Source organism: Methanobacterium sp. (genome assembly GCA_039666455.1).
Classification (GTDB): domain Archaea; phylum Methanobacteriota; class Methanobacteria; order Methanobacteriales; family Methanobacteriaceae; genus Methanobacterium_D.
This window is the reverse complement of the sequence record JAVSLW010000001.1, coordinates 1-57,671: the sequence shown is the minus strand read 5'-3', so window position 1 is coordinate 57,671 and position 57,671 is coordinate 1. Positions and strand designations below refer to the sequence as shown.

Genomic DNA, 57,671 nt, shown 5'->3' with positions numbered 1-57,671 from the left:
TAAATACTAAGTTAACCAAAAAGATGCATATAAAAATTTAAATTGCAGAGAGGATATAGTAATTTTAAAAATACATTTTTAAAGCAGTGATTCGAACTTTTTAATCATCGAAGTGGAGTTAAACATTTTGAGATCTATTTATATCTTTATCCTGGGGTTAGCACTTTTAGTGGTTCTTGTTTTATGGATAGGGCCTGTAAATTTATATTATACCATTAAAGATATCAATAAAACATATTTTGCAGCTGCAATCCTTGTTTATCTTTCAGCCATCTTTGTAAAATCAATCAGGTGGGGTTTTATTGTAAATAAACCCTACGAATTTAAAGATAATTTTGTTGTAAGGACCATCGGACTTTTAGGTAGCAATTTAAGTCCTATGAGGGCAGGCGGGATAGCTTTAACTGCCATTGCCGGTAAAAAGATAAATAAAATAAGTTTACACCAGGGTTTATCTGCAGGATTAACAGAAAGATTTGCTGATTTAATAATAGTTGGATTTTTACTGGTTTTATCTGCTGCATTTATGGAAAAAATTCGTGTGATTGCCTTAATTGGCGCAGGTTTAATGTTTATTACCCTAATTGCTATTTATCTTCTAAACTGGAAAGAAGGCTCTGGTTTATGGTTATATGATAAAATACACCATGTTTTATCAAAATTACCAGTTAAAGACCGTTATCTGGAAAAGTTATACTATAAAGTGATTAATGGACTAAAAGGAATGGTTAATTATACAAGGTCTTACAGCAACAGCAAAAATATGTCGTTTATTTTAATATTAACTGTTATTTCATGGATTTTAGAATGTTCACGCCTTTTACTTGTTTTTTATGCATTTAATATAGATATTGGACTGGTTACTGTAATCATCATATTACTGCTTGCTAATATTACCGGAGTTGTAACTGCACTTCCCGGCGGTATCGGCGCGGTTGAAATTTCTTTAACTGGCTTATGCATGTTTTTTGGAATTCCAGAAAGTACAAGTGCAGGCATTGCTATTTTGGATAGATTCATATCTTTCTGGCTCATTAACATGATGGGAATTATTTTTTCGCTATTTTATGCAAAAGGAATTTTAGGAGACTTAAAAGGATACCTTTCTACAATTCAAACTTCTAAATAATTCAGTTGAAAATATTTAAGGATGAAAACTGAAGAAAGAGGTGAGGGGCTGCCGAATGAATTGAACACCTTATAAGTGATTGGTGCAGCGGCTAAAATTAAAAAAGTTTATTAGAGATGGCTACTAATGGATATTCAAAGAAAAGGAGAAATTAATATGAAAAATAAATCAGCTATAGGCCTTATAGCAGTCTTGATTTTAATTGTAGGAGTTTCTGGATGCGTTGAGGATACACAGAACGCTACGAATACTGGGAATCAGACATTACAACAAAATACATCTGGAAACAATGCTACAAACAACACTGATGTAAAAATATCTTCTGAAGAGGCCAAAAATATAGCTAAAAAGTATATAAACCAGTCTGGAGCAACACCTGGCGAGCCAATGCTTAAAACAGAGGGAAAAAAAGTTTATATTGTACCTGTAATGTTGAATGATAATATTGCAGGCCAGATAATTATAGATGCCAAAACAGGTGAAAATTTAGGTGGTTCCGGGGGAGCGCCGTAATTAAAGGTACTGGACATGAATTGTGCAGGACATGCACCTTATAATTTCAGTGCGTGCTATAAAATTTTGAATATAAAAAAAAAGAAAATGAGGTAATTTGAATTTACCATCCTCTGGACTGCAGCCTTTCTTCTTCTGGAATCTGGCTTATTTCAAGACCGGGCATTGCTTTTCCAAGATTTCTGGAGACATTTGCCAGTATTTCCGCATCTTCATAGTTAGCGGTTGCTTCTGTTATTGCCTTTGCAACGACTTCAGGTTTTTCTGACTTGAATATTCCAGATCCAACAAAAACACCATCTGCTCCAAGCTGCATCATTAGCGCGGCGTCTGCAGGTGTTGCAACTCCTCCTGCAGCAAAATTTACAACAGGTAGTTTTCCTAATTCAGCAGTTTGCTTTACAAGTTCGTAAGGAGCTTCTATTTTTCTTGAAACCCCCCAAAGCTCTTCTTCTGTTTTATTTTGAATTTCTCTAATGGTTCCCTGTATCTTTCTCATGTGTCTTACAGCTTCAACTACATTTCCAGTTCCAGCTTCTCCTTTGGTCCTTATCATAGCAGCACCTTCGTCTATTCTTCTTAGTGCTTCTCCCAGGTTTCTTGCACCGCATACAAAGGGAATGGTGAATTTCTTTTTATCAACATGGTATTTTTCATCTGCAGGAGTTAAAACTTCACTTTCATCGATCATATCCACTCCAAGAGATTCCAGTATCTGTGCTTCTACAAAATGACCTATTCTAATTTTTGCCATGACCGGTATTGAAACTGCATCCATTATTTCAATAACCTTTGAAGGATCTGCCATCCTTGCAACCCCTCCTGCAGCTCTTATGTCTGCTGGAACCTTTTCAAGGGCCATTACTGCTACAGCACCTGAATTTTCTGCAATTTCTGCCTGTTCTGCATTTACAACGTCCATTATGACTCCTCCTTTAGTCATTTTGGCAAATCCTTTTTTTAAAACTTCTGTTCCATGTAACATATAATTCCTCCAAATAATTTATGAAATATCATAATGTCAAAAATCAATATGTAAATCCATATTTAATATGATATAACAATTGTTATATTATAAACCTTTCTGTATGGTTCTACTTTGATTTTAAATATTAAATAGTTTGATGAAATAAAATTTAAACCTCCATGGTAATATATAGAAAGTGTACTATAAAACTTAATAATTCTCCAAACACTCATCCTTTAAAACCCGGGCATCCTCATTTTCAGGATTTTCAACTAATGCTCTGCTAAAGCATTCCGCTGCCTTTTCAAATTCTCCCAATTCCATCAGGGCCACCCCTCTATTACTTAAAAATATATCATTTCCAGGGTTCAGTTTTAAAGCCTCACTGTAACATTCTACAGCTTCTTTAAATCTTCCAAGTTCTAAAAGAGCATTTCCTTTACGATTCCATGTGGATGCATCAGGTGCTTTATCAAGACAGAGCTCCAGAGATTTATCGTAAGATTTTAGCGCTTCTTCAGTTATTTGAAGCTCGCTTAAAACATTTCCGCGCGCATTCCATACCTCAGGATTTTCAGGATCTAACTTCAAAACTTCATCATAACACTTCAGGGAATCTTCAAGTTTTCCAAGCATTTCTAAAATGAGTCCTCTCCAGTATAGAACAACTACATTGCTTTTATTCAACTTAAGAGCCTTTGTATTACATTTTAAAGCCTCTTCTGGTTTATTGGAGTACAGAAGTGCTGTTGCTTTATTGTTCCAGATAAATTCATTTTCAGGATTTATTTTTAAAGCTTTATTGTAATTTTCAATTGCTTCATCAAATCTGCCAAGCCTGGTCAGATTATCTCCTTTTTTATTTAGAAGATAAACATCTTCAGGGTTAAATTTCAGCGCTGCAGTGTAACACATTACAGAATCACTGTACCTACCTGAATCAAATAATATATCTGCCCTTTTAGTTATCATCACTTGTTCATCAATTTTTTCGCCTTCCCATTCTTCAACAGAGTATTTTTTAAATTTTATTATCTGGAATAAAGAATCATCATCAGTATTATCGGGATACATTTTCCTGAATTCTTTTTCAAGTTCTGCAGCATTTTTGTATCCTTCTTCCATTGCAAGCTGGTTGTCTTTGATGATATCTTTAAATTTAACTGTCTTCACACTGGTTACTTCTGCTTCAAAGAGTTTTTCGCGTTCTTTGGAAACTAAATTCCAGTAGCAATGCAGGCGATCTCCAGGAGATAAGGGCTTTTTCCACAGTTTTCGTATTGTTGTAATCTTTTTTCCAGTTATAAGTTCAAGATGACTGCTTCCAAATAATAATATGGGCATTTTAACCTCCATTCATTAAAATATCATTTGATCACTTCTTCCCCAAATTCTGCTGTTTTTATTTTCACCTTTCCTTGAAATGGTTTTATCATTTTTGCTATTTTTTTAAGTTCATCCCTTGATGGAACCGGGGTGCCGTATAACTTTTCGTCAAGTACAATCTTATCCCGGAATTGTTGCAGCGTATACATATCAGCAGTTACATTCTTTGCAATTTCAATTACATCTTCAGTTTCCAGTAAATAGGGCACATAAGTTGTTCTGCATTCAAGGTAAACACCTGCTTTTATACAGGTTTCCATGCTTTTTTTTACCTCTTCTCCAATGGAAGAACCAATAATTTCTCTGTATTTATCGAAGGGAGCTTTAACATCCAGTGCCACATAATCCAGTAATCTTATGATTTTTTCAAGTCTTAAAGGAAAGCATCCATTTGTATCAAGCTTGGTTTTTAACCCCTTCTTTTTGCAGAATTTAAAAATTTTTTCGATATCTTCATGTTGTATAAGTGGCTCTCCACCAGTTATTACAACACTATCTATAAAATCCAGTGAATTTTCAATTTCTTCTGTAATTTCTGCAATTTCTACTAATTTTCCACCGTCTATTATTTCCGGGTTATGGCAGTAGGGACATTTTAAAGTGCATCCTCCAGTAAATATAACAAGAGAGATTTTTTCTGGATATTCCAGGGAGGATGTAATCATTTCACTTATTATCACTTATACCGCCTGAAAAACTTATCCAATTAAATCATCCAATACTTCAATAAAACGTTTATCTTCTTTTAGTGTACCTGTACTCACCCTTATCCAGTACTCATCCAGCCCCTTAAAGGAGTTACAGTTTCTTACTATAATTCCCCTCTTTAAAAGCATATCTTCAAATTCATAGGAATTCATTCCAGTTTTTCTAACATCAACAAGAAGATAATTCGCTTTGGAAGGATAAACATCAAGTTTATTAAATTTTGACATGTTTTCATAGAGATATTCTCTGCTTTCTATTCCTGTTTCAATGGATTTTTTAATATAATCTTCATCATCCAGCGTTGCAAGTGCTGCTACGTATGAAAGCTTTGTCAAACTGAAAACTGGTTTTACGCGGTGCATATACTCAATAAACTCTGGATTGGAGATAGCATAACCTATCCTCATCCCTGCAAGTCCAAAAACCTTTGAAAAGGTTCGAAGTATTAATAAATTATCATAGTTTTCAAGTAAATCTATATTATTAACTTCTCCAAACTCGAAATATGCCTCATCAACAACAACAAGTACATCTGTGCTTTCAAGCACTTTTTTAATATCTTCTTTATCTATTAAGCCACCGGTGGGATTATTGGGAGTGCATAAAAAGATTATTTTTGTTTTTGAAGATAAGGCATCTAAAACTGACTGCACATCAAGTTTATTTTCTTCTACATCCCATCTGGCATAGACTGGAACTGCACCCTGGATTTTTAATATGAATTCATAATACATGTAAGAGGGAATGGGAACTATAAACTCATCTCCTGGCTCTATCAGTGTTTTTCCAAGGACATCGAGAATTTCATCAGCCCCATCCCCACCTATAATTATATTGGAAGCTTGAACACCAGCATATTTTGCTATTTTATTTTTTAAATATTCTAAATTAGATTCAGGATACTGGTGTATTGATTCAGCAGTTTTAATTATGGCATCCACTGCTTTTTTTGATGGACCCAATGGATTTTCATTTGATCCAAGTTTTATTATATCGTTTTTGTTAATACCATATTTATCTGCTATTTCATCAATTGACCTGCCCGGAACGTAAGGATCAAGCTTTTTTATGATTTTTTTCACTTTCACCATGATTTCACTTTCTTTACTTTAAGATTACATGGAAATATTATTTTTATTTTTCCCTCTGTGATATGTTTTTATATTTAAGTGCGTTCTCTTTAATACTGTTTATTTCTTCATTATTCAGTTTTTTTACAGCTTTTGCAGGAATCCCTAATATTAAACTCCCTTCTTCAAACTCTTTTCCTTCTGTAACCACTGCTCCAGCTCCTACAATACTGTTTTTACCAATTTTTGCACCGTTTAAAACTGTAGAATTAATCCCAATTAAGGTATTATCACCAATTTCACATCCATGCAGCACAGCTGCATGTCCTACTGAAACGTAATCTCCAAGTATAACTGGAAATGAAGAAGAATCTGAATGAATAACACAGTTATCCTGAATATTGGAGCATTTTCCAATTTTTATAGGGCTTATATCTCCCCTGATAACAGCATTATACCATACTGAACTGTCTTCATCTATTTCAACGTTTCCTATTATCTGTGCGCCTTCAAATATTTTAACAGTTTTTTTCATAAATATCACTTTAAAAGAATAATTAAGCTATTTATTATTATATTTTATGGTTTTATACTCCTGTTTTACAAGAATTAAGGTATTTGAAGGTATGTCCTCATAAATTATAGTTCCAGAACCAACCGCCGAGTTTATACCCACCTTTACTCCGGGATTGAAACTTGAATTAATTCCTGTTTTTACATTATCGCCAAGTACTGCTCCCAGCTTTCTTGTGCCGCAGTCACATCTTTCCCCTTTAACGTTCATTTTAACGTTCTTATTATCAAACCGTAAATTTGCAATGTTTGTACCTGCAGCAATATTACAATTAGCACCTATAATTGAATCTCCTACATAGGAAAGGTGATTAACGTTAGTTCCATCCATTATGATAGAATTTTTAATTTCAACAGCATTTCCAACATTTACATTATTTCCAAGATAAGAATATTTCCTTAAATAAGAATTAGGACCTATATCACACCCTTCACCAATAAAAACCGGGCCGAAGATGTATGTTCCAGAACGGATGATGCTATTTTTTCCAAGGATTAAAGGGCCGTGTATGGTAACTCCTTCCTCGATTTCTCCAAGGATTTTCTCTTTTCTTCCAGTTAAAAAGTGTTCATTTACATCCAGAAGTTCCCATGGGCGTCCTATGTCTATCCATTTATCCTTGGATTTTAAGCCTATAACCTTCTTATCTTCCTTTATCTGGATTTTAAGAGAATCTGTTATTTCATATTCCCCTCTTTCTGACTTCTCTGTTTTACTGATAGCTTCAAAGATGGTTTTATTAAATACATAAATTCCTGCATTTATGAGCTTACTTGGAGCTTCTTCTGGCGATGGTTTTTCAACAATATTCTTTATTATGTTCCCTTCTATTTCCACAACACCAAATGAGGAGGGATCTTCAACTTCGCTAAGCATTAGAAGTGATGAAGCATCTTCAGACTCATAATTAGCAATTAAATCCACAATAAGTCGCGGATCAACTATTATATCTCCATTTAAAACTATAAATTCATCATCAACTGCGCTGTGCACTGATTTTATTGCATGAGCTGTTCCAAGCCTCTCCTTTTGAACAACATAACTTATGTTTACTCCAAATGAAGTCCCATTTCCAAAATAGTCCTCAATGGTTTCTTTCTTATACCCTACCACCATTATAATATCTTTAATTCCTGCGTCCCTTAATGCTTCCACACTATACTGAAGTATGGGCTTTCCACCTACCTGGAGCATGGTCTTTGGCCGGGTTAAGGTCAGGGGACGCATTCTGGTGCTTTCACCTGCAGTAAGGATCACTCCTTTCATAAAATCCCCTCAATGAATTCTCTGGAAATATTTCTGATTTCTCTGGCCTTTTCCATGGTTATACTTTCTAAGGTAATTCTAATATATGATTCTGTACCGGAAGGCCGTATTAAAACCCAGCTACCATCATTCATAGAAATTCTAACCCCATCAATAAAATTAACATCGTTTACATCTTCAAAACAGTCAGGAAGTTCTTCCTTAACCTTTTCCATTATTAATGTTTTCTGGATGTTTTCACATTCTATTTTATCTCTTACAGTTGGATAGCTTGGTATTTCATCTAAAAGTTTAGAAAGTGGTCCATTTTTTTCAATAATTTCAATTACTTTAAGTGCAGAAAGTATACCGTCCGGACACATGCAAAAATAGGGATGTAACCATGTTCCGGAGGGTTCTCCACCAAAAGAGGCATTAGTTTCTACTATTACTTCTGCAACGTGCACATCACCGACTTTGGTTCTTACAACTTCTCCGCCTTCTTTTTCCAGGCATTTATCAATGCAAAAAGATGCATCTACAGTGGTTACTACTTTTCCACCAATTTTACTGGATACAAGTGCTAAGAGTTTGTCAAAATCAGCCATTTTCCCATTATCATCTACTGCCACCATTCTATCGGCATCTCCATCGTGTGCAATCCCAATATTTGCTCCTGTTGCTTTTACCACTTTCATGAGTTCTGACAGGTTGGCTTCAGATGGTTCAGGATATCTACCCGGGAAAAATCCATCTGGTTGACAGTTTAAAGTTATAACCTCCAGACCGGCCTTTCTTAAGACCATTGGAGAAATATATGAACCTGCACCATTTCCACAGTCAACGATAACCTTTAAATTTCCTTTGATATCAACATTGTCCAGTAGATCATTAACATAATCAGAAATAACACTGCTGTTATCCTTAATTTTCCCTATATCTTCCCAGGGCACCTTATAAAAGCTTTTTTCGTGGATAATTTTCTCTATTGTTCTTTCCTGGTCCTGGGTATAAGCCATGCCTGTGGGGTTCCAGAGTTTAATTCCATTGTAGGGGGAAGGGTTATGGGAGGCGGTTATCATAATTCCTAAATCAGCTTTTAGTTTCCCAGCTGCATATCCAACGACAGGTGTTGGAACCATTCCAAGCTGGATTACGTCACACCCACACTGTAAGATGCCTGCTGTAATTGCATTTTCTACCATTCTATTTGAAGTCCTTGAATCGTATCCTACGACGATTTTATGCCCTTTACCTCCAACATATGTTGCCACAGCCATACCAAGTTCAGTTATTAATTTCAGTGTAATTTCATTACCTATTTTTCCTCTGATACCGGATGTACCAAAGAGCCTGGGGATGGGGATCATATCATCCATTTTATGCACCAAATTTTTCAGATTTATTCATCAGATCTGTTAAGATGTTCATTACATCACAACCCCTTATTCTACAGAGGCCTCCAGCTGTTACAGCCCTTTCATTAAATTCATTTACATTATCTACCCTTACTTCTGGTCCTTTTATTACAATAGGGACTGGATCACCTGTATGATCCCCAACTGAAATAGGGGTTGAATGGTCTGCGGTTAAAATGAAATAAATATCTTCTATTTCCATTATTCTGCCAATTACGGCATCAGTCCTTTCGATGAAGTTCACTTTTTCTAAAACCTGTCCATCATGACCTGCTTCGTCTGCCCCATCTATATTAATAAGAATAAAATCATAATCGCTGCCCATAGCTACATCTAAAATGCTTTGTGTGATATTTTCAAGGTTTGTGTCAATTCCTCCGGTTGCACCTTCAACATTGATTAGATCCATACCTGCTATTTTTCCAATTCCCTTTATAAGGCCTGTTTCTGCTATACATGCTGCTTTAAGTCCATATTTCTCATTAAATGAAGTGAAGTTTGGAACTGCTCCCACTCCCCTTGGAAGTATGATATTGGCTGGATTTTTGTTCTCTTCAATTCGCTTAAGATTAACTGGATGATTATTCAGTATTTCATGGGATTTTTCAACGAATTTATTGAGTATTTCGGCGGTTTTTGTTGCTTCTTTTGAATCATCTAATGGAACAACTTTTTTTGGAGGTTTTCCGTTATGTTTGGGGTCAGCGTCAGATATGTTATCAGATAATCCTTCTCCTCGAAGTACAAGCACTGCCCGGTGTCCTGTGGATTCTTTGAATATTACATCCACTTCTTCAAAGCCTTCTAATTTCAATGAATTTATGGATTCAGCAAGCTTATCTGTGCCTTCTCTAATTCTACCTGCTCTTCTATCTGTAACTATTCCATTTTCATCTACAGTGGAAAAGTTACATCTAAACGCTATATCGCCAGCTTTAACAGCCACACCTACTCCTGCAGCTTCAAATGGGCCCCTGCCAGTATATGCCTCATATGGATTGTATCCAAGTATTGAAATGTGGGATGTGTCACTTCCAGCCCTTATTCCAGGACTTATTGGATCCATGATTCCAGTTATCCCCATTTTCGCTAATTTATCCATATTGGGTGTTTTAGCAGATTCAAGAGGAGTTTTATATCCGAGCTCTTTTAAGGGACGATCTGACATCCCATCTATTATCATTATGATTCCCTTCACTATCATCACCTGTTTACAAGCCATTATTATGAATTATATTACTTATAATATTTCTTTTATATACAATTATTCTTTAAACTATTAAAATTCCTAAAATGGCCCCTGCAACCGTGGCAAAAAGATTAACATGTTCATTTGTAATATAATTTCTTGACTCAAGAACTGCTCCCAGAATACTGTCAATAAAACACCCTAATGTACCTGCTATTATGGCTATTTTCAGTGCATTAAACGGATCATCAGCTATTCCTAAAAAATAAGCACATGCCCCTATTATTCCAGCACCGATTATTCCTGCTGCAGTTCCAACTGGAGAAACTCCGCCATCTGTTCCTGGAGGGACTTTTTTAAAATCAGTTATAAGTCGGGGATGTTTATCCACAACCCCTATTTCACTTGCAAGTGTATCTGCCGTTGCTACTGCAATAGAACCAATAAAACCAGCGTAATTTCCAAATGCTGCCATTATAAAAGGAACTATACCGTTTGAAATCACATTTTTCACGCTTCTTGTTCCTTCATAAACGCCGATTTCTTTTTTGTATTCGTGGCGATATTTTGTGGAAACCAGACCCAGAAGCAGAAAAGCAAATATTAAAAGAAGCCAGTTGATTCCAGCTGTAAAAATAATTATTATACCCATGATGATCATGAAAATGGATCCAAATAGATCAAGGGCCTTTCTAACATACGTTAAAAGTCCTATGATCAAAACAAGGATTAGATATTCCAGATTAATCATTTAACTCCCATCATGAGTGTTTTTAAAGTAGTTGAACTATTCAGGTTCTTCAATTACCTGAGTTTTAATTATTTCAACTCTTTTTAACGGGTATATTTTCTTTGTTTCGTGGTATATTGTGGAAGCCATTTTTCCAGATACCACGCCTTCAACAAGTTCCTGGAAAGTTTTTCCATCGGCTAATTCCTGTATAAGTCTGCCCATTGTCTCTCTGATAAGTTTTTGCTGTGAAGATTTTGCCCTTTTAACTGTAACAGTAATTATATGGACGTTGACCCTGTAACCTTCCTTTGTGATTACATCAGAGATTGAATCTATTCTACTTGTACCCCTTCTTATCATGCTTCTAACATAATCTGTTGTAACATTATGTCCCATGAATTTTGTATTTGCAACATCACCGGCAACGTTATTTATCTGGAAATGGAGTTTAATGTACTGTTTAGAGAAGTCACCGGTCAATTCTCTCATTGATGATTCAACACCTCTTTTTAAGAGCATATCCGGGTCTCTTGCAGGGGTGGTTCCTATTTCAGCATCTCCAAAATCTGTGGGAGTCATAATCTTATACCATTGTTTTTCTTTCCACGTATCTCGTACTCTTCTACGTCTTGCTTTAGCCATAATATCACCTTTAATTTTATTTAACGAATTGCTTTTTTAAAGCCTGCTTAGCATTTTTCCTTATTTTTATCAAACATGTTAAAAAGAACTTTTACAGTAAATCAGGAGTTGATAGTTTAGGTAAAAATCACTTATTATACAATCTCATTCATAGTTTATAAATTTATGGAAATCAGGTAAACTTATTAAATCAGGTTTCACAGTACTGATTTATGTTTATTTAATATTTTAAAAATCCGCCCAAAGGTATATTCTACTATTGTTACTGTCCTATTTATACTTTGAAGTTGCAATTTTATTTTTCCTCAAAAATTTAATGGTTTCTTCATGAATTTGTAATGACTCACATACCTTTCAATAACCTCTTCAACTGTACCTTCATCTTCTACAAGCTTAATACCTGCATTTTTAAGGCCAATTTTACCTTTAAGCCCTGCCTGAGCACAAATAACAACTTCACAGTCTTTAACAGCATCCAGTGATTTCTGCCACTGATGCCTTTCGCCTTTAATCTTCTTTGAATCTCTTTTTTCAATAAAAACCATGTTTTCTTCGTCAAATTTATAAATCATGAATCCTTGCGCTTTACCAAAATGATCTACATCTTTACTATTAGACGTTGCTACAGCTATTTTCATATCCATCACTTGATTTAATGTGTACTTAATTGTTCAAATAGTTTTGTAATTATGTCCTTTACTCAAAAATAGAAATATTAAATGAATTTAAGCATATTTAACTTATTTTTTTAATTAAAGTGGCAACATTATATCCAAATTTTCTTACAGTCTCCATCCCCTCATCATCATCCTGCACTTCCCCCTGGGCATGACCAAAGACCATATTCCAGTAAGTGGAACCTGGAACAATCATATCGTTAATAAAAAAGAACATTAACATTTCCTGAATCGTAGAAGTGTGCCCTCCCCTTCTTGCAACTGCTATGGGGCCACCTACTTTCCATGATAAGAAATTATCGTTAGATCGAGACACCATACCTATTCTCTGCATTGCTGACATTATATCTCCACGTGCAGTTCCAAAATAAACTGGTGAACCTACTATAAATCCTTCAGCTCCCCTTATTTTTGATATGATTTCGTTCAGTCCATCATCAAGGCTGCATTCATTTAACTCCCTGCATATACCACATGCAATGCATGATCTGATGTTTTTTCCAGCAAAAGAGACTATTTCAACTTCTAAACCTTCGTCTTCTATCACTTTAGCACATTCTTCAAGGACCTGGTAAGTATTTCCGCTTGGCCTTGGACTTGCAGACAACATAATAACCTTTTTCATTAAATCAACTCCATGTACCAGAAGAAGTTAATGCCTTTCCTAATTCTGTCAGAAACTCCAGCACATCTTCATGGAACTCTTTTTTTCCATGTATCAATTTAAGTGATAATGGTTATTATTTTTTATCATTTCAATTGAAGTAAGCATACATTTGAAAGAAATTACGCCCTTCATTAGTTCTAACTTTTAAAATAGCCAGATTTTTCAAAGTCAAGATGGAAGATATTTTCATTTACAACGATTAAATTAATAGAATTCAAAAAGGGAGATTTATGAACATTTATCAGAAGATGATTATGGTTAGTTTGGACTTTAGTGTTTCCTCGAAAAAGACACTAAATGAACGCTTTCAATTGCTTCCATTTTATCGCCCCATCATTTTTCTAACCTGTTTTTCAACCATCACGTTAGTAACAATAGTTATTATAAGTACTATAGTAACAAGAACTGCTGCAGTTCCAAAAGCATTTTCAAGAGATATACCTTCAGTTGCCATTATATAAAGATGAAAAGGTAATGGTCTTGCAGGATCAAAAATCGATATTGGAACTCTTGTCGATGCACCTACCGTATACATAATAGCTGCAGTTTCTGCAATAGCTCTTACCATCCCCAGGATCACACCAGTAGCAATTCCTGGAATTGCAGCAGGTAACACAACCCTGTATACTGTCTGCCATTTAGTAGCTCCCAGTGCAAGGCTTCCCTCTCTATAATATTGAGGAACTGCTTCGATAGAAACTTCAGAGGCATGTATTATCATTGGAAGGGCCATAATAGCTAATACAAGTCCTCCTGACAATACGCTGAATCCAAACCCAAGGAAGATGACAAAAAATGCTAACCCAAAGAGACCTAATACTATTGATGGAATAGATGCAAGTGTTTCAGTAGTAAATCTTATGGCTTTAAGTATTTTGCTATCATGACCAGCATATTCTGCTATATAAATTCCAGCTCCAACACCCAGTGGAACTGCAACGAGGACAGCAATGAGAGCTACATAAATGGTTGAAACTATCATGGGAAATATACCCCCAGCCCTACCAGCGTCAAGGGGTCTATTAAGCAGAAATTCCAGATTTATAACTGGTGATCCCATTATAATTATATAGCCAGTAACAGCCAGTAATATGAGAATTGCAAGAATTCCTGCCCACCAGAATACTCCTTTCATTATCTTTTGAGCATTTTTTGGTGATATAAGTTTAAAATTTAAATTTAATTTCTTCCGTGGAACTTTTTTAATACCTTCTATTCTTGATGACATTAAAGGTAGCCCCCACCAATAATAACTCGCTTTCTATAATAAACGTAATTGGCTATAGCCAGAAGAAGCAATATCAAGAAGAACAGGATTATGCCTGTTGCAAAAAGAGCACTGTAATGTATTTCTGTTGCGTAACCCATTTCAAGTGCTATATTAGCTGTTAAAGCCCTTGCTGGATCAAGAATTGAATCTGGAACAAGTGCAACATTCCCTGCAACCATAACTATCATAGTTTCTCCAATTCCTTGTGCTAATCCCAGGAGAATTCCAGTTAAAATTCCAGGTAGTGCTGCAGGGAAAATAACGTTTTTAATAGTTTGCCAGTTAGTTGCTCCAAGCGCAAGGGACGCTTCTTTATATTCCAGGGGAATGGATTTTATAGCATCTTCTGATAAACTGGTTATTGTTGGAAGAATCATAACAGTTAAAATTATGGATGCTGCAAGAATACTGAATCCTGTACCTCCAAACTGCTCCCTTATAAATGGGACAATGATTGTAATCCCAAAAAATCCATATACTACAGAAGGAACACCTGCTAAAGCCTGTAATGCAGGCTTTAAAATCATTCTCATTTGGCGGGGCGCAATTTCAGCTAAAAATATGGCACAGCATAGAGATAGGGGAACTGCCATGAGTAAAGATAGCCCTGTTATGTACAGAGACCCTATTATCATAGGTAAAGCGCCAAAATAGCCTCTTAAAGGTGACCATTCAGTTCCAAACATAAAGCTAAAAACCCCAACGTTAATAACTGCAGGAAGGCCTTCTCTAAAAATAAAAAAAATTATAAAAAGGATTATGATGCTTGCTGATGTTGCAGCTATGAGTAATGATTTTTCCACAAAAATTTCTTCCAGTTTCTTATACATTTGAATACCTCATGAAATTATAAAACATCTTGCTTTAGGTGATAAACATGATGATATAATTTAATGATTGCAAATTAAGCTTTTTGAATTAAAATAATTTAAAAAGAATTCCAAAAGAGGTTAGTGGTTAAAACCCACTTAGCCTACAGGTACTAACCCTTCATCTTTTATTATTGTCTGTCCTTCAGGACCTAAGACCCAGTCGATAAATGCTTTAACAGCGCCTGTTGGTTCACCTCTGGTTAAAAACAAAAATGGTCTCTGTATTTCGTAAGTACCATCTAATACTGTTTCTGGTGATGGTGTCACACCACCGACGCTTAAAGCTTTAACATCTGGAGTTAGATAGGCTAAGGACGCATAGCCTATTGCATTTGGATCATGTCTTACAGCTTCCATTACAGATCCAGTTGAACCCTGCACTATAGCACCAGGTTTAATTGACTCATCATCCATTACGATATCTTCGAATGCTCCTCTTGTACCAGAACCTTCTTCTCTGGTTACAACATTGATTGTTGCATCAGCTCCACCCACTTCTCTCCAGTTTGTGATCTCACCTAAATATATACCTCTGATCTGCTCTTTAGTTAGATCACTTACATTGTTTTCAGGGTGTACTATGGTAGCAATTCCATCCCTTCCAATAACAGTCCAGTTCAGTCCTGGCTTTTCCTCTTCTTTAAGATCTCTGGAAGCTGTACCAATGTCTGCAGTACCATCCTTGGCACTCTTAATACCTTCACCCGTACCAGGGCCAGCAGTGTGGATGGTTATATAGGGGTTCTTTTGCATATATGCTTCAGCTAACCTTTCTGCTGTTGGGTGTACAGATGTTGAACCCACCACATTTATTGTTTCTGGTTGTGGGCGGCCTATACCTGCAAATACGATGACAGATCCGATTATTACTATTATTACTATTATTATTCCAACTATGTATTTTGAATCCATGTGTTTCACCTCTTATGTGTTTCATCTTTCTAATTAATATTATCATAAATACAAATATTTAAATATTACTATTTGTGCAGAAGTTTACACAATAAGTGAACTTTTAAGCCGCATGATTGAAGTGGAAAACTTCAATTACCAGAGTAGAGCCTAATAGGCTAACCACCAGAGGTTATTTAAACTTGCAGTTGCAATGGAGGACATCCTTTATTAAAATTAAAGTAGTTTACGTGATAGACGTTCTTTACTGCATGTAACATTACTTTGAGGAATTTTAGTATTTTGAGGGAGTTCAATTCCCATTTTATCAAGAACAGCCCTTGTATCAACCTTTGTACAGACACATCCATCTTTTAAAAGAGGCACACCCTGACAGTGGAAATCTGAAAGTTTCATCATGGCCAGATTCAGATCCTGATAGCATGCAACGCCTAAAACGGCTTTAAATTTATTTTCTTTGGATATTTTCTTTAAAAAGGTTGATCCAGGTATAATAAATACATCGTATCCTCTATCTTCTGCCTTTTCTTTTAAAACACCTATTACACACCGATTACAGTGAGTACAGTGAAGACCAGTCATATTCAGTTTGGCCTCGCATTTCGGGTTTCTTAAACAGTGGGGGAGTATTAAAACCTTATCCTTATCATCAATTTGTTTAAATGACTTTTCATTGACCTTATTTCTAACTTCAACACCAATTTGATCCACTATTTTTTCATCTACTCCCACATTACCGGCGAATTTTTTGAAAAGTCCGTAAAATACATCTATAGTAAATAGGAGCAGCCGGGGGAAAATAAGTTTTTCCTGCCTTATAAGAACCTTTCCAAGAATAAGTGTAACAGATAGCAGGATTAATATTAAAATACCTGCAATAAAAACTATTTGTCCAAAAATTTGATAAAATTCATAAACCCACATGGTAGATACCCTTAAGTTTTTTCATGTTTATTAAACTAACCCATCTAAACAGGTTAAAATAAGGCAATGCAGTTTAGCCCTATTAAAATTTTTCAATTTTAAACTTCTTAACTGAGCCTAAAATGTCGACACCTTTTTCTGTTGCTGTTATTTCGGTACCTGAGAGATCCTCACATGCACATAAAATATCCTGCTCAGGATGGGTGCCTGGAACTATATTACAGTTTAAACGAATGTGATCTCCTGTAGCAACCACCATAGGTAACCTTGATGAAGTTGGGTGGTTTTCTGGAAGGACAGTAATTGGAAAATTCATATCTTTAAGCAGATAAAGCAAACTCTTGATTCCTTTTTCTGCTTTTTTTCCCTTACAGAATGCAGAAACCACTATTAAATCTTCACCTTCAAGAAATACAACTATTTCTTCTTTATCAGGCATTCCTATAAATATCTGCTTTTTTCTGCCAGATTTGATGATGCCCAGTTCGCCAGAACTTCCAATTAAAAATAATATTTGATCCTTATCTATTCTAAGGCTTCTACGTTCTCTGACTGGCATGCTGGACATATTACTCTTTTTCCAAGCCCCTTAAATTCGTTTCCACAATCCAGGCACCTGTATCTTCTGGTTTTAAGCTTTTTCATTTTAATATCTGCCATTGGGCCTCCAACAGTACACATTTATTACCACCGTTTTTCATTATGTTGAACATTTTATTTATTATTTGTTATGAATGATTTTTCTAAAATTTCTAAATTATTATCATTTGTAGTTCCACATAATATTATTAACAGTATATATAATTATGGACAAATTTTATATATACAACCAGATTTATCTTAAATTATTTAAGAGCACTAAAACGGTGAAATCATTGAAAAATCTTATTTTTCCATTTTCAGCAATTGTTGGTCAGGAAAACATTAAAAAAGCACTTATATTAAATGCAATTAATCCCGGTATTGGTGGAGTGCTCATTAAAGGAGACAAGGGTACTGGTAAAACCACAGCAGTCAGGGCTCTCGCTGACCTCTTACCCTCCATTAAAGTGGTAAAAGGCTGTCCATTTAACTGCGATCCTGAGGATAAAGGTTCACTTTGCGATTCTTGTATATCTGAAGACATGAAGATAGAAAAGAAGAAAATGCGCGTTGTGGAGCTTCCTCTGGGTTCAACTGAAGACCGTGTTCTTGGATCAATAAATATTGAAAAAGCACTTAAAGAAGGTATTAAAGCCTTAGAGCCAGGTATTCTTGCTGAAGCTAATAGAAATATACTCTATATTGACGAAATAAACCTTCTGGATGATAACATCGTCGATGTCCTGCTGGACGCTGCTGCCTATGGCATAAATGTTGTAGAAAGAGAAGGAATCTCCCTATCCCATCCATCACGGTTCATACTTGTTGGAACCATGAATCCTGCTGAAGGTGAGCTTAGACCACAGCTTTCAGATAGAATTGGCCTGCATATTGTCGCACACAGCATTATGGACATAAAAGACCGTGTTGAAATAATGGCACGAAGGGAAGAGTTTGAAAGTGATCCTGAAGCATTTGCAGACAAATTCAAGGAAGAACAGCAGAAAATTCTTGAAAACATTTTAAGTGCAAGGAAACTTCTTAAAAATATAAATGTATCTTCTGAAATTATGAAAGCAATAGCACACGTAAGCGTTAATATAGGAGTTGATGGTCATAGGGCAGATATTGCCATATTAAAAACAGCAAAAACTATTGCAGCTTACAATAAACACGTTGAAGTTACTTATGATGACTTGGAAGAGGCAATGTTACTTGTTCTTGGTGAAAGACTTCCTAAAACATTTGACCAAAATAAAATTAAACAAATGATGGAAAAAGCGATTTCTGACACTGCTGAAGAAGAAAAGGATCAAAGCGGAGAAGAACAACAGGATAATACAAAAGGAGAATCAACACCTTCAGATGAAGATCAAAAAAGCGACGGTGATGAAGATCAATCAGGAGGTAATGGAGATAACAATGAAAACGGTGATTTAACTCCTGAAGAAACCCCAGAAGAAAAAGAAGATGATGAAAAAGAAAATAGAACTGTGAATATTTCTCCAGGACCTGCTGAACAGGGTGAAGATCAAAAAAAAGGAATGAAACTTCAAAGTAAGGAAGATGAAAAAGGCAGTGTTGATGCTGATAGCGAGAAGATTGACATAAAAAAGCTCCTTAAAATGAAAGGCGCAACTAAAAATCGTCTTTATGGAAAACGAGTTGATTCTAAGACACAGAAAGGTAAATACATAAAAAGTAAATTTCCTAAAAATGGTAATCAGGATATAGCTATAGATGCAACTCTGCGGGCTGCTGCAATCAGATCAAATGGCAGAATTAAGGTTGAAAATGAGGATATACGCCAGAAAGTGAGAAAACACGGTTCAAGAGCTTCCATAGCACTTGTTGTTGATGTAAGCGGATCTATGTTTTCACAAAGGAAAGCAAATAAAGTTAAAGGGATTCTAAATCAATTAATTGACGATACTGCCAGACATAAGGATAGAATCAGTGTTATCGGGTTTAAAGGTCAGGGTGCAGAAGTTATTGTCCCTACAACGAGACGTGCAGTTTCATTTAAAGAGTATGTGGATAATATTAGAGTAGGTGGGACCACACCTCTTGCTTCTGGAATTGAAAAAGGTTTTGAAGTGCTTAAAAAAGAGAAAAGAAAGAGGGAATATGTTCCAATAATGATGATATTAACCGATGGAATGCCTAATGTGGGAATAAAGGAAGGCCCTACAAGAGATGCCATTAATGCTGCAAAAAACCTTAAAGAGAATGATATAACTACCATCGTTGTTAATTTTGAAAAATCTGTTAAATATGGTAGGAGCACCAACATGGAAATTGCCTTAGCATCAGGAGGGCGTTATTATGACCTTGAAGACATAAAAGATGCAAAAGAGGCTGTATCCCAGATAATAGAGTATGAAAGGTCTTTTTTTTAAAAGCATAAATTTTTAAATATGGAGCTATATAATCAGTTGTTGTGACTTATTGTTTTCTTTTAAATAACTAAAAGAAATATTGATTAGAACGTGTTTTAGAAATGAGAATCGTTGTATACCACAAAGAAGAATGTGATCGTAAGAAATGCACCACGGTTAAACTTGGAAAACAGGGAAAAGTTAAAGTAGTTACAAAATTAAATATGGTACCTGCCGGTGCAATTATCCTGGATCCTTATTCACAGAAAGCTTTATCTTGTGAAGATAGAGAGACAATAATGGAAAAAGGACTTGTAGGACTTGATTGTTCGTGGAAAAGGTTAGATAAAGTTCCTTTTAGACTAAAAACAGGAAAAAACAGCAGATCATTACCCTTTTTGATAGCTGCAAATCCAACCAATTATGGAAAACCATGTATACTGTCAACTGCAGAGGCAATTGCAGCAGGTTTTTATATAATTGGGTTTAAAGATATAGCTGTTGACATTATGTCTCCATTCAAATGGGGCCCTCATTTTCTAAAGCTCAATGAAGAGCTCTTAGAAAGCTATTCTAAAGCTAAAAACAGTTTGGAAGTTGTAGAAATTCAAAATAAATACCTGGAATAACTTATATTTTAAACTATCTAAAATTAAATTAAATAATTACATAAGGAGGATAATAAATGGCTAGATTTGAAGAAGCAGAAAACAGAATATTCCATATCAAAATATGCTTAAAATGTAATGCAAGAAACCCCCCAACTGCAAAAACATGCAGAAAATGCGGTTACAAAGGTCTAAGACCAAAAGCTAAAGAGTCAAGAGGATAGATAAATTCCTTTATTTCGATTCGGAGGGTTATCCTCCATTTTTTATTTATACATTGATTTCAATTATTATAATTATTTTTCCATGCCGTGGTAAAATGAAAGTCGAAAACTACATTAAAAATACATTAAAAGACCACAAAATACATTTAACACTTTTAGATCCAGAAAAACAGAGTCCTGAAGAAGCTGTAAGAATAGCAAAAGAAGCCGTATCTGGAGGAACAGACGGAATAATGCTTGGCGGATCAACTACAGAACCTACAGAACTTGATGCAACTGCAAAAGCCCTGCAGGAAAGCGTTGATGTTCCAGTTATTCTTTTTCCAGGAAATATTAGTGGTGTAAGCAGATATGCAGACGCAATTTTTTTTATGAGCCTTTTAAATTCAAGCAATCCCTACTGGATAACTGGTGCCCAGGCTTTAGGCGCTCCCGCAATTAAAAAAATGGGAATTGAAATACTTCCAATGGGCTATCTTGTTGTTGAACCTGGTGGAACAGTTGGATGGGTAGGAGACGCTAAATTGATTCCAAGAAACAAGCCAGATATTGCTGTTGCATATGCAATGGCTGCAGAATGCCTTGGAATGAGGTTGTTATATCTTGAAGCAGGTTCTGGTGCTGATAAACACGTTCCAGAAGCCATGATTACGGCAGTTAAAAAAATGAGCAATATAATTGTAATTGTGGGTGGAGGGATACGTGACGGCAAAACCGCTGCACGTATTGCAAAGGCTGGTGCAGATATTGTGGTGACCGGTACTGTAGTTGAAGACAGTTCTAATGTTAAAAACAAGATTGAAGAACTTGTTGAAGGGGTTAAATCAGGATAATCTTTAATTTTTACTATTTTTACTCTAAATATCTTTCATTTCATCATCAACTTATTTTAGCATTTGAATTCAAAGTAAGCTTTCTTTTGCAAAATCATTTTTTATGAAAAAGAACTGCAATACAGTTAAATAATTTAAAAAATATAATAAAAACGGTGAAAAGCATGGCAGAAGGCACCTGCGAAGTAGAAGGATACGATATGGTATCAAGGGAACTTAAAGAAAAATTAGGCTTGGATAAATCTCCAGTAGCAATAAAATTTGTTTTAAGGGAAGAAAACATTCCAGAAGGAATTGAAAAAATAGATGAAAACATAAGGCACTGTGAAATGGTCCAAAAAGCAGCTCAAGGTGAAATGTTCTATGCAACAGGTGAAGAACAGATGTGTAAAGGTGGGGCTGCCGCTATTGGATTAATAGAGACTCCAGAGAAGATAAAAACAGGTGAATTTTATCAAAGCCTTGGTAGATTCAAAAGTTTAGGATCTGCAAAGCGTACAATGGAAGCAATCCCTAAAATAGACCCCATGATGAAAGCTATCATTTATGCGCCCTTAGAAAACGTTAAATTTGATCCTGATGTGATTATAGTAATTTGTAAGCCTGCCCAGGCAATGAAACTGGCACAAGCTATGGTTTACACCCGTGGAGGCAGATTAGAAGCAAGTTTTTCAGGAATTCAGTCAGTATGTGCTGATGCTGTGGCCGGTCCTTTCGTCAATAACACTGCCAATTTCACCCTTGGGTGCAGCGGCTCAAGACAGTTTGCAGGTATAAAAGAGGATGAAGTAATTGTGGGGATGAATGGCGAAAATATTGGATGCATTGTTACTGCACTCATATCCATGAAATAATCTTTAGGAGTGATTTTATATGGCGCAGAAAAAATTATTTGAAATTTTAGATGAAGTTGGAAGTTTGGAAGATATCATGACCAGATACATTGAAAAAGGCGAGATTGACAATGAATTAGTTGCAAACTGGACATTTGACACGCTGAAACTGGTGGAAGGACTTGGAAAAATCGTTGAACAGATTGAAGATCGTTTAGACCTTCTTGAAGAGGAAACAGAACAGAAAGAATTCTAAACTTCAAAATTTACTTCTTTTTTTTTCAGTTACCTTCAAATAATCATCAAACCGGTTGATGTTTATTAACTCCATATCGTTATGTGGTGGAACTCCATAAAAAATAACTCCATCATCAACCATTTTTCTAAGGATTGGATTCAAATTATCACTGTGTCCAACCATATATTTTTTTAAAAGACCTTTATGGCATGCAAATGGCATTCCAAGGCCTTCTGCTGAATTCAAATATCCCACACGACCTCTTGCAAGAATTGAAACTGTATTTTCAGCTTCTCTTTCAAATAATCCATTAACAAGATTTTTAAGGGTTTCAGTTGATACTGTAGGTTGATCTGCTGCAACACAAAGGCAATAATCATATTTAGCCATTTTAACTCCATTTAAGAGTGATTCAGACAATTCAACGTGAATTTCTGGATTTACAGTTATCCTTACCCTTTCATCATCCAGTTCATCGATCACTTCCCTTATTTCATCGCTGAAATGCCCTAAAACAACTATACATTCATATACGCCTGTATCTAATGTGTTCTGGATTGTTTTTAGCATTATGGGCGTTCCATGGAGTTCAAGGAGGAGTTTATGTTTAATTTCCATGCCACGGGCTTTTAAATCTTGCTGCATCCGTCTGTTTTTTCCTGCTGCTGTTATAATTGCAGATATCATGTAAACTACCCCCCGCTATTGCTGGGGCATGAGTGCTATAACTTTAGCATGTATAGCCATGCCCGGCCCGGATCCTTCTGTCCACATTAAAATTTTTACAGGGTAGTTTCTATTATTTGTTACCTTAATGTTTGTTACGGTATATCCAAATTGTACTGCATATTTATCCCATGTAAGGCCAGTGGGAAGTTCAAATCCTGCTTGAGATACTGCCCCCCTTAATGCTCTTGCTGCAGGGCAAACACCATGAGAAGCCCATCCTCCAGGCGCATTAGGATCTGGAGATCTTCCAAATCCTATAGTATCCTTACTTGATGAAGTGGCATATGGGGGAATTATGGTTCCACTCCATGCTTCTACAAATGCCCGTGCATTATGCTCTCTAATTGCATCATTGTATTCAGGATAAGATCCAAGCGAATCTCTATTATTTCCAATGACCTTTTCAGTTACATTTTGAGCATAGACAAGTACAGGTAATCCTGCAGGATATCTCTTCATATAATTTACAACGTCGTCCCCAAAGAATTTCTGAATATTTTCTGGAGTTATTCTATTCCTTCCATCGTTGAAATTAGTGATTGCATAATCTAAAGTTATACGTTCACCAGTTGCTGCGCTTTTAAACCATCTTTTAATGCTGCCTGCGCTTACGTGAGTGTGGGGTACAGTATCATTACTTATCTGATCGTATGGTACTACTTTAATGGTGTTTTTTCCTTCTTTAATCTCTAAACCATCTTTTGTTTTAACTCCAAATACATAAGGACTTTTATATCCATAAACAAAAGTTCCTGGTGGATTTACAGTCAATTTATTTTCGTTTACAGCAAGAATCCCTGGACCTTCAAAACCATGGGCAATTCCAGATGTTGATATTGTACTTTCTGTAATTCTCTCAATTGGCGTTTTAACTGTTCCAGTTAACAGGGTGTTTATAAGATCACCTGTTTTCATATCATTTACATGATCCATTAAATACTCTGGATTGTAGAGCAATGGGACTTTTCTAATTTTATTATCATCTACAATATCCATCCCAGATACAACTGTATCACCTAAATTTAAAGATGTGATTTCAGTTGGCCCTTGTGGAGGATAATAATCTGCTATAGCATTTCCGAATGGATACATAGCAGCTCCCAGTAAAACAAGTATTAATAAATTAATTTTTGAATTTTTCAAGTATCCCGGTAGAATATTTCATTCCTCCCTCTCCGATTACCAGTATGATATCATCTTTTTTAGCTATAGAAATAGCCTGACTTATGCCTTCTTCCACCTGCTCTTTATTTGCACCTAAAGTTCCTTTTTTTGAACTTTTTTTACTTGAATTCGTGAATATGACTGGAGTATCAAATTTCATTCTCTTTAGTGTAATCCTACTTGCATTTGATGCTGCTATTATAATATCTGCATTTTTCAATATTTTTGCGATTTCCATATCTCCATCAATTCCACTTTCTGAGGAAATGGTGTTAACAACGATCAGTTTTGATTTTTCAGATTTTTCGGGAGCCATTGCTTGAATTATAGCAGTAACACCTGCAGGATTATGAGCATAATCAATTATTACTCTATTTCCAATATCTATTTCCTGAAATCTACCTTTTACTCCCTCAAAACTTTCAATACCTTTTATAATATCTTCAAAATCAACATTCAGTTGCCTTGCTCCGCATGCTGCTGCAAGGGCATTGTAGACATTGTGAATTCCTCTGTTTTTTAATTTAACTTTTGCCTCATTTGAATCCATAACCAGTGTAAACTGGTTGCCTGTGATATCATAAGCTTTTACATGAGGTTCAGGGCGCTTAAATCCACATGAACATTCATAAATACCAAGATGACCCAGGTAATGAAGTTGATACTCAAGATCCATATGGCAGAGAGGACATTTTCTTATTTCAGGATATGCATCGATGTCCATATCTATATGTTCAATTCCATAAAATAAGCTATTATCCAGCTTTTTATCCAATCCAAGGCATGCAATTAGTGGATCATCAGAATTTAAAACTAATAAATCAGCGACTTCTACAATTTCGCTTTCACATTCAATGTAATTTGAAAAATTCCCGGAATTATTTAAATGGTCCTGGGATATGTTGGTCATTACTCCTATATTTACTTTGGAGTTTATTGCAGATTTTTTTATTTCATCAGGCTTACCAGAAGTACCTATCTCTAAAACAGCAGTATCACCATTCAGTCGGGCCTGTAATGGTGGAATTAGTTCATTATTACCCTGAATATTCATTTCATGTTCTGGAACTTTATGTCCTGCCTGCTTTAAAATGTTTTTAAGCATCCAGGTAGTGGTAGTCTTTCCGTTTGTCCCGGTTACTGCCACAACAGGCTTATTAACCTCACAAAATCTTAAAATTTCATCCACACTTATTATATCTGCGTCAGTAGTATTTCTTATTTTTTCCATTAATCTGGAATTTTTAAGCAGGCTGGGGGCCACTGCAATTATATCTGTATTTTTCAATATTTCTTCATCATGCCCCCCAAGGCTGAGTTTTATTCCTTCTTTTTTAAGTGTCTTTATTTGTGGGCTCTGGGTTAGAAGGTCAGAAACTGTCACATCTGCACCATTATCTTTTAAAACCCTTGCCATCAAACTGCCGGCAGTTCCGCAACCACCGATAACCACGATTTTAGATCCATGCACTTTCATAATAATCAGCTCTCTTTTTTAAGTTAGTTTGAGGGGGATCAGCTTTTTAAACATGTCTATACCTTCATATATCTCTGATTTCACATTTTCGTATGCATTTACGACTCCAGGACCTATATGAATTATAGTATCTCCTTTATTTGCAATTTGCAATGCTTTTAAAATTGAATCAGACACTTTAGTGGTCCAGTAAGATTCTAAGTTACTTGCACCTTCAACCACTGTTTTTGCAGTATCGATATCTGTTTCTTCTGTTGTTTCATTTTTCGCACTTGCAATAACTACATCTGCATATTTTCCAAGTATTTCCCATATTTTAAATTTATCACGTACTGTAAAGGTGTCAGGATTATCCACAGATATTATAAGTTTTCCTCCAGGATTTAAACCATCCAGGAGATGTTCCATTGCATCAGGATTGTGAGCAGCGTCCATGAATATGTTAATGTGATTAACAATGTCAATTTTTTCAAATCTGCCACTTACACCTGGAAATTTTTCAATTCTATCTTTAATATTTTCTGGATCAAAACCAAGAACCAGATCCGCAGCAAATGTGGCCATCGCATTTTCTATGTTACATGAACCCGGCACTTTAAGATTTATCCTCATATTCACTGGTCCTGTGTACTTTCTTTCAAAGTTACCGCAGCTACAGCACATTTTACCGCAGTTTTTACAGATTACAGTGGGTATTCTTCCAGTTTTAAGGGTAAATTCAGAACCATACAGTCCCTTAAGTTCCACATTTTCCGCTAAAATATCATAATCAATGTTATGTTTGTGATAGTAGGTTTTACCTCCATTTACTATTTCCCGGGGTTTGTCAAAGCCATAGTAAATTACTTCCTGGTCAAATTTAGGGGTAAGTCTGCTGATAATTGGATCATCACCATTTGCAATTAAAACTCCATTTTTATGGAGTAAATCTTTTATAGCAACGTTTCTTTCCACATATTCTTCATAGCTTTTGAATTCATTCATATGATCTGGTGTCAGGTTGGTTAAAATCCCCAAACAGATTTCAAGCCCGTTAACCATTTGTATCGTATCATGAGGAAGTTCAAAAACAGCAAAATCAGCGCTTCCAGTTCCATTTTCCACAATAAAATCAACCAGACCCTCGATAACCAGAGAGTTCTCCAGGGATGAGAAAAGTAAAGTATTATATTTATCAGTCAGCGTAAAATTCATCATGTTAGTGGTGGTTGTTTTGCCATCTGTTCCAGCAATACCAATCATTGGAATCTTTATGATGGAATTTATCATTCTAGCAATATCTTTTGTGTCTATTTCCTTTATTTCATAGTTTTCTTTACATTCATAAATAAATTGCAGGATTTCAGAATTTTCAGGCATGTTAGGGGAAATAAAAACAACATCTGCCCACATTGCATGCTCGTTCATATGGACCCCGAGTTCTACTGCTATTCCTTTTGTCTTTAACTTTTCAATTTTTTTCTGTGCTTTTTTGGGCAGATCCTCAAATTCATTAATATCTGAAATAATAACATCATTACCTAAATAATTCAAAAAATCTGCTGCAGACCGCCCTATATTTCCAGCACCTATTATCAGCACGTTCTTATCTGTAATCACAATATCGTCTTTTACTAACCATTGTAATGTTTTCTGTATTTTTATCAGTTTTTCCTGGCCATTTCCACCTATAAACACGTTCTCATATTTTTTACTGCATTCAACTGTAAAATCTATGATATCTGTAGTACTTTCCATTATTTTGATAGCTCCCTCATGACCTTCACTTATTAATTTTTCAAGTGCCATATCTGTTGTATTTTCCAACCCCGGAAATAAAACCACTGTTTTTAGATTAGCTCTGGCTACTTCTTTTAGTATTTCAAACCGGCATTTCTCATTTTCTCTTGGCGTGCCAATCATAACTACGTCATAATCTAATTCTTTAAAGACTGCTTCTGCAGCATCTACATTATCTGTTTTACCCACAATAATATTACATCCAGAAATATTTAAATTTGCAGACCTTCCTTTAACACCTTTAAATTCTTCTAACGCTTTGTTAATTACATGTTGTGGTATTTTTAAAAATTGCGCTGCTTTTTCTGCTGCTGCTGCATTCTGCAGATTGAATTTCCCAAATAAACTAAGATTAGCTTTAACATTTCTAAAAAAGATCGTTTTTGAGGGATATTCTTTAATTTGGGCTAAAATCTCATCTTCACCATTTAATATTGCTGTTTTACCTTTTAAAAACCTGGATAAAGAATTTTTGTAATTTTCAAGAGAATTATGATAATTCATATGGTCGTGACCCACGTTTGTTACAACTATAAGATCAAAATCAAATGCATATGAACAAAAGTCAAGGGTCATATCGCAAACTTCTACTATCAAAACATCGTATTTTTTGTTTGAACTTTCAAGTATAAGGTTTGTATATCCTTCAAATCCTCCACCAGCGTTTCCACCAGCAAGGACATTTAAACCAGCCTTCTCAAGTATTTCTTTAATCATGTAACAGGTTGTTGTTTTACCGTTTGTTCCAGTTACTCCTATTGTAAAAACAGATTTATGACATGCTAAAATATCAGATAAAGCTTTTTTACTGGATCTAACATTTTTCCCGATTTCACTGTTCCATAAACTTGGGCTTACAACGACTGCGTCTGCAGAATCAATTTTATCAAAATCATGGTAACCAAGATCAACTTCTAAAGCGCTGTTATAGTTTAAATCCAGATTTTTTCGCATATCCGAAGCATAAACTTTATATCCATAATTAATAAGGGATTTTACAGCATTTTTACCTTCTATTCCCAATCCGACCACTGCAATTTTCATATTACCTACCAGTATATCACAAAGGTTGCTGTGATTAATTATAATAAATGCTTTTAAAATAGATTTACATTAAAGATATTTAACTGTAACGCTTGAATTCACCTAAACTCCATCAATTTGTAGTGATCTAAAGTATATAAAAGATTATGCATTTTTATTACATATCAAAGCATGTATTTATTTTACTGATTTTTTTGCCATTAATTACTTTGAAAGTCCCACAGCATTATTAAATTATTATTGTCTTTAATAATAATAAATTTTTTTATAGTATTACAATTTTGCTGATCCGGGAGGTCAAAGGAACATCAATTCATTAGAACTACATATTTCAATACTTATAAATCTATTTAAAATCTAAAATGAAATATTATGAAACTAAAATTTTTTGCACTTTTTATTTTTTGATTTTGAATTGTAGATAGACCCTACAGAATAATTTATAACAACATATCTACAATATAATTAATTGATAAAATGAATAAATAATCAAATTTAACCCCATAAACTAAAAAATTATTTTAAATACAATATAGAAATTTTAAGCCCTTAAATTAACAATAAAAGCATTAACAAGTATTACAATGAAATAAATCACAATAAGGTGTTGGTATGAAAAATTTATCCAGAGAGATAGTAGAACGGATTGAAAACATTAAAAGACCAGTTAAAATCATGCATGTGTGTGGATCTCACGAACATACCATAATGCAACATGGAATAAGATCATTAATCCCAGAGGAAGTGGAAGTGGTTGCAGGCCCTGGCTGCCCTGTTTGCTGCGTTCCATCCATAGAAATAGATGAATGTCTATATCTTGCAAGAGAAGGTGTTACCATTACAACTTTTGGAGATATGTTAAGAGTTCCAGGAACAACAGGAACACTTCAAGATGCAAAAGCTGATGGAGCAGATGTGAGAATAGTCTACGGAGTCAACAATGCCACAGAAATAGCAAAAAAGACAGATAATGAAGTTGTTTTTATGGCAGCGGGTTTTGAAACCACAGCACCAACCACCGCCGCTGAAATATCGGCAGGTCCTCCAGAAAACTTATCATTTTTATCATGTCATAGATTAATTCCCCCAGCACTGAAATTTTTAATTGAATCTGGTGAAGTAAATTTAAATGCACTTATAGAACCTGGACATGTTTCAACAATTATAGGAACGCGACCTTATGAAGAATTTTCAAAAAAATATGGGATCCCTCAAGTTGTGGCAGGTTTTAACCCATTTGATGTGCTGCTTGCAATTTACATGGTATTAAAACAGTTTGACAGAAAAGCAGAAGTTCAAAATGAATACAAGCGGGTAGTAAAGGAAGAAGGTAATATAAAAGCACAGGAACTCATGGATGAGGTTTTTTATATTAAAGACAAAGAATGGAGAGGTTTTCCTGAAATTCCAAATTCTGCCTATGAAATAAGAGATGAATTTTCAGATGCTAATGCCCGGGAAAGATTCGATATTAAAGTAAAACAGGGAGAAAAAGTTCCAACAGGCTGTATATGTGGTCCAATCTTACGGGGAGTGGCAAGGCCAGAAGAATGCGCACTGTTTAAAACCAGGTGCAATCCTACAAATCCAATAGGCGCCTGCATGGTAAGTAAAGAAGGTACATGTAATATTGCCTTTAGATATGGTTCCAGTTTCTAATTCCTTCCAAATTTCACATTTTTAAGTATTTTGGAGAAATATATTAATGAAAGCAATTGCTCTTGACATAGACGGTACCATAACCGACAAAAATAGAAAGATATGTGTAAATGCAATTAATGCCATTAGATGTGCAGAAGATAGAGGTTATCCCGTCATTTTAGTAACTGGAAATATACTTTGTGTGGCAAGGACTGTGGCAATAATGTTAGGTACGTCTGGTGGAATTGTTGGAGAAAACGGTGGAGTTATACAAACACGTAAAAGAACTCAAATAATTGGAAACATCGAAAAGTGCAGACCTGCCTATGAATTTCTAAAATCAAAGTATCCTGTAGAAAAAGTAGAATTTTCAGATCAAAGGATTTCTGAAATTGCCATACGAAGAACAATTGATGTAAATACTGTAAAAGAAGCTGTGAGGGACTTTGATGTTGAAGTCTATGATACTAAATTTGCAATTCACCTTACAGATCCAGAAGTTAACAAGGGAAAATCCCTGAAAATCGTTGCAAATGACATAGGAACCACACCTGATGAGATAATGGCTATTGGAGATAGTGAAAACGATCTGGAGTTCCTTGAGGTTGCAGGGTTTAAAGTAGCTGTTTCAAACGCTGATGAAGAACTAAAAGAAAATACAGACTATGTAACCCGAAAACCATACGGTGATGGAACTGCAGAAGCAATAGAAAAATTTATTTTAAATTAGATGGAGGTTATCAAAATTCAGAATGAATTTTGGAACCCCAAATTTTTGTTAAAAAATTTGGAGGCTTTAAATTTGATAGATCTTGCAGAAGATGCATTGAACTTTGCTTTAAAAAATTCTGATCATGTCGAAGTTTATGTAGAAAAGGAAAAAAGTATAGGTGTTGATGTTCAAAATAATGAAGTAAAATTTGCAAAAGAAGATTTTACATGTGGAATAGGAATAAGAGTAATTTTAGACACTAAAATGGGATTTTCATACACCACAAATATTGATAAAATTAAAGAGATGATAGAAAATGCAATTTTTAATGCAAAATCTAATATTGCAGATAATTACTTCGATTTTGCAGAGGAAACCAGATACAGCCCAGTTAAAGGACTTTATGATAAAAAAATTGAATCCATGGCTATTGAAGACTCCATTGAATTTGCAAAAACAATGATAAACATGGTGGAGGATGAAAAATGCGAACCTACTTCTGGAGGATTTTCTGCAGGATGCTATGAAAGTCTTATCTTAAATTCAAAGGGAGTAAACTGTAAAGAAAAATCATCTTCATTTTCAGGATTCATAGCTGTTAATGCAGAATCAAATGGAGTAATATCCACAGCTTATGAAGGAGATTCGTCAAGATCCTTCGATATTAACCCGGAATGGATTGCATTTAATGCCAGTGACATTGCCAAAAAATCCTTAAACGGAAAAGCAGTTGAAACAAAGGACATCGATGTTGTACTGGATCAAAGAGCTGGAGCAGGACTTCTGGGGACATTTGTAAACGCTGTAAACGCCGATAACGTCCAGAGAGGAAGGTCTATTTATGCAAATGAAACTGGTAACAAAGTAGTTTCAAGTGCACTAAGTATTTACGATGATGGAACATATGAAGGTGGTTTAAACGCTTCAAGAGGCGACGGTGAAGGTGCTCCCTCACAAAAAACCACTATTATTGAAAATGGAGTGCTTAAAAATTTTATTTATGATATATACACCGCTAAAAAGGGAAATGCAGAAAGTACCGGTAACGGGATGCGTGCTTCATTTGCAGATATGCCTGCAGTTGGTTTAAGCAACGTTATAATCCAGTTCAGTGATATGATAGATATTTCAGATATTAATGAGGGAATGATTGTTACAGATGTTTTAGGGGCACATACAGCCAACCCAATTTCAGGTGATTTTTCAGTTGAAGTAAATAACGCCTTTAAAATAGAAAATGGGGAAATAAGTGAGCCTGTTAAAAAAGCAATGCTATCTGGAAATATATTTAACGTCATGAAAACAGCGTCTGGAATTTCAGGAAAAACCCGTCAAATAGGACCTTTCGTTATTCCAAGAATTTTAGCATCTTCTTTAAGAGTTATTGGATAAATTCACATGCGAAGAATTACTGAAAATAGCACAATAAAAGAAGAACTTTCCACTTACTTTGAGATCATGCTGAATAAAAGACCTTCAAGGTCAAATGCTGCCATGGGGATTGAAGCGTGCAAAAACTATATCAATTCTCTTTGGGAAGAACATGAATCTTTAAGGGTAGATTTTAACGATAAGTACTCTAAATTTGCTTTTAATGACCTTAAAAAGCCTGATTTTTCTTACCTTGATTTAAAAATTAAAATTGCAGAAAATATTTTTGAAAACTGTTATTTTTGTGAAAGAAGATGTTATGTAAATAGAAATACAGATACTGGCTTTTGTGGAGTTTTAAATTCTAAAATTGCCTCTGAATTCCTGCATATTGGTGAAGAAGCCCCACTTGTACCCAGTCACACCATATTTTTTACAGGCTGCAATTTTAGATGTGTTTACTGTCAAAACTTTGACATAAGTCAATTTCCAGGGTCTGGAATAGAAATAAGTGAAGAAAATCTGGCAAAAATTATTGATAGACGGAGAATGGAAGGTTCAAGGAACGTGAACTTTGTAGGTGGAGATCCAACCCCCAATCTACTTTATATTTTAAAAACAATGCGATTAACCCGTGAAAATATTCCTGTTATCTGGAACAGCAATTTTTACATGAGTGAAGATGCCATGAAACTTTTAGACAGCTTTGTTGACCTTTATCTAAGTGATTTTAAATATGGGCCTTCAAATTGTGCACAGAGACTTTCAAGAGTGCCTAATTATTGGGATATCATAACAAGAAATCATTTGATGGCAAAAAAAGCAGGAGATATGATTATAAGACATCTGGTGTTACCTAACCATGTTGAATGCTGTTCCAAACCTATTTTAAAATGGATATCTGAAAATTTAGGAAATGAAACTGTTGTAAACATTATGGGGCAATACCGGCCAGTTTACAGGGCAAATGAATTTCCTGAAATAATGCGTTATCCCGGTCGTGGAGAAATAGAGGAAACCATAAATTATGCAAAAAGTATAGGTTTAATAAATTTAATATAAAAAACATGAAATCTTTCATTTCCTCCAAATTTCAATAAACACATTTAGTTAGTAATAAAAATATCAGGATTCTATTAAAAAGACAGGGACAATAAATTTCTTAACCAAAAATGATTGATATGATCTGCGATAATTGCGGGGTAAACATTGATGAGGGGGAGAAATACTGCCCTAACTGTGGAATGGAACTTTTAATTCCAAAAACAGTGAAAAATAAGTATTACGAAGATTTAAAGTCAATTTACTCTGATAATTCTAATTTCAGCAAGCCTGCAAAGAGGTATAATAATGATTCAAGATCATTTAGTTTTGATAACTCCCAGACAGTTGAAAAGCCTATAAAACAAAGATATATGAAATATTCAAACCCAGAGAGCCCTGATTATTCTAAGTATTATGATGAAGAGGAATATGAAGAATCTGAATATCATCAACAAGATTATTATGAAGAGGATTATAAGGAAAAATCAGGGTCAGGAATAGGAAATATAGTCCTTTTATTATTTATAGCATTAATTCTTGGATTTATTGCAGGACTATTGATGTTTGGTTCGCAATCTATTCCTCAAATACCAGGATTTAATGTTTAAACACTTATTGTGATTGATTTGAATATTTTAATAACTGGAAGGCCAGGCGTGGGTAAAACCACTGTCCTTAAAAGGATCAAGAATTCCCTTGAAGAAGAGGGATACCATATAGGTGGAATTATCTGTCCAGAAATTAAAGAAGGGGGAATTAGAGTTGGATTTAGTATTATCGATCTTGCAAACAAAAGAAAGGGAATATTATCTCATATTAAATGTAAAGGACCTAAAGTTGGCAAATATAAGGTTAATCTAAAAGATTTAAATGAAATAGGGGTTCCCGCCATTGAAAACGCCTTAAAAAGATCTGATTATGTAATGGTAGATGAAATAGCACCTATGGAATTACACAGCAAAGAATTCCAGAAAGCAGTTGAAAAAGCATTTGATGATGAAAAACCTGTTTTAGCCGTAATACATAGAAAATCAACACATCCATTTATCTCAGGGATAAAAATCAGGGACGATCTGCTTGAATTTGAAGTTACTCTTGAAAATAGAGATTTATTACATAAAGAGATTTTAAATATCTTAGAAAAATAAAAAACACATATAAACTGTGTTCTCTATTAAAAGTTTATTTTATTTACTAATAGCATTTTGAAATTGAAAATTCTCCCTTAAGAATCCTATTTTTAAGCTCAATGGCTAATTCTCGTGCCCTTTTAATATCAGACTGTCTGCATATTACAGGTACATCCATAAGCTTATCATCGGCCTTAAACTGGATTTTTCCACGTTTCATTTGGAATGCACCGTAAGGACAGGAATAAGCACACATTCCACAGCCAAAACACCTATTTGTATTGAAATTATCGCCAAAAGCTCCAGTTGGGCATCTTTCACGCACTATACATACTTTACAGTCCATACAATTTTCTGGAATGTATACTGGTCTTTCATCCACATTTTCCCAGACTTCAGCATAATTTGTAGTTCCTAAAGGCATATGTCTTCCCCTGATATCGGCAATAGGAAGTGGAATATCCTTATTTATGACATATGTATCTTTAAGTATCTTATCATTCAAAACAGGGATTGCAGCAGCCACACTGTTAAAAACTTCTGGTCCAGCAGCAGTTTTAAACCCCCCGAGGAAATGAGGATCCATATCATACATATCTGCTGAAATCATTAAATTCGGCTTTTCTGGAGTGCTTCTTGTACCATTTCCAATTATTATTCCCTCTGAACCACACATGAGCACTTTAGTTCCGGTTTTTATAGTATTCATCACCGGATCATTTTGTAATGGATTTAATTCGCCGCACCCTGAAAATGAAAGTCCTCTGTAAGGCCCTTCCATTTCTATTGCATGAAATATCGATGCAACAGATTCACCAGTAGGATTTACAAATGCTGTATAATTTTTAAATGCTAAGCGGGTTCCAATCATTCTTGCCGTACCAAAATCATCTATATTGACTGTTGATTTTATTTTTTCCCCATGTGTGGATTCAACTTCAATTTCTATATCCTTTCCAGATACAATATCTTTAAATAAGAACCCACCACCGTAATCTTCGTCATAAACGCTGCGGGATGTTCCATAAACGATTAAATCAACTGAACCAAGCCATTCATTTGGACATGGACCTGGAAACCCTGGTACACCATTCAGGAGTACACTTTTAGCTTTTTTAAATGATCCTGGTTCGTCTGCTTTTACATGGAATATTGCAGCTGTTCCAGACATTATTCCACATGTTCCTGTGGTTATAATATCTATATCCTCTGCTTTTAGCTCCTTTCCATTCTTAACAAGGCCGCTGACTTCTTCTGCAGTAAGTACCGTTGCCTCCCCTCTTTTGATTTTTCGATTTATCTCTTCAATAGAGCGAATATTCAAATAATTCCCCCAATTATTGTCTTTTAAAGTTATAACTACCGTTATATAAAATGATTTCTACAAAGCCAAAATTTCTAAATTTTTAATAGATTAAAATTTCAAAAATGGATAAATACTTCTTTTAATTAATACAATAGTATGTAATGAAATAATATTCATGTCTTAAAGATGATTCACGTCAAAAAGGCAAATAAATTTGATTTTATTGTATTTTCATGATTTACTTCATTAGTAATACTATAAAGGACAGGCGATTTAAATGTTTATACCAACAGTACCAACTCCTGATGAAATACTGGATAAAAGCTTCAGCAGGGCAAAAAAGGCAGCAAATAAAGTGAGAACTTCAAAAATTCCTCGCTATCAAAAGGCGAAAAAAACAGAAGAGGCCAGGATAAAAACAGCTTTCCAGGTTGCACGAGATACTCTAAATAACTTGCTTGACAAAACACCGCAGGTTGAACGCATGCACATGTTTTATCAAGACTATATTGATGTTATGGTGGGTGTAGATCAACTTAAAAAGTCTCTTGGAGCTTTAAATTGGGCAGCAGGATTAATGACAAAATTGGAGAACGAATTTGTTTTTAAATTGAGGCGTTCAAGACCAGAAAATGCAGCCAATATCAGGAAAGCAGCATTCGGTAGAATATCATCTGTAATGCACCAGATAGAGGACGAACTTAACTTTTTAGATTTTGTAAAAGGAAAGCTTAGAAATATGCCCACAATTGATTTTGAAGCGTTTACAATAGTTATTGCAGGATTTCCAAACGTTGGAAAATCCACACTCCTCAGGCAAATTACACCTGCAGAACCTAAAGTAGCAGACTATCCCTTCACAACCCATGGAATCCAGATAGGTCATTTTGAGAAAAAATGGAAAAAATACCAGATAATCGATACACCTGGACTTCTGGATAGGCCTGTAAGAGATATGAATAACATCGAACTTCGTGCAATGGTTGCGCTTGAACACCTTGCAGACATAATTTTATACATTTTTGATGCATCAGAAACATCTGGTTACCCACTTGACGCTCAAATGCGCCTTTTAGAAGAAATAGAACATATTTTTGATACTCCTATAATCAGTGTTTTTAACAAAATGGATTTGGTAGAAAATAATAAGTATTTAAAAAAATATAGTAGTAAACTGGGTGAACCTGTAATGATTTCAGCTTCAAAAGGTTCTGGTGTAGAATTAATAATCAGGAAACTGGAGGAATTTAATAATGGAGAAAAAAGAAATTAAGACAAAAAAAGAATTAGAGATGGAAAAAGGTGGAGAAAAGGAAGCAAAAGAAGTTCCAATTGAAACAGAAGCTTCAAGCGTGGAAAAGAGATTAGAAAAAGGTAGAACCACCGCTCAAAAAATATTTGAAGATATGATAAGCACTTTTCGTGAAAAACAGAGAGAATTTGAAAAAGCAATGTCAGAATACGGAGTACCAACAGCCAAACCTGCAATGGATGTTATAGAAACCGATAATGATATAATAGTGAAAACAGATCTTCCTGGTGTTAAAAAAGAAGACATTGTTGTTGATTTAACTGAAGATTCCCTGGAAGTAATGGCCAAATTTGAAGAAGAATCCGTAGTTGAAGACGAAAATTTCATCAAAAAAGAGAGAAAATACGGTGAAGCTAAAAGAGCCGTTAGTTTACCAGAACAGATTAAAATTGAAGAAGCCAGTGCTAAATTCGCTGATGGTGTTTTAACAGTTACTATACCTAAAGAAGAGAAGAAAAGACATCATTTAAAACTTGAATAGTCTTTAAAATAGAGTTTGAAAGGTAATTAATACCTTACCTTTCCAATATGTCTTGTAGCACCTGGATCTTCGCCATTAAAGTGTGCAAGATAATAAATAAACCATTCAAGTGGAACAACAAGTGCAAAAGGAGACATTAAATTATTCATATCAGAATAATCCTTCATGTTATAAATAATTGATTTAACACCTATTTTTTCCCCAAATTCAATGGATTTTTTGGTAATTTCATCTCCAGGATAATCTGCATCTAAAAATACTATGGGAACATCTTTTTCTGCCCTTTCAATTAAACCGTGCCTGAATTCACCTGAATACAGTGGACAGGAATGTTTTAAAGCGCCTTCCATGAACATGGTCATGGCCAGCTTGTAGGCAAGCCCATAATTTGGCCCGCTTCCCATGCAGTAAAATATGTCATAATCCTTGAATTTTTCTGCAAGTTCTCTGTTTTCATTTTCGGTTTTTTTAATTAACCCTTCTGTAATTACTGGAAGTCTTTCTATATCACTTAAAACTTCTTTTTTAATGTTTTTAGTGTGACCTTCATCTTCGGGGCCTTGTATATTGAACAAAATAGTATAAAGACTCATAAGCTGAGTCATATAAGTTTTGGTTCCAAGAATAGCGCTTTCTAATCCTCCTCTTGTAACAACTGCATCAGCAGCTTCATGAACCATTGTAGATTGCCCTTCGTTGGTAATTGCTACTGTGTAAACATTTTTTTCCCGGGCATACTTTAGGGCAGCAACCGTATCTGCTGTTTCTCCAGATTGGGATGTTAAAATAGCTCCAGCATTATCATATACAAGTTTTTTGTTGTAGAAAAACTCGTAACCAGTGTAAACTTCTAAATTTCTATCAGAAATAAAATCAATGGCGCTTTTGGCAGAATAACATGTTGAAAGTGAACTGCCGCAGCCTAAAAGATAAATTTTTTCAAACTCTTCAAATTTCTCTGCAATTTCCCTCATGTGAGATTTTTCTTCCTTTAAAGTATATTTCAACGCTTTGGGCTGTTCTAAAATTTCTTTATACATCTTATATTTCATTATTTTCCCCCAAAATTTTAGGTGAGCGTTTTTAATTTAGAATTTCAATTTTATCCATGTATTTAGATTTAGTTTTATCTAAATTTTCTCTAATAATTCGAGTATTTGCTGTCGTTCCCATAAATCCGGATTCAAACTTAAATCTGGGTACAAGGTGTACATGGATATGAGATATGCGCTGTCCTGCAACTTCTCCAAGATTTATCCCTATATTTATCCCATCAGGTTTTATAACTTCTTTTATGAGCTTTGTAGCTTTTTGAACAGTTTTAAATAAGTTATTAAGAGTTTCTGTATCTATATCTTCAAAAACAGTGTAATGTTTTACTGGAACAGCTAAAATATGCCCCCTATTAAAGGGAGAAATATTTAATATCACCATTGTATTTCCATCATTGTGCAGAACATTTCTTGAAACGTCTCCACCACCTTTCGCCATTTCACAGAATACACATGACACTTCAGGTCTTGAATAACTTACTTTTTTAGAGGGCGGCGTAAATATTACGTTATATCCTTCCATACTGTTATAAAGTTTTGCAATACACACCGTCATTTTTGCAACATCAACAGCGGTTTCACCAATTAATGAAATGGAAGGTTCCTTTCCCCAGGCCCCTCTGTGATATATAACATCTGGAACATTTCCAAGTTTTTTAATAGCAGTTTCGACCCCCCAGGGGATGGTACCTCCTTCAACTTCCTGAACAGTTTCTGGTTCGTCTTTTCTATCATAAAATGAGATTTTAAGACCTAATTTTCTGCAGATTTCTATTATTTTACTGTTATAGATGAGATTCATGGCGCTTCTCTTTGAAGGGTCGTGTTTCATTATGCTTAAAACCAGACGGGCCATGTGTGATGATGCCCCAAATTCAGGCTTCATAAATGCTTTTGCTTTGCCGTGAACAGTTGTAATTCTTCCAGGAATCCCTGCTACATCTGTTACATCCACTGCGTGTTCTCTTGCCATTACAATATTACTCCTTACTTCTGGAATAAATTCAGCAAATTCTTCTGATTTCTGTAGAATTTCAATGGCTTTTTCTATATTTTCTATTTCCATGACTATTAGATATGTATTAATTGTAATATAAGGATTAGGATTAAAATGATAACATTTACTATCCTCTGGGCTGTATGGTTTAAAATTTTTTCAAATATCGATCAGATCTTTGACCAGGATATAATGAGGAGAAAGAAACAAAAAAAGCTGCAGGGAATAATTAAATTAAAAATAGGAATTTAAGGCCATGTAAGTAATTTTGGCACTTTAACACTCTTAAATCTTTCTTTAACATCTTCTGGCCAGTTATCCTGGTTAAAACCCTTCTGTGCAAGGAATCCAAAAACCAAACGGGTTATACCAACACCGGTGCATCCTGTCCATATTCTGTGGTTATGAGTCTCTTTTACAGAAAAACCCTCTACAAAATGGGTTCCATGAATATTTGCAGAAACTATAGCAACACCTTTCTTTTCTCCAGGTACTACAAGTCTCATTTCCTTTTTAGGAATGTCTGGAAACTCAATTCCTCTATCTTCAACTTTTCTACCTTCAAGATAAAAAGGGTCATCACCAACTTCAGTATACCATTCAAGTTCCAGCCAATCAGCAATTTTATGGGAGATATCAATGGTCTGATCTCTTAATTTTTCAGTCTGTTTTGGTGTTCCAAGCCATACAAGTTCTATTCGCTGGAATTCATGGACCCTGTCCAGTCCTTTTGCTCCTCCAGCTTCCCAACGGTATGTCCAACCACTTCTATCAAAGAATTTTATGGGAAGGTCTTTTTCATCAACCACCTGGTGACTTAAAAATTCATAAAACGGTTCGCACTGTGCTGGCGCCAGTACATAGGAAGGGTCCTTTAAACCTTCCTTTAAAAGGTCAATTGGGACTTCACGTTTAATTACAAGCTCATCACGGAATTTATTAAATATTTCAGGGTCCCTTCGTGGTGCAGAGCAGTAATACATCCCTTCAGGAAGCCCTTCCAGGTATTTCATCCTGTCCATTAACGGAATGGGGATGAGTTTTGGGAAAAGACATTCTTCAAAATCCATACTGTAAACAAGCTTTTCTAACACTATTTCTTCTATTGCACGCTGCAGTGCTACAAGTGGAGGTGCATAAAACCACTGCCCTCTTCCAGAGAATTTTTTAACCCATCCAAGTTTTGCTGCTTCTTCTGTGGGGTCACCTTCAAAGAAAAATTTCTGTTTCTGGCTACTGTATATTACAGTACCTGGTTCTATCTTGGTAACCTGCCTTGTAAGGATGTCTGATGGTTGAGTAACTTCTTCAAGAGTTGGCTCTTCCCCTGGTTCTGACATTGATTCTTTTATAACTTTTAAAACCCTATCAACAACATGTTTTCTAAGTTCTGATTCATCTAACTCTTCAAATTTTATTATTAGTTTATTTTCCACAATGGAAGAATCTAAAACATAAGGCATATCCATTATTTTATCAACAACTGTAGCCCCTAAATCTATTTCTCCTACCTTAATTATTCCTGTGGCTTCATCTACTTCAGGCGCTTTTTTGAGGGGTATTATGATTTCATATTTTATGGCGCTTATTTTCCGCACACCCAGGCGGTATTTTTTACCTAAAAGCTGAGTAAGTGGTTTTTTTATTCTTAAAATCGCATCGTGGGCTCTTCCACGTCTCCCTGATTTTATTTCAATTTCAAGGATGTCTCCTTTTAAATTCCAGTCAACTATTTTTGATGCATCCTGCTTCTGGTCTTCTGGAACTCCCTTTAGAAATATTTCCTTATTTGCTTCACCTATAAACTTTTTAATATCTTTTTCTGCCTTACTGGCATCTTTACTGAAAGTAATTTCTCCTTTAAGAGTGAATTTCATTTTTTCACCTTCTTTAAATAAAAATCATTCTTATTAACTGCAAAATCCATGATCTCCTCAGCCATCATTTCACAAAATATAATGTCATCTATTGTTGCAAGCATTGTTCTAAGTGTATTCAACTTTAAATCACAGATAAGGCTATTATTTTCAACATAAGCCTTTACAAAATCCATATTATCTGGCTTAAGTGAATTTAGAGCAATTCGAGCTTCTTCTTCTGTCCCATAAACAAATGTAATTTTTGATTCAATTTCCATGTTCATCTTAAAATTTTTTGTGCAATTTTTTCAATTGATTTAAATGCCACAGAATCTGGATAATCAACAAGAGGTTTTCCTTCCATATCGGCCACAATCACTGTTTCATCCCGTGGAATGCTCCCAATAACTTCAAGACCCATTTCTTTAAGTTTTGAAGTCACGAAATTTTCTTCAGTTTCACCTGAAACTTTATTTATCACACATGCAATTCGGGATATTCCAATGTCTGATGCCAGTCTTTTAATTCGCTCTGCGGTTTCAAGAGATTTAAGTCCAGGTTCAACCACTATGATCATTAAATCAACAGCCTCTGCGGTTTTCCTTCCAAGATGCTCTACTCCTGCTTCCATATCTAAAATAACAACTTCGTCTTTTTTAAGGATTAAGTTACGCATAAGTGCTTTAAGAAGCACAGAAGCAGGACAAATGCATCCTTCACCACCCTTATCAATGGTACCCATTACAAGGATTTTTAAATTACCTGTTTCATCATAATTTATGGATAGAGATTCAGGCAGATCACTTATCTTAGGATTCACTTTAAAAACTCCTCCAAAGGCTGCTCCCGATTCTGCACCGGTTCTTTCCTTTATCAAGTCTTTCATCTTTGATATGGGGGTGATTGGTCCGGTTATACCCAGGCTTGATGCAAGGTTCATGTCCGGGTCTGCATCAATAGCGAATACTTTATAACGCTTCGACAATATACATGCTAATGTACCAGAAAGGGTTGTTTTACCGACTCCTCCTTTTCCAGTTATTGCGATTTTCATGATTTTCACCTGTTTAGAGTTGACATAGAGAAATGGTAGTATACTATTTCTATATTAAATTGTGATTATGTGTATATATAGAAGGAAGCATTTATTAACTTATAGACAAGAAAGTTTATAGAGGAGGATTATTAATGAGAGCATATACAAGAAAAGAATATATCAGAAAAATTCCAGGTTCAAGAATAGTTCAATATGATATGGGAAATCTTTCAGCAGATTTCCCTTTAAGAGTAAGTCTTGCCTTAAAAAAGCCAGCGCAGTTATCACATAACTCACTGGAGGCGGCAAGGATTGCCTCGAACAGATACATGCAGCGAAGGGCCGGTAGGATGGGTTACCATCTTAAAATAAGAGTTTACCCTCACCATATTGTAAGAGAAAACCCCATGGCAACTGGTGCTGGTGCAGACAGAGTACAGGACGGGATGAGAAAGGCATTTGGGAAACCTGTAAGCTCTGTAGCATTAACAAAAGCAGACCAGAAGATTTTAACTATAGACACAAATAAGAGGAACTTCAAAGACGCGAAAGAAGCTTTAAGAAGAGCTGCAATGAAGTTCCCCGTGCCCTGTAGGATTGTCGTGGAAAAAGGTGAAGAATTAATAAAATAAAAGGGTGTTCAGCATGAACTATGTGGAGTTTTTTGAAGAGCTTAAAAAGGAAGATGTACCAATTGCCGGTGGAAAAGGGGCAAATCTGGGGGAGCTAACAAATGCAGGGATCCCTGTGCCTCCCGGATTTGTAATTACAGCAGCAACCTACAATAAATTTATAGAAGAAACAGGTATCTTTGATGAAATAATGGGCATTCTTGATGCTACAGATGTTAACAACAATAAAGAGCTTCAGGAAGCATCAGCAAGAATAAAAAAAATAATAATAGATTCTTACATGCCTGATGATATAAGGACAATCATTGTAGAGGCTTACAATGCATTATGTGAGCGCGTTGGAAAAGAAGATGCATTTGTTGCAGTTAGATCATCTGCAACAGCAGAAGACCTTCCTGAAGCATCATTTGCAGGGCAACAAGAAACATTTTTAAATATTAAAGGTACAGAAAATGTTTTAGAACATGTACAAAAGTGCTGGGCATCATTATTTGAGTCCAGAGCTATTTTTTACAGGGAAGAACATAATTTTGATCATTCCAAAGTTTATATTGCTGTCGTTGTTCAGGAAATGGTAGATGCCAAAAAAGCAGGCGTGTTGTTTACAGTACACCCTTCCACTGGTGAGGAAAACACATTAATTGAAGCGTCATGGGGGTTAGGTGAAGCAGTGGTATCAGGCACTGTCACACCCGATACTTACTGGGTAGACACAAAAACCGGTGCAATCCTTGAATCTGTTATCAGCGAAAAAAGTATAATGTTTACAAAAGATCCAGATACTGGAAGAACTGTAAAAATGGAAGTTCCAGATGATCTGAAAAATAAAAGGGTTTTAAGCACCCCTGAAATCACAGCACTTACAAATATGGGTAAGAGAATTCATGAACACTATGGATCTCCGCAGGACACTGAATGGGCAATAAATAATGGAAAAATCTTTATGTTACAGTCAAGGCCCGTAACAACACTTAATATGGGTAATGAGACAAAGACTGAAGAAGTTACTGAAGAAAGAACCATAGTTACAAAGGGACTTGGTGCAAGCCCGGGAATGGCTTCAGGTGCAGTTAAAATCATTAGCAGTACTGATGAACTTGATAAAATCGAAGAAGGAGACATACTGGTTACAGTTATGACCACACCGGACATGGTCCCTGCAATGAAAAGGGCGAATGGAATCATTACTGATGAAGGTGGAGTAACCTGTCATGCTGCAATTGTTTCAAGAGAGCTTGGAATACCCTGTGTTGTAGGAACTGGTGATGCGACAAGGGTTCTTGAAGAAAACGAAATTATAACCCTCGATGGAGACAAGGGAACAGTTTACAAAGGAAAACTTGTAGAATCAGTAAAAAAGGAAATTAGAGAAGAACAGCCAGCTGTGATGGCACATGCACCCATTATTACAGTTACAGAAGTTAAAGTAAATGTGAGCATGCCTGAAGCAGCTAAAAAAGCCGCTGCAACAGGAGCAGATGGTGTAGGCCTTCTTAGAACTGAACACATGATGTTAACCTCTGGAGTTCACCCTAAAAAGTTTATAATGGACGGAAATGAGGATGAACTTATAAAAATTCTTGTTGAAAACATCCTTAAAGTTGTAGATGAATTCTATCCCAAACCAGTGTGGTACAGAACTCTTGATGCTCCAACAGACGAATTCAAGTCTCTTGATGGGGGAGAAGACGAGCCGTACGAACACAACCCAATGCTTGGATGGAGAGGTATCAGAAGAGAATTAGACGAACCTGAAATCCTGAAAGCTGAATTTAAAGCCATTAAAAAACTCCATGAGCAGGGATATACTAACATTGGAATAATGATCCCACTGGTACAGCACCCTGATGAACTCAGAAAAGCCAAGCAAATAGCAGAAGAAGTGGGCTTAAAACCAGGAAAAACAATTGAGTTTGGTATCATGGTGGAAACACCTGCAGCAGCTCTTACTATTGAGGACTTCATTGCTGAAGGGGTGGACTTTGTAAGCTTTGGAACAAATGATTTAACCCAGTATACACTTGCAATTGACAGAAACAATGAAAATGTTGCTGATATTTACACTGAAAAACACCCGGCAATATTGAAATTACTGGTTCATGTTATAAATGCATGTAATAAGGCAGGAGTTAAAACCAGTATCTGCGGACAGGCAGGAAGCATGCCAGACATAGTTGAAAAGCTTGTTGAGGCAGGAATTGAGTCAGTATCTGCAAATACTGATGCAGTTGCAACTGTAAGAGAGGTTGTGGCCAGAGTTGAAAAGAAGCTTGTCTTAAAAGCTGCAAGAAAACGCTTACAGGAATAAAAACCTATTTTTATTTTTTTTAAATTATTCGCCCAAAAACGAAGTATTTAAAAATATCTGGTAGAAAAACGGAGTTTTTTGCACGCTCCAATCGGATTTTAAAAGACTTTAAAAATATTTGGTTTTTGCAAGGGTGCTGAAAAATGTAAAACATTTTTTTCAAGTTTCAATTTGTGTTTCAAAAATTTGTGAGAGCCCCTGAGGGAGTTTGTTTTTAAATCACTGTTTAATTATTTTTCAGGTAATTAAAATGGATAGAAAAGGAATGAATAGGCAGGAAATATCAGAAAAACTCAAAAGCTTTAAAAAAATGGATATGACCTACAAATCAGGCCGAATACTTGGCTCAATGTGTACAGGTCCCCATGAGGTCGGCCTGGAAGCATATTACATGTTCCTGGAATCTAATGTAGGTGATCCTGGTCTTTTTAAAGGTGCCAGACAAATTGAAAAAGAAGTTATAGAAATGCTTGGAAGTCTTCTTGGTAAAAAAGACGTCTGTGGACATATAATAACTGGAGGGACTGAAGCTAACATAATGGCCATGTGGGCTGCCAGGAACTCAAGCAGTGTTGAAAATCCGGAGATAATAATTCCTAAATCTGCACATTTTTCCTTTAAAAAAGCAGCAGACATGCTTTGCTTAAAAATAAGAGAAGCAGAACTCGATAAAAACTATCGTGTTGATATAGAGTCTGTTAAAGAGTTAATATCTCCAGATACTGTTGCAGTTGTTGGCATAGCTGGAACAACAGAACTGGGAGTTATTGATCCAGTTGAAGAGCTTTCAAATCTTTGTCTTTGGAAAAATATTTATCTTCACATTGATGCTGCATTTGGAGGATTTTCAATTCCATTTTTAAATTATGCTGGTTATGATTTACCTAAATTTGATTTTTCACTTTCTGGAGTTTCATCTATCACAATAGACCCTCATAAGATGGGTTTAGCACCAATTCCTACTGGTTGCATTCTATTTAGGGATAAAACTTATCTTCAAAGTATAAGTACTGAAACACCATATTTAACAGAAAAAGAACAGTCTACTGTTGTTGGCACAAGAACTGGTGCATCAGCTGCTGCAGCATGGGCCCTTATGAAATATTTTGGAAAAGAGGGTTATGCAGAGGTTTCAAAAAAATGTATGAAAGTAACTGAACTTCTTGCAGAAGGTATTGAAGAATCAGGATTTAAATTGATAAGAAAACCCGAATTAAATATTGTTGCATTTAAATCTGATGAAATAAAAATTGAAAAGATCGCCAGTGAACTTGAAAAGAAAGGATGGATGGTTTCAATATCTGCATATCCAAGAGCCATAAGAATCGTGGTCATGCCTCATATTAAAGAGGAACATGTGGAAGAATTCCTGAAAGACCTGTATGAGATTTATACAAAACATACTGCAGAGAATTTATCAAAATAGGAGAGGAACAGGCGTAAATTGAGATAAAGTAGATGATTAACATGAAACTAATTAAAATACCAGTAACTGATGATGTAATTGCAGATCTTCAAGTTGGAGACAGGATTGAAATAAGCGGAAGGATATATACTGGAAGAGATGCTGCTCTTCCAAAACTTGTTAAATCACTTAAAAACGGCGAAAAACTCATTGATGTTCAGGGGTCTGCATTAATGCACACTGCAGTGAGTGGTGCTGGAATAGCACCTACAACAAGTAATAAAGAAGAAATTCAGGAGAATATTCCCTACCTTGCAAAGGCAGGAGTTAAAATTCATATTGGAAAGGGAGCATTAAGCGAAGATACAGTTAGGGCGCTTCAAAAAGAAAATTCTATTTTTGTAGTGACTCCGCCGGCAGCAGCACTTCTTACAAGTAAGGTTAAGTCAAAAAAGGTTGCAGCATTTGCTGAAGAAGGAATGGAGGCAATTTTTGAGCTTGAGGTTGATGGTATTCCAGGGATTGTGGCGGTAGCTCATGGGAAGTCTATATATTAAACATTCGATGTGTTATACAGAAATAAAACCATTTCTGGATATTAAACTCAGTCTTATACTTGTTTTTCTTTTTCTATAATTTTTATTGATATGGGATTTAATACCTAATATTTGATAACTTATATCAGGTGTTTTTGGTTTTCATCATAAAATATTACACCCCGCACAATAAATATAAATTCACTTTACGATCTATTGATTATTAAATACAAAATATTGAATTCTATACCTAATTTTTTGTTAATAGATTTTTATGATTATTTTTTGTGATGTTATTTTTTCCATTTATCAATTTTACTTTATATTAATTCAATTAAAATGGAAAAATATAAATATAAGAAGTTACGATTCATTCATAATAAATAGCTGGAGAGAATATTATGGTTAAGTTGAGATGGACGATATTTTTGATTTTAATCTTATGTTTTTTGAGTATAGGCACTGCGTCGGCAGCTAACTGGACTGTTAATCCAGGTAGTAGTATTCAATCGGTTATAAACAATGCATCTTGTAATGATACGGTTATTGTGAATGATAACAATGGTTCTGATTATACTTACACTGAGAATGTGGTTATAAATAAAACAATTGCATTACGGGCTAAAGCTGGCGGTAATGTGACTTTGCAAGCGTTGAATTCTTCGAAGCCAGTTATTATGATTAATTCACTTGGAAATGGTACTGTAATACAAGGGTTCACTATAAAGGGTGCTTCAGCTGATAGTTCAAATGGAATTCTGTTGAACATGACTTCAAATTGTAATATTACTGGAAATAATTTAACTGGTAATTATAATGGAATTTATTTGAATGGTTCAAATAATAATACAATTCAAAATAATACTATAATAACTAATAGCTATGCAGGAGTTGGGCTTTTAAGTTCAAATAACAATAGAATCCAAAATAATACTATAACAAATAATACTTGGTATGGTGTTTATTTAGGTTATTCTAATGGTGTTATTATAACTGGGAATATTATAGCAAACACTGTATGGAATCAATCCACAGTACTCATCAGCAAGCATCCACTTCAATAGAATCACTGGATGTAGCTCTTTTGGGCTTGTAAACCAGTGTAATAGCACTATAAATGCTACAAACAATTGGTGGGGTTCTAACACTCCAACTTATCTTAGCTCACCAAACTGGCCATCATATTATGATATCTGGAATGCAAACGGCACTGTTTACTACAATCCATGGCTGGTTTTAAGCGTAACTGCTAGTCCTGCTGGTACTAATGGCAATTCCACAGTTACAGCAAACTTAACTCGCAGCAATCAGGGTGGAAATACTTCTTCCCAGGGAAATATTCCGGATAATATTCCAATTAACTTCACCACAAACGTAGGTACTGTAACAGGCACAGTTTACACACGCAATGGAAAAGCTAATGCAACATTTAGCCGTGGAAAAGCTACTTCAGGAACAGCAACAGTCAAAGCAACATTAGATAAACAAACCGTGCAAAATAGTGTTACTATTGACACAACACCACCAAAGGTAACTGCTAGTCTTGCAGGTGGAATTTATAATATGACAAAGTCTGTAACTTTAACTGCAACAGATAATTTTGATTCAAATCCAGTAATTTATTACAGTACTAATAAGGGCGCTACATGGAATAGGCGAGTTAAAACTGTAACTTTAAACCTTAATCAGGGCGTAACAAACTTAAAATTTTATGCTCGTGATAAGGCGGGTAATATCGGTGCAACTCGGACTGTAAGTTATACTATTGACACAACTGCACCTATAGTAACTGCAAATCCTGCAGGTGGAAATTATAGTACCACACAAGTTGTAACTTTAACAGCGACTGATAATCTTGATTCAAATCCTGTTATTTATTACACTACAAATGGTAGTAATCCTACGACTTATAGTACAAAGTACACTGGTCCTATTAGCATTGCTAATACTACTGCGTTGAAGTTTACGGCTGTGGATAAGGCTGGTAATCAAGGACCTGTTAATATTGAACAATATATTATTGGTAGTCTTGTTCCTTTCAACTATACTGTAGAAATTCCTAATAGGGTTCATGTTAAAATGGGATCATCTACTGCATCAATATTTCCTTATAGGGAGATTACCATCACAATGAATAACCAATCGTACCCCTTCTATTGGAGTTATCCTAAAATGGGAGAATTTGATTATAATGGTACCGGTTCTAGACCTAATTTGTTTGGGGGTTTGATTTATTTCATTCCTGAAAATGATAGTATGAGAGTTATTGATAGTTTGGATGAAATTGATTCACCGGGTATAAGTTTATATTGTTCAATGTTATTCTATAATTGGGGATATGTTATGGGCTGGCCAAGTGAAATTACCTATCATGGTTATTTTGCTGATGATGTTAGTCAATTTAGTGCTATTTTTGATCAGACAAGAATTAATGGAATGTCAATTCCAGAGACTGAAAGTATTTATTTAAACTTAAATGGTGTTAATAAGGCGGTTATTTCATTTACAATGGCACTTCCAGAATATAATGATTATGATTTGAGGGCAGCATTAGCTAGAGAGATGGGAATTGATACAAGTAAGTATCCATGGCACACCGGATTATGATCATGCTCCATACACGTATTTTAGAGATGACATTGATGATTATTTAAGATTTTCAAATACCAATGAGTCCCTTTTTGTCAATGGTAATTATAATTCTATTAGGGCAGGCCCTTCTAAAGAATATATAACAACTAAATTTTCAATGAATAATTATACTGTTGAAAGAAAAGAAACAGTAACTTACGGTACATATTACGCACCAGCCTCCAGTCTGGGGTCTGGTTTCGAATGCGTTCAAAGTTTTGCTGTTGTTAAAAATATTGTGACAGATGAAATTGTTCAACAATGGTTAAATAGAAATATTACTTATCCTGTTGGTGGATTGAAGGCAGCTTACGGAACCTTCATGACTGCACTCACCACACTATGGCTCAGTGATAAGTTAGCTGATGAAATGGCTTCCTGTTTGAATGTGACTTGGAATAGGTTTACTCCAACAGTAGTGATGGCTGGTGTAACTGGTGGTAAAGCATATGTGCATTGTCAGGATCCTGCGATGGGTATGAGTATTAATGGTGATTCTCAGAATGTGATGTTCTTCAGGTTTGTTAATTCGTTGATGTTATCTGAGATTGAAAATGGAGTTTTAAGCTCAACTGGTTTGCAGGTTAACTCTACATTATCTCGTATAATTTCAGGAATTTTAAATGGTGAACCTTTCTTATTTGTCCTTGATGAGGAGGCTAATAGATTAACACTTATGTTAGAAGGTAATGAAAAATTTTATATCATAATTGACCTGAATACTGGACTGGTGCTTAATATTGTGGATGAGAATGGTTCTTTTTATAAAGGAGCAACATCTCAGGATAATGGTTACTGTTTTCATGATTGGCGTACAGAGGGTGTTTGCAAATTTGTTGGTAACTTATTGCATGATTTTGCTAATGGCTTAAAGGATCCACACACTGCAGCAAGCACAATTGGAGGAATACTGCTAGTTGGAGCATGTGTTGCCTCAGGACCCGTAGGATGGGCTTTATTATTAGGAGGGATACTTCTTTGTGCTGGGGGTTCTGGTTTGTTAGATGATATATCTGGTCCGAATCCGGGTTATAAGAATCCTTATAATTGGCTGGATTTCGGATGTTCTCTTCTTTTTGCCAGAGTTGGTGCTTCGGGAGCAAAAGCTGCGGCGGGTCCTATAATCAAAAATATGGGTAAAAAGTTGGCAGTATCCAATGTACCAATAAAAGGAACCTTGAATCCTGCAAAAATAGCTACTACGATGAAATTTGGAAAGTATGAAATAATGACTTCAAACCAGAGAATTGTAAGGGGAGCGCTTGGAAGAACTGAAACAGAACAGGTTCTCACATTTTCCGAGGAATACTTAAAATCAACAGGGATCTCAGTTATTAAAGATCAAGCCCCTCCTCTTCCTGCATAATTTATATATTTTATAAATTCAGTAAGATTGTAACTGCGAAGGTGATATGATATGGATCAGGATTGGATAGAAGCTTTAGCATTAATGGGAAGTTGCAGTGTGTGTTTGTTAGTAGTATATTATTCAACAAAGTTTTGGGGATGGAATTGGGAAAAATTAAAAGATAAATTCAGGTCAATGGGTGTTAAATTAGATTATCAGTTGGAATTATTAACGGGATTGATAGTTATGGGCTTATTATTTGTTTTTGTTTCTCCAGTTATTGGAGGTATGATGCGTAATATCCCTGCTCTTTTTGGTTTCCTAGTTGCAGTATGCTATCCTCTTTTGATAATGATTTTAAGGCCGAATACTTTTGAGAAGGTGTTGAAGATTGTTCCTGATTTTAGTATTTACAGGATTTTTGTCATTTTTTCGGTTTTTGCTGGTGGTTATTTCACGATTGGCGGATTTTCTTCAATGAATTTTAATCATCCGTTATGTCTTTCTTTAACCATGATTATTGTGGGTTTATTGGGTCAGACTGTCCCTTTATTACCCGATTATATTGAGAGGATTACAAGGTTTGATCTGGGGATGAATAGGAGATGGAGGATGAATAATAAAATGTCTCAAAGAGCTTTGATCTTCTTGGGTAGCTTATCGTTTGCAACTTTCATAATTCTACGATTTATAACTGAAAATATTCAATCGAGTGTTTTTGGGATTTAAAATTTGGTGGTAATCTTATCCAGAGAATGAGCACAGCTTTGTATCGAAATGGTGGTTATAGACATTGTTTAGGTGATCCCTATGACCCTAATGCAACTTTTGAGTATAGATAAGCAGGATATGAGGGTGTTAGAAGCTTTGCTCTGGTTACAACCAAAGTTACAGATAATAAATTTTGCGGTACTGGCTGGATAAGAAACCTTTATACTCAGCAGGGCCTATGAAAGCAGCCTATGGTACTTTTTTGGCATCTCTCTTGATGATTAAGTGTCATGATATGGTGGCTGATCAAGCAGCTTCTAAGTTCAATGTCACATGGACCCGTGCTACTCCTGCTGTGGTTTCATGTCTTGATGATGCAACATCAACTTACTTAGGTGAGATGGATCATCGGAGGCATGTTAGTGAGATTTAGTGTTTTCGAAACCAGATGCATTACAAACAGGGCCTACCAAAACATATATCTCCAACATCTCCAAGGCCAGGGATGATGTACCCGTCTTCATTGAGTTTTTCATCAACTGAACAGGTATAAATTTCAACTTCGCCATGATTTTTAAATATTTTCTCTATTCCAGGCTTTGCAGAAACAATATTAAAAATCACGAGCCTTTCAGGTTTCCCTCTTTTTTTAATTTCATTTAAAATGGAATTCATTGTACCGCCTGTTGCAAGCATTGGATCTGCAACTATTACAATCTTATTTTCTAAATCTGGAAGTTTAATATATTCCATTTTTGCATCAAATGGAGGTTCTTCGCTTCTCCAGGCGCCGATAACTCCGTACTCTGCTTCTTTGAATACTTTGGATATTCCTTCAACCAATGGAATTGCAGCTCTTAAAACGCTTACCACCATAATATTTTCCATATCTTTAATTTTAATTCCTTTTGCAGCGCCAAGAGGGGTCTGGACAGTTACAGATTCTTTTTTTAGAGTATTTGCAAATTCATATCCGAGTAATCTTCCAATTTCGATAATCCCTGATCTAAAATGAATGCGGTCTATATTTTTATCTCTTATTTTAGTGAGATTTTCCTGAACAAGTGCATGTTTAACTATCTTTAGCATAATTAACTTTCTATATTTTTATTTATAAAAATTTGATTCTGTTTTTTTAAATAGTAATATAAAATAGCCCAGATATAGGTCCGGTTATTCATTATCAGGATTGTTGTTTATTATAACCTGTTTACCCTCTGTCATGGGCATAACCTTCATTTTTCCGCCTTTAAACTCAAGATCAAGCTCTTTTCCCTCAAATAACATGTGCAAAAACACGGCAAGGGATGAAACCTCGGAGTGGGGTTGGGTTGTAACAGAAACATTCCAGTCTGCCTGTTTATAAACTTTTGTTGGAACTCTTGTACCCCCTACCACAATAAGTTTGTCTTTTGATGAATTTCTGATTTCATTTATAACTTCCTGAACCGGCAGGCCGTACATTGTAAGGTGAACAACTTCTCCGCCCTTATTTTTCCATTCATCAATGAAATTATCTGAATTTTTCCTGTGATCAACTTTGAAATCGCCTCCCCAACGTTCAGCTACATCTTTAACGTTTTGCATAAGCTTCTGGTCTTCATCACCGCTTATAATAGCTTTAGAAGCGCCGAATGCTCTTGCAGCTAAACAAACATGGGTGGTGATTCTTGCATCTCTTTTGTGTCTATGGTCAAGCCGTAATACATTTATTTCCACTTTATCATTCCTTAAATTAAATTTATAAATACATTAAACTGATAATTATCATAATAAGTGATATTGCACGTCCTATTTCATTTGAAGCACCTAATATATCTCCTGTAGCATATTTAAAGTTCTTTTTAGCTATTTCAGCCACCAGATAGCCTCCAACCAGTGCTCCAGTTATTCCTAAAACTCCTGGAAGGTTCAAAACAAAAAAACCTGTAATTCCAGCTATAACAAAAGAAACAGCCAATAAAGGCACGTTCATAGCGTTAATGAAATGTCTGCCGGTTCCACTGGATAGTGGCATGGAAAAGGTTGCACATGATAAAAGACTCATTTTTGCAGATATTTCTGAAGTCAGGAGCACCCAGAATATTAAAACTGCAGGAATGGCGTTGATTGCTGAAAAGGTGGTTATTGCGATTATAAAAAACAGGGAAATGCCGCCAGTGCCTACCGCCATGTCTTTCATAACAGAGATCTTTTTTTGATAGTCTCCCTGAGCCATCAATCCGTCACCCATATCCATTAACCCGTCAAGGTGATGGAAACCTGTAAACCAGATGGCAAAACTGTACACTAAAGCTGCTGAAAGCAGTGAGGGTAAGTGGAGCACATTTAAAGTTAAAAAGCCCACAGCTCCTACAAATATTCCAATCAATCCCCCAATCATTGGCCAAAGCCATGTAAAAGTTGCCATTTCCTCAATTGTGGTGTGAATGTTTATGGGTAAGACTGTGGAAAATGATATGAGGCCTGCTATCCCTCCAGGTTTGGGTATGCCCTTTAAATTGGAAGAATGTTTTTTTTCAGGTTTAGTGTAGAGTACTTTCTTATCGCTCATGTTAATCACCAAAAATCTTGGACATGCACCCTGCAACAAGCCCTGCAAACACATCATCAAGTACAGGGCCAAGTTTGCTTATGATCCCGGGTTTTTCCTCATCATACCTTTTAAAATTGAATATGGCTTTTGTTCCGGCAATTTGATTGGCTATAGACATTCCAAGGATTTCGTCTGAATAAAGGTAAGCTGGATCATCATCTATGTTAACTCCTTCCACTCTGTGTTTCATGTAGTCTTCTTCTAATCTTATCCCTGCAATTATAAACGATACAACATTCAAATCTTCCAGAGATTTTAATATCTGTATGCGTAATTTATCCCGGAGCTCTTCACTTTCTTCAACTCCAACACAGAGTTCCATTCCCGCATCTACGAGATCATCTATTTTTATGTCAATACCCTCAATAAAATCAAGAATATTCTTTGAAAACCCACTTTTTAGCATTGCACTTCCTAAAGCATGTCTTACGCACTTTCCAACTAAATACTGGAGCTCATCATCATCAAGTTCTTCATTACTCACACCAGTGCAGGCAGCTATCAACGTGTCATTACTGTTTCCGGCAGCAAGATCCCATGAACTGCTCCTTACATCTAAATCCCATAATGCTGATACTTTAGCTTCTAAAGCTTTTGAATATGCTTTCATCAGTGTTTTATAATTTAAATTTCTGTTTATCAGTAATATGATATTTATGGATCCTGCATTACTTTCTTTATTTTTAGCACATGTTTCTCCAGCGCCGTAAAGACATGAATTATGGGCAGATATTATGGCTGTGACATAGTCCAGCGTTTCAATGGTGTGGTGTTTGATATCTGCACTGGTTAATGCGATAGCCGAAGGAACAGGCAGATTTTCATTTTCAAGAAGTTTGTTTATATATTCATCTGGATTTTCAGAAATTGAATGCATTATTATTGTTTTAATGTTACTAAAACCATTATTATCTGAATTACTTATTGATAATAGTCCTTTTTCTCTTTGAATAATAATATAATTATCTTTCCTGGAAAATGAGACGTCTTTGATGCAGATATTTGAATCCATTATATCACCATTAGAAATGAACATTTATTTAGAATGGAGTTTTTCAGTTTATCATCAGTATTATACTATATGAAATTAAATATATGTATTATAAGAGGTTGATTATATGAAAGTTCATATTACTGTCTTTGTTTTGATCGAAAATTTAGGAAAAGCAATGAATGCTCTAACTGATGCGGGAAGCACTGGTTTTTACATTCTGGAATATAAAGGAATGTCTCCACAGGATTGGAAAGGGTTTTCCATTAGGGAGGATCCAGAATCAGCCATAGAGATGATTAGACACCATGCAGATGATGCAATCCTTATTTGCAGTGTTGTGGATGAAAAAATAGCTGACAGAATAGTAAAATCAGTTCAGAAAGCACTTAAAGGGGAAAAATATACCATACTGGAAGTTCCTGTACGTAGAATAATTATTGGGGAAGGTAACTAAATATTACATCTTCGGTGCTTTTTAATTTAGTTCAATGTATTCAAATAAAATTAGAAATTGAAAAATTTCTTAATTTAAAATAGGGCCAGATTAGTTTAGATTTAAAGCTCATATTTGGCTGGGTAATTCTACTTTGTTGAGCCAGAAATCCTGGATGGATTGTATCACGCTTATAAAGTGGTCTAAATCAACAGGTTTTTGGATATAGCAGTTTGCATTATTCCTGTATGTGTTTATAATGTCTTCTTCAGCACTGGAGGTTGTTAAAATCACCACAGGTATTGATTTTAATGTATTGTTTTCTTTAATTTCTTTTAAGACTTCACGCCCGTCTTTACGCGGTAAATTAAGATCTAACAAAATTATATCTGGTTTTGAAGCTTCAACATGTTTACCTTTATTTTTTAGAAAATTCATGGCCTCGAAGCCGTCAGTAGCCACATAAATTTTTGTTTTCATTTTAGAATATTTAAAAGCCTCTTTTACAAGCCGTGCATCTGCAGGATTATCTTCAACCAGTAATATATCTATTACAAATTTATTCAATTTACCACCTCCTAACTTAAATTTTTTTAAAAGAATTATATAATTCACTGCTATTTAGATTTTTAAAGATTCAATTGGCATAAATTCACTGTAAAAACGTTTATATAGCTGTATTTATTATTATTTTCTTTAATTATTTTTGTTTGATCATTTGAGAAACTCTATAATTTAATATGTATGTTTAAATTATTAATACTTTATTATTTTTATCTTCAATTTGAAAACAACAATGCAAGTTAAACATGGTTTAATTAGTCATAAGAAATAAAAGTCAAAGGAAAATTTAAATTTTTAAATATAATTTAATCTGATGTATCAAAATAAATATATAACTAAGATTTACAATTAATAAATAAAGGGATTTTAAAGTGATTTAAAGATTCAGTGATATAATGGCCGTAATTTTAGACCCACAAAACTCGGGAATTTCAGGAAACATGGTTTTAGGGGCACTTTTAGATATTGGAGCAAACAAAGAAGGCGCTGTTGATATAATGGAGTATTATGCCTCCTATTTTGGAGATATAAGTGTAAAAATAAATAAGGTTAAAAAATCAGGCATTCTGGCATCATATGCAAATGTTAAATCCTGTGATGAAGGGGCAATTGGATACAGGGCACTGCTTGAAAGACTTGAAAAAATTGATTATGAAAAAATTAATGAAAATGTCATTAAATTTTCTAAAAAAGTATTTAAAACTCTTGCAGAGGCTGAAGCTAAGGTTCACGGCACAACCCTTGATAAGGTACATTTCCATGAAGTAGGTGCTGCAGATGCAGTTGC

Annotated in this window: 60 protein-coding genes; 27 read left to right on the top strand and 33 right to left on the bottom strand. The window is 35.2% G+C overall.

Features of this window, described 5'->3' with window-relative positions; translation table 11 throughout:
* Positions 1-127 precede the first annotated feature (127 nt).
* Positions 128-1,129, top strand: a complete 1,002-nt coding sequence (locus tag PQ963_00300) for a flippase-like domain-containing protein (protein MEN4028112.1) — start codon at positions 128-130, stop codon at positions 1,127-1,129.
* A gap of 126 nt (positions 1,130-1,255) precedes the next feature.
* On the top strand, positions 1,256-1,642 hold the full coding sequence (locus PQ963_00295) for a PepSY domain-containing protein (protein MEN4028111.1): 387 nt from the start codon (positions 1,256-1,258) through the stop codon (positions 1,640-1,642).
* A 103-nt stretch (positions 1,643-1,745) separates the two neighbouring features.
* Here PQ963_00295 and pdxS read toward each other — a convergent pair whose 3' ends face one another.
* The 18 genes from pdxS to PQ963_00205 all read right to left on the bottom strand — a co-directional run bounded on the left by pdxS (position 1,746) and on the right by PQ963_00205 (position 17,577).
* Positions 1,746-2,627: a pyridoxal 5'-phosphate synthase lyase subunit PdxS gene (gene pdxS, locus PQ963_00290; protein MEN4028110.1), complete on the bottom strand. Its 882-nt coding sequence runs from the start codon at positions 2,625-2,627 to the stop codon at positions 1,746-1,748.
* 192 nt (positions 2,628-2,819) lie between these two features.
* Positions 2,820-3,953 carry a tetratricopeptide repeat protein gene (locus tag PQ963_00285; protein MEN4028109.1) on the bottom strand — a complete coding sequence of 378 codons (1,134 nt, stop codon included), beginning with the start codon at positions 3,951-3,953 and terminating at the stop codon, positions 2,820-2,822.
* A gap of 23 nt (positions 3,954-3,976) precedes the next feature.
* Entirely contained in the window at positions 3,977-4,660 is a 684-nt protein-coding gene (locus PQ963_00280) for an anaerobic ribonucleoside-triphosphate reductase activating protein (GenBank protein ID MEN4028108.1), read from the bottom strand.
* Between the two features lie 33 nt (positions 4,661-4,693).
* Entirely contained in the window at positions 4,694-5,791 is a 1,098-nt protein-coding gene (gene hisC / locus PQ963_00275; GenBank protein MEN4028107.1) for a histidinol-phosphate transaminase, read from the bottom strand.
* Between the two features lie 46 nt (positions 5,792-5,837).
* Complete coding sequence (locus PQ963_00270) at positions 5,838-6,317, bottom strand: gamma carbonic anhydrase family protein (protein MEN4028106.1); 480 nt, start codon at positions 6,315-6,317, stop codon at positions 5,838-5,840.
* 18 nt (positions 6,318-6,335) lie between these two features.
* On the bottom strand, positions 6,336-7,613 hold the full coding sequence (locus PQ963_00265) for a sugar phosphate nucleotidyltransferase (GenBank protein ID MEN4028105.1): 1,278 nt from the start codon (positions 7,611-7,613) through the stop codon (positions 6,336-6,338).
* Positions 7,610-8,971, bottom strand: coding sequence for a phosphoglucosamine mutase (gene glmM, locus PQ963_00260; protein ID MEN4028104.1), 1,362 nt, complete (start codon positions 8,969-8,971; stop codon positions 7,610-7,612). Before glmM ends, PQ963_00265 begins: the two co-directional genes overlap by 4 nt.
* Position 8,972: 1 nt before the next feature.
* Positions 8,973-10,208, bottom strand: coding sequence for a 2,3-bisphosphoglycerate-independent phosphoglycerate mutase (locus PQ963_00255; protein MEN4028103.1), 1,236 nt, complete (start codon positions 10,206-10,208; stop codon positions 8,973-8,975).
* Between the two features lie 73 nt (positions 10,209-10,281).
* Entirely contained in the window at positions 10,282-10,950 is a 669-nt protein-coding gene (locus PQ963_00250; GenBank protein ID MEN4028102.1) for a TIGR00297 family protein, read from the bottom strand.
* Between the two features lie 36 nt (positions 10,951-10,986).
* The gene (locus tag PQ963_00245) at positions 10,987-11,574 is read right to left on the bottom strand and encodes a 30S ribosomal protein S3ae (protein ID MEN4028101.1); all 588 of its coding nucleotides are present in this window, start codon (positions 11,572-11,574) and stop codon (positions 10,987-10,989) included.
* Positions 11,575-11,879: 305 nt separating this feature from the next.
* On the bottom strand, positions 11,880-12,212 hold the full coding sequence (locus tag PQ963_00240) for a NifB/NifX family molybdenum-iron cluster-binding protein (protein MEN4028100.1): 333 nt from the start codon (positions 12,210-12,212) through the stop codon (positions 11,880-11,882).
* Positions 12,213-12,309: 97 nt separating this feature from the next.
* Entirely contained in the window at positions 12,310-12,876 is a 567-nt protein-coding gene (locus tag PQ963_00235; protein MEN4028099.1) for a flavodoxin family protein, read from the bottom strand.
* A 364-nt stretch (positions 12,877-13,240) separates the two neighbouring features.
* Positions 13,241-14,053, bottom strand: a complete 813-nt coding sequence (gene pstA, locus PQ963_00230) for a phosphate ABC transporter permease PstA (GenBank protein MEN4028098.1) — start codon at positions 14,051-14,053, stop codon at positions 13,241-13,243.
* A gap of 92 nt (positions 14,054-14,145) precedes the next feature.
* A complete protein-coding gene (gene pstC / locus PQ963_00225; GenBank protein MEN4028097.1) occupies positions 14,146-15,018 on the bottom strand; it encodes a phosphate ABC transporter permease subunit PstC in 873 nt (290 codons plus the stop codon).
* 138 nt (positions 15,019-15,156) lie between these two features.
* Positions 15,157-15,972, bottom strand: coding sequence for a phosphate ABC transporter substrate-binding protein (locus PQ963_00220; protein MEN4028096.1), 816 nt, complete (start codon positions 15,970-15,972; stop codon positions 15,157-15,159).
* A gap of 216 nt (positions 15,973-16,188) precedes the next feature.
* Positions 16,189-16,896 carry a DUF116 domain-containing protein gene (locus PQ963_00215; GenBank protein MEN4028095.1) on the bottom strand — a complete coding sequence of 236 codons (708 nt, stop codon included), beginning with the start codon at positions 16,894-16,896 and terminating at the stop codon, positions 16,189-16,191.
* An 82-nt stretch (positions 16,897-16,978) separates the two neighbouring features.
* Positions 16,979-17,455 carry a hypothetical protein gene (locus tag PQ963_00210; GenBank protein ID MEN4028094.1) on the bottom strand — a complete coding sequence of 159 codons (477 nt, stop codon included), beginning with the start codon at positions 17,453-17,455 and terminating at the stop codon, positions 16,979-16,981.
* On the bottom strand, positions 17,422-17,577 hold the full coding sequence (locus PQ963_00205; protein ID MEN4028093.1) for a hypothetical protein: 156 nt from the start codon (positions 17,575-17,577) through the stop codon (positions 17,422-17,424). The genes PQ963_00210 and PQ963_00205 overlap by 34 nt, the downstream gene beginning before the upstream one ends.
* 185 nt (positions 17,578-17,762) lie before the next feature.
* On the opposite strand from PQ963_00205, the gene PQ963_00200 reads away from it, so the two are divergent.
* From PQ963_00200 to PQ963_00175, 6 genes are all read left to right on the top strand, one after another.
* A complete protein-coding gene (locus tag PQ963_00200; protein ID MEN4028092.1) occupies positions 17,763-19,877 on the top strand; it encodes a VWA domain-containing protein in 2,115 nt (704 codons plus the stop codon).
* Positions 19,878-19,978: 101 nt separating this feature from the next.
* Complete coding sequence (locus tag PQ963_00195) at positions 19,979-20,485, top strand: DUF367 family protein (protein ID MEN4028091.1); 507 nt, start codon at positions 19,979-19,981, stop codon at positions 20,483-20,485.
* 56 nt (positions 20,486-20,541) lie between these two features.
* Positions 20,542-20,688 carry a 50S ribosomal protein L40e gene (locus PQ963_00190; protein MEN4028090.1) on the top strand — a complete coding sequence of 49 codons (147 nt, stop codon included), beginning with the start codon at positions 20,542-20,544 and terminating at the stop codon, positions 20,686-20,688.
* 95 nt (positions 20,689-20,783) lie between these two features.
* Complete coding sequence (locus PQ963_00185; protein MEN4028089.1) at positions 20,784-21,521, top strand: geranylgeranylglyceryl/heptaprenylglyceryl phosphate synthase; 738 nt, start codon at positions 20,784-20,786, stop codon at positions 21,519-21,521.
* 164 nt (positions 21,522-21,685) lie between these two features.
* Positions 21,686-22,375, top strand: a complete 690-nt coding sequence (locus PQ963_00180) for a DUF169 domain-containing protein (GenBank protein ID MEN4028088.1) — start codon at positions 21,686-21,688, stop codon at positions 22,373-22,375.
* A gap of 19 nt (positions 22,376-22,394) precedes the next feature.
* Complete coding sequence (locus PQ963_00175) at positions 22,395-22,610, top strand: hypothetical protein (GenBank protein ID MEN4028087.1); 216 nt, start codon at positions 22,395-22,397, stop codon at positions 22,608-22,610.
* 3 nt (positions 22,611-22,613) lie between these two features.
* Here the strand turns inward: PQ963_00175 and PQ963_00170 are convergent, their stop codons facing one another.
* The 4 genes from PQ963_00170 to PQ963_00155 are packed head-to-tail and all read right to left on the bottom strand — an operon-like array spanning position 22,614 to position 28,785.
* On the bottom strand, positions 22,614-23,279 hold the full coding sequence (locus tag PQ963_00170) for an NTP transferase domain-containing protein (GenBank protein ID MEN4028086.1): 666 nt from the start codon (positions 23,277-23,279) through the stop codon (positions 22,614-22,616).
* A 15-nt stretch (positions 23,280-23,294) separates the two neighbouring features.
* On the bottom strand, positions 23,295-24,413 hold the full coding sequence (locus PQ963_00165) for a hypothetical protein (protein MEN4028085.1): 1,119 nt from the start codon (positions 24,411-24,413) through the stop codon (positions 23,295-23,297).
* Between the two features lie 31 nt (positions 24,414-24,444).
* On the bottom strand, positions 24,445-25,962 hold the full coding sequence (locus PQ963_00160; GenBank protein ID MEN4028084.1) for a Mur ligase family protein: 1,518 nt from the start codon (positions 25,960-25,962) through the stop codon (positions 24,445-24,447).
* A gap of 18 nt (positions 25,963-25,980) precedes the next feature.
* The gene (locus PQ963_00155; GenBank protein ID MEN4028083.1) at positions 25,981-28,785 is read right to left on the bottom strand and encodes a Mur ligase family protein; all 2,805 of its coding nucleotides are present in this window, start codon (positions 28,783-28,785) and stop codon (positions 25,981-25,983) included.
* Positions 28,786-29,397: 612 nt separating this feature from the next.
* Here PQ963_00155 and hypD point away from each other — a divergent pair.
* From hypD to PQ963_00125, 6 genes are all read left to right on the top strand, one after another.
* Complete coding sequence (hypD, locus tag PQ963_00150) at positions 29,398-30,444, top strand: hydrogenase formation protein HypD (GenBank protein ID MEN4028082.1); 1,047 nt, start codon at positions 29,398-29,400, stop codon at positions 30,442-30,444.
* 46 nt (positions 30,445-30,490) lie between these two features.
* On the top strand, positions 30,491-31,156 hold the full coding sequence (locus tag PQ963_00145; protein MEN4028081.1) for a phosphoglycolate phosphatase: 666 nt from the start codon (positions 30,491-30,493) through the stop codon (positions 31,154-31,156).
* Between the two features lie 72 nt (positions 31,157-31,228).
* Entirely contained in the window at positions 31,229-32,530 is a 1,302-nt protein-coding gene (locus PQ963_00140; GenBank protein ID MEN4028080.1) for a TldD/PmbA family protein, read from the top strand.
* Between the two features lie 6 nt (positions 32,531-32,536).
* Entirely contained in the window at positions 32,537-33,571 is a 1,035-nt protein-coding gene (locus PQ963_00135) for a radical SAM protein (protein ID MEN4028079.1), read from the top strand.
* Between the two features lie 110 nt (positions 33,572-33,681).
* Entirely contained in the window at positions 33,682-34,161 is a 480-nt protein-coding gene (locus tag PQ963_00130; GenBank protein MEN4028078.1) for a zinc ribbon domain-containing protein, read from the top strand.
* A gap of 9 nt (positions 34,162-34,170) precedes the next feature.
* Positions 34,171-34,701, top strand: coding sequence for an NTPase (locus PQ963_00125; protein ID MEN4028077.1), 531 nt, complete (start codon positions 34,171-34,173; stop codon positions 34,699-34,701).
* Between the two features lie 46 nt (positions 34,702-34,747).
* Here the strand turns inward: PQ963_00125 and PQ963_00120 are convergent, their stop codons facing one another.
* Complete coding sequence (locus tag PQ963_00120) at positions 34,748-36,007, bottom strand: methanogenesis marker 16 metalloprotein (protein MEN4028076.1); 1,260 nt, start codon at positions 36,005-36,007, stop codon at positions 34,748-34,750.
* A gap of 259 nt (positions 36,008-36,266) precedes the next feature.
* Between PQ963_00120 and PQ963_00115 the strand changes: the two genes are divergently transcribed.
* Both PQ963_00115 and PQ963_00110 read left to right on the top strand, forming a co-directional pair.
* Positions 36,267-37,262 carry an NOG1 family protein gene (locus tag PQ963_00115; protein MEN4028075.1) on the top strand — a complete coding sequence of 332 codons (996 nt, stop codon included), beginning with the start codon at positions 36,267-36,269 and terminating at the stop codon, positions 37,260-37,262.
* A complete protein-coding gene (locus PQ963_00110; protein ID MEN4028074.1) occupies positions 37,243-37,782 on the top strand; it encodes an Hsp20/alpha crystallin family protein in 540 nt (179 codons plus the stop codon). The genes PQ963_00115 and PQ963_00110 overlap by 20 nt, the downstream gene beginning before the upstream one ends.
* A gap of 26 nt (positions 37,783-37,808) precedes the next feature.
* On the opposite strand, the gene PQ963_00105 is transcribed toward PQ963_00110, so the two are convergent.
* The 5 genes from PQ963_00105 to PQ963_00085 all read right to left on the bottom strand — a co-directional run bounded on the left by PQ963_00105 (position 37,809) and on the right by PQ963_00085 (position 42,744).
* Complete coding sequence (locus tag PQ963_00105; GenBank protein ID MEN4028073.1) at positions 37,809-38,834, bottom strand: SIS domain-containing protein; 1,026 nt, start codon at positions 38,832-38,834, stop codon at positions 37,809-37,811.
* A 31-nt stretch (positions 38,835-38,865) separates the two neighbouring features.
* Positions 38,866-39,900, bottom strand: coding sequence for a thiamine-phosphate synthase family protein (locus tag PQ963_00100; protein MEN4028072.1), 1,035 nt, complete (start codon positions 39,898-39,900; stop codon positions 38,866-38,868).
* 179 nt (positions 39,901-40,079) lie between these two features.
* A complete protein-coding gene (gene serS / locus PQ963_00095; protein MEN4028071.1) occupies positions 40,080-41,708 on the bottom strand; it encodes a serine--tRNA ligase in 1,629 nt (542 codons plus the stop codon).
* Complete coding sequence (locus PQ963_00090; GenBank protein MEN4028070.1) at positions 41,705-41,968, bottom strand: KEOPS complex subunit Pcc1; 264 nt, start codon at positions 41,966-41,968, stop codon at positions 41,705-41,707. Before PQ963_00090 ends, serS begins: the two co-directional genes overlap by 4 nt.
* A gap of 2 nt (positions 41,969-41,970) precedes the next feature.
* Complete coding sequence (locus tag PQ963_00085) at positions 41,971-42,744, bottom strand: AAA family ATPase (protein MEN4028069.1); 774 nt, start codon at positions 42,742-42,744, stop codon at positions 41,971-41,973.
* Between the two features lie 101 nt (positions 42,745-42,845).
* On the opposite strand from PQ963_00085, the gene rplJ reads away from it, so the two are divergent.
* From rplJ to PQ963_00040, 9 genes are all read left to right on the top strand, one after another.
* On the top strand, positions 42,846-43,358 hold the full coding sequence (rplJ, locus tag PQ963_00080; GenBank protein ID MEN4028068.1) for a 50S ribosomal protein L16: 513 nt from the start codon (positions 42,846-42,848) through the stop codon (positions 43,356-43,358).
* 13 nt (positions 43,359-43,371) lie between these two features.
* A complete protein-coding gene (ppsA, locus tag PQ963_00075) occupies positions 43,372-45,666 on the top strand; it encodes a phosphoenolpyruvate synthase (protein MEN4028067.1) in 2,295 nt (764 codons plus the stop codon).
* Between the two features lie 250 nt (positions 45,667-45,916).
* Positions 45,917-47,092, top strand: coding sequence for a tyrosine decarboxylase MfnA (mfnA, locus tag PQ963_00070; GenBank protein ID MEN4028066.1), 1,176 nt, complete (start codon positions 45,917-45,919; stop codon positions 47,090-47,092).
* A 41-nt stretch (positions 47,093-47,133) separates the two neighbouring features.
* On the top strand, positions 47,134-47,628 hold the full coding sequence (locus PQ963_00065) for a fumarate hydratase C-terminal domain-containing protein (GenBank protein MEN4028065.1): 495 nt from the start codon (positions 47,134-47,136) through the stop codon (positions 47,626-47,628).
* 380 nt (positions 47,629-48,008) lie between these two features.
* Positions 48,009-48,671 carry a right-handed parallel beta-helix repeat-containing protein gene (locus PQ963_00060; GenBank protein ID MEN4028064.1) on the top strand — a complete coding sequence of 221 codons (663 nt, stop codon included), beginning with the start codon at positions 48,009-48,011 and terminating at the stop codon, positions 48,669-48,671.
* A 427-nt stretch (positions 48,672-49,098) separates the two neighbouring features.
* Entirely contained in the window at positions 49,099-50,214 is a 1,116-nt protein-coding gene (locus PQ963_00055; protein MEN4028063.1) for a chitobiase/beta-hexosaminidase C-terminal domain-containing protein, read from the top strand.
* On the top strand, positions 50,177-51,604 hold the full coding sequence (locus PQ963_00050) for a hypothetical protein (GenBank protein MEN4028062.1): 1,428 nt from the start codon (positions 50,177-50,179) through the stop codon (positions 51,602-51,604). The genes PQ963_00055 and PQ963_00050 overlap by 38 nt, the downstream gene beginning before the upstream one ends.
* Before the next feature lie 51 nt (positions 51,605-51,655).
* Positions 51,656-52,315 (top strand): hypothetical protein, encoded by a 660-nt coding sequence (locus PQ963_00045; GenBank protein ID MEN4028061.1) that lies wholly within the window; start codon positions 51,656-51,658, stop codon positions 52,313-52,315.
* A gap of 175 nt (positions 52,316-52,490) precedes the next feature.
* Positions 52,491-52,730 carry a hypothetical protein gene (locus PQ963_00040; protein ID MEN4028060.1) on the top strand — a complete coding sequence of 80 codons (240 nt, stop codon included), beginning with the start codon at positions 52,491-52,493 and terminating at the stop codon, positions 52,728-52,730.
* Positions 52,731-52,750: 20 nt separating this feature from the next.
* Here PQ963_00040 and upp read toward each other — a convergent pair whose 3' ends face one another.
* From upp to PQ963_00020, 4 genes are all read right to left on the bottom strand, one after another.
* Complete coding sequence (gene upp / locus PQ963_00035) at positions 52,751-53,386, bottom strand: uracil phosphoribosyltransferase (protein MEN4028059.1); 636 nt, start codon at positions 53,384-53,386, stop codon at positions 52,751-52,753.
* A gap of 84 nt (positions 53,387-53,470) precedes the next feature.
* Entirely contained in the window at positions 53,471-54,016 is a 546-nt protein-coding gene (locus tag PQ963_00030) for a tRNA (cytidine(56)-2'-O)-methyltransferase (protein MEN4028058.1), read from the bottom strand.
* Positions 54,017-54,038: 22 nt separating this feature from the next.
* Positions 54,039-54,851 carry an adenosylcobinamide-GDP ribazoletransferase gene (cobS, locus tag PQ963_00025; GenBank protein ID MEN4028057.1) on the bottom strand — a complete coding sequence of 271 codons (813 nt, stop codon included), beginning with the start codon at positions 54,849-54,851 and terminating at the stop codon, positions 54,039-54,041.
* Between the two features lies 1 nt (position 54,852).
* Positions 54,853-55,905, bottom strand: coding sequence for a phosphatidylglycerophosphatase A (locus PQ963_00020; protein MEN4028056.1), 1,053 nt, complete (start codon positions 55,903-55,905; stop codon positions 54,853-54,855).
* Positions 55,906-56,011: 106 nt separating this feature from the next.
* On the opposite strand from PQ963_00020, the gene PQ963_00015 reads away from it, so the two are divergent.
* Complete coding sequence (locus tag PQ963_00015; GenBank protein ID MEN4028055.1) at positions 56,012-56,341, top strand: MJ1244 family protein; 330 nt, start codon at positions 56,012-56,014, stop codon at positions 56,339-56,341.
* 108 nt (positions 56,342-56,449) lie between these two features.
* On the opposite strand, the gene PQ963_00010 is transcribed toward PQ963_00015, so the two are convergent.
* Positions 56,450-56,887 (bottom strand): response regulator, encoded by a 438-nt coding sequence (locus tag PQ963_00010; protein MEN4028054.1) that lies wholly within the window; start codon positions 56,885-56,887, stop codon positions 56,450-56,452.
* Positions 56,888-57,279: 392 nt separating this feature from the next.
* On the opposite strand from PQ963_00010, the gene larC reads away from it, so the two are divergent.
* Positions 57,280-57,671, top strand: a 392-nt coding sequence (gene larC / locus PQ963_00005) for a pyridinium-3,5-bisthiocarboxylic acid mononucleotide nickel chelatase (protein MEN4028053.1), incomplete at its 3' end; no start/stop codon positions are given.

Excerpts from the sequence above, each read along its gene's own strand:
- PQ963_00295 (MEN4028111.1), top strand. The coding sequence starts at position 1,256 with ATGGATATTCAAAGAAAAGGAGAAATTAATATGAAAAATAAATCAGCT.
- pdxS (MEN4028110.1), bottom strand. The coding sequence starts at position 2,627 with ATGTTACATGGAACAGAAGTTTTAAAAAAAGGATTTGCCAAAATGACT.
- PQ963_00285 (MEN4028109.1), bottom strand. The coding sequence starts at position 3,953 with ATGCCCATATTATTATTTGGAAGCAGTCATCTTGAACTTATAACTGGA.
- PQ963_00280 (MEN4028108.1), bottom strand. The coding sequence starts at position 4,660 with ATGATTACATCCTCCCTGGAATATCCAGAAAAAATCTCTCTTGTTATA.
- PQ963_00265 (MEN4028105.1), bottom strand. The coding sequence starts at position 7,613 with ATGAAAGGAGTGATCCTTACTGCAGGTGAAAGCACCAGAATGCGTCCC.
- glmM (MEN4028104.1), bottom strand. The coding sequence starts at position 8,971 with ATGGATGATATGATCCCCATCCCCAGGCTCTTTGGTACATCCGGTATC.
- PQ963_00250 (MEN4028102.1), bottom strand. The coding sequence starts at position 10,950 with ATGATTAATCTGGAATATCTAATCCTTGTTTTGATCATAGGACTTTTA.
- PQ963_00245 (MEN4028101.1), bottom strand. The coding sequence starts at position 11,574 with ATGGCTAAAGCAAGACGTAGAAGAGTACGAGATACGTGGAAAGAAAAA.
- PQ963_00240 (MEN4028100.1), bottom strand. The coding sequence starts at position 12,212 with ATGAAAATAGCTGTAGCAACGTCTAATAGTAAAGATGTAGATCATTTT.
- PQ963_00235 (MEN4028099.1), bottom strand. The coding sequence starts at position 12,876 with ATGAAAAAGGTTATTATGTTGTCTGCAAGTCCAAGGCCAAGCGGAAAT.
- pstA (MEN4028098.1), bottom strand. The coding sequence starts at position 14,053 with ATGAAAGGAGTATTCTGGTGGGCAGGAATTCTTGCAATTCTCATATTA.
- pstC (MEN4028097.1), bottom strand. The coding sequence starts at position 15,018 with ATGTATAAGAAACTGGAAGAAATTTTTGTGGAAAAATCATTACTCATA.
- PQ963_00220 (MEN4028096.1), bottom strand. The coding sequence starts at position 15,972 with ATGGATTCAAAATACATAGTTGGAATAATAATAGTAATAATAGTAATA.
- PQ963_00215 (MEN4028095.1), bottom strand. The coding sequence starts at position 16,896 with ATGTGGGTTTATGAATTTTATCAAATTTTTGGACAAATAGTTTTTATT.
- PQ963_00210 (MEN4028094.1), bottom strand. The coding sequence starts at position 17,455 with ATGCCAGTCAGAGAACGTAGAAGCCTTAGAATAGATAAGGATCAAATA.
- PQ963_00205 (MEN4028093.1), bottom strand. The coding sequence starts at position 17,577 with ATGTGTACTGTTGGAGGCCCAATGGCAGATATTAAAATGAAAAAGCTT.
- PQ963_00195 (MEN4028091.1), top strand. The coding sequence starts at position 19,979 with ATGAGAATCGTTGTATACCACAAAGAAGAATGTGATCGTAAGAAATGC.
- PQ963_00190 (MEN4028090.1), top strand. The coding sequence starts at position 20,542 with ATGGCTAGATTTGAAGAAGCAGAAAACAGAATATTCCATATCAAAATA.
- PQ963_00185 (MEN4028089.1), top strand. The coding sequence starts at position 20,784 with ATGAAAGTCGAAAACTACATTAAAAATACATTAAAAGACCACAAAATA.
- PQ963_00180 (MEN4028088.1), top strand. The coding sequence starts at position 21,686 with ATGGCAGAAGGCACCTGCGAAGTAGAAGGATACGATATGGTATCAAGG.
- PQ963_00175 (MEN4028087.1), top strand. The coding sequence starts at position 22,395 with ATGGCGCAGAAAAAATTATTTGAAATTTTAGATGAAGTTGGAAGTTTG.
- PQ963_00170 (MEN4028086.1), bottom strand. The coding sequence starts at position 23,279 with ATGATATCTGCAATTATAACAGCAGCAGGAAAAAACAGACGGATGCAG.
- PQ963_00165 (MEN4028085.1), bottom strand. The coding sequence starts at position 24,413 with ATGTATCCATTCGGAAATGCTATAGCAGATTATTATCCTCCACAAGGG.
- PQ963_00160 (MEN4028084.1), bottom strand. The coding sequence starts at position 25,962 with ATGAAAGTGCATGGATCTAAAATCGTGGTTATCGGTGGTTGCGGAACT.
- PQ963_00155 (MEN4028083.1), bottom strand. The coding sequence starts at position 28,785 with ATGAAAATTGCAGTGGTCGGATTGGGAATAGAAGGTAAAAATGCTGTA.
- hypD (MEN4028082.1), top strand. The coding sequence starts at position 29,398 with ATGAAAAATTTATCCAGAGAGATAGTAGAACGGATTGAAAACATTAAA.
- PQ963_00145 (MEN4028081.1), top strand. The coding sequence starts at position 30,491 with ATGAAAGCAATTGCTCTTGACATAGACGGTACCATAACCGACAAAAAT.
- PQ963_00135 (MEN4028079.1), top strand. The coding sequence starts at position 32,537 with ATGCGAAGAATTACTGAAAATAGCACAATAAAAGAAGAACTTTCCACT.
- PQ963_00130 (MEN4028078.1), top strand. The coding sequence starts at position 33,682 with ATGATTGATATGATCTGCGATAATTGCGGGGTAAACATTGATGAGGGG.
- PQ963_00115 (MEN4028075.1), top strand. The coding sequence starts at position 36,267 with ATGTTTATACCAACAGTACCAACTCCTGATGAAATACTGGATAAAAGC.
- PQ963_00110 (MEN4028074.1), top strand. The coding sequence starts at position 37,243 with ATGGAGAAAAAAGAAATTAAGACAAAAAAAGAATTAGAGATGGAAAAA.
- PQ963_00105 (MEN4028073.1), bottom strand. The coding sequence starts at position 38,834 with ATGAAATATAAGATGTATAAAGAAATTTTAGAACAGCCCAAAGCGTTG.
- PQ963_00100 (MEN4028072.1), bottom strand. The coding sequence starts at position 39,900 with ATGGAAATAGAAAATATAGAAAAAGCCATTGAAATTCTACAGAAATCA.
- serS (MEN4028071.1), bottom strand. The coding sequence starts at position 41,708 with ATGAAATTCACTCTTAAAGGAGAAATTACTTTCAGTAAAGATGCCAGT.
- PQ963_00090 (MEN4028070.1), bottom strand. The coding sequence starts at position 41,968 with ATGGAAATTGAATCAAAAATTACATTTGTTTATGGGACAGAAGAAGAA.
- PQ963_00085 (MEN4028069.1), bottom strand. The coding sequence starts at position 42,744 with ATGAAAATCGCAATAACTGGAAAAGGAGGAGTCGGTAAAACAACCCTT.
- ppsA (MEN4028067.1), top strand. The coding sequence starts at position 43,372 with ATGAACTATGTGGAGTTTTTTGAAGAGCTTAAAAAGGAAGATGTACCA.
- mfnA (MEN4028066.1), top strand. The coding sequence starts at position 45,917 with ATGGATAGAAAAGGAATGAATAGGCAGGAAATATCAGAAAAACTCAAA.
- PQ963_00065 (MEN4028065.1), top strand. The coding sequence starts at position 47,134 with ATGAAACTAATTAAAATACCAGTAACTGATGATGTAATTGCAGATCTT.
- PQ963_00060 (MEN4028064.1), top strand. The coding sequence starts at position 48,009 with ATGGTTAAGTTGAGATGGACGATATTTTTGATTTTAATCTTATGTTTT.
- PQ963_00045 (MEN4028061.1), top strand. The coding sequence starts at position 51,656 with ATGGATCAGGATTGGATAGAAGCTTTAGCATTAATGGGAAGTTGCAGT.
- upp (MEN4028059.1), bottom strand. The coding sequence starts at position 53,386 with ATGCTAAAGATAGTTAAACATGCACTTGTTCAGGAAAATCTCACTAAA.
- cobS (MEN4028057.1), bottom strand. The coding sequence starts at position 54,851 with ATGAGCGATAAGAAAGTACTCTACACTAAACCTGAAAAAAAACATTCT.
- PQ963_00020 (MEN4028056.1), bottom strand. The coding sequence starts at position 55,905 with ATGGATTCAAATATCTGCATCAAAGACGTCTCATTTTCCAGGAAAGAT.
- PQ963_00015 (MEN4028055.1), top strand. The coding sequence starts at position 56,012 with ATGAAAGTTCATATTACTGTCTTTGTTTTGATCGAAAATTTAGGAAAA.